Origin of the sequence: Bradyrhizobium sp. LB8.2 (genome assembly GCF_040548035.1) — a bacterium.
Classification (GTDB): domain Bacteria; phylum Pseudomonadota; class Alphaproteobacteria; order Rhizobiales; family Xanthobacteraceae; genus Bradyrhizobium.
The window spans coordinates 1-55361 of the sequence record NZ_JBEPQV010000038.1; the positions used below are offsets into that span (position 1 = coordinate 1).

Here is a 55361-nt window from a genome sequence, read left to right on the forward strand (position 1 = left end):
CAATGCGCGCCGACAAGACCGACCAGAGCTTCACTTCAATGATCTATCTGGCCGCGGCCGCGATAAACTCCAGATGAATCCCAACAGACCCTAGTGAAGCCGCAAGGGCGCGCGATGTCCGTTGCGGGTCACAAGCGCCTCTGGGCTCCACGCCGCACGACTTCGCTCGACTCCCCACTCCAGACCTGCCGCTGCACTGCGCCAACCGACGCGAATGGGCCAATAGCAGAAGTGGTCACCGGGATGATTCCATAGAATCTTATGCTGCTCGCTGCAGCGGCGGTCGCTCCCACTTGCCTTCCACCGCTGCTTCTTTCGGCCAATAGAGGCGCATGATCATGGAGAACGGCCCCTTGGGGGCAGGCAGCCAGTTGGCTTCCTTTTCCTTACCCGGGGTTTCGTTCTGGATGATCAGCGTCAGCCCGCCGTCGGCATCGCGCTTGAGCTGCGGCAGCATCGGTGAATTGATCAGATAGCGGTCGATTGGGTTGGCCACCAGCAGACTCTGCGGCTCATCATACATGGTCAGCGACCAGAACGCATTGACGGGCGGCAACTGGCCCGGCGCAAAGCGCATGGTGTAACGGCTGGTGCCGTCCAGCTTCTGCTTCGTCGCATCCACGTAATAAGCGGGATACATCGCCTCCTGCTTCGAATTGCCGTAGATGCCGAGCACGGCGGCACCCATCCGGTAGAGGTAGTTGTTCTTCAGATACTGCCGCGTGCCGAAGACGTCGCCGGAGGCCAGCTTTCTCTCTTCAAAATCTTTCTTCAGGCCGGCGAAGGCAACCCAGGCATCGGCCATCCCCTGCTCGATGGCCGTCTTCATTTCGGGCGAGAGCTTGCTCGCGTCGAAGGTCTTGCCCGCGCCGACGCCGATCCTGGCGAAGCGCGCCATCAGCGCTTTCTCGGATGGGACCGTTGGGCAGAATTGCAGGACGAAGTTCAGGATGTTGAAGAACTGGAGTGAGGTCTTCTCCTCTGCAGGTGTCAGCGGTTTGATGAAATCAACGGCCGGGGCGGCGATGGGTGCAGGCTGGCCAAGAAACGCGGATAGCGGCTGTACCTTGTAGCCGGCCTGGACCTTCTTCACATTGTCGATGTCCTCAGGCTTGAAGAGCTGCGTGCGATAGGTGGGGATCGCCAATTCCGTCTCGCAACGAAACACTTTCTTGATGCCCTTCGGCGTTGCGCCTTTCCAGCCGGGCCCAGCGAGCAGGAAGCTGCCGCCTCCGTTGCCGGTCGCGCGTGTGCCGATGTAGTCGAAGTTGAAGGTGTAGTAATCGATCAGCTGGACGCTGAAATAGCGCTCCTTTTCGATCGCCGGCACCGTGAGCACGAGAGGTTCGGAGCGCAGGTCCGCGCCGATGAATGAGTAAGGCGTATCCGAGTTGGGTGTCTGAATCGCCTTGTCCGCGGGTGTAAAGACACGCGCGCTGTTCCATATCTGGTTAAAGGGCCCCTTGTATTCCGGGTTCGTCTTATCCATCCAATATGCATGCTGGATGCGGTAATTGTCCACGATCGGGAAGCCGTAGATATAAGCCTCCTTCGCAATGGCGCGGGCTTCTGCCGGACTGATGCCGGCCTGGGCGCGGGCTGCCGAGGAATGGAGTGCAGGGAGGACAGCAATCCCGCCGACAAAGCCTCTGCGTGTGATGCCCTTCATGTCTAAACCTCTCCGCTTCGTTCGAGTCGAACTGCTATGTCAGGTACGAAACTATGAGACCTTCTTGATGTCGGGCGGTTGCCATGCGCCTGTACCCGGCGGCAGGATCGAGGGTGCTTCGGTCTTCGGCCAATAGAGCCGCATGACGAGGTAGATGTCCCCGTTCGGTGCAGGCAACCAATTGGATTCTTTGTCGGCGCCCGGTGATTTGTTCTGAATGTAGAGCGTCAACGAGCCGTCGGCGTTCATCTTCATGCCCGGCAGCATCGGCGAATTGATCAGGTAGCGGTTGATCGGGTTTTCGATCAGCAACTGCGTCTTGCCGTCGTACATGGTGACAGACCAAAAGGCGTCCACCGGCGGGAATTGTCCGGCAGGAAAAGTGAGGGTGTATTGGTGCTTCGAGCCGTCGAGGACCTCGCCATCAGCAAGCGTCTTCGTCATTGGATAAACGGCCTCGACCGCGTCGTTGCCATAGATGCCGCCCTTGGCTGCGGCAGCACGCTTCAGCCAATCGCCATTGTAGAACTGCCGGTCCCCGAATAATGATCCGATTTTCCATCCATTGACGTCTTTCTGTCCGCTGGCCAGATACTTTTCAACCTTCTCTTCGCCGTCTTTCATCCCCAGCCCGATTTCAAGCTTGTGCGTGATCGGAAGATTCTTGAATTCGAAGGTCTTGCCTGCACCGACGCCAATGCGCGCAAGCTTGGCGCGAATTTCCTTTTCCTCTGGTCCGGCTGGCGCGAACTGCAAGGCGAAGTCGAGATACTCGAAGAAGTTCTTCTTCACTAACTCCGCATTGGCCTTGGGAAAGTCGATCGCGGGCGCAGCGGGCGGTGCCGGCTGGTTGAGATAGGCCGACAAGGGTTGCGCCTTGTAGCCGGCCTGGACCTTCTCAACGTTCGGCATGTCTGCAGCATTGAAAAGTTGCGTGCGGTAGGCAACGGCCGAAAACTGCGTTGAGGACTGGAAGACCTTTTTGATGCCGGGCGGCGTGGCGCCCTGCCAATCGGGACCGACAACCATATAGTCACCGGCCTCGCTGCCGGTTGCGCGGCTACCGACATATCCGTAATTGAACGTGTTGCCGTCGCACAGCATCACCGAATAATAGCGGCTCTTCTCGACAGCCGGCACTGAGAGAACGATCGGTTCGGCACGCAGATCGGTCCACAAGATCGAATATGGCGTGTCGCTATTGGGGGTTATGACGGCCGTGTCTTTGTAGGTGAAGACCCTCGCCTCGTTATTGATCTGATTGAACGGCGCCTTGAATTGTCCCGAATTCCTGTCCACCGCATACTCGTCCATCACCGCGTAGTTCATGACGATGGGCAGCCCGTAGATGAAACCTTCCTCGGCGATGGCCTTTGCCTCACGGATATCCGGCCATTGCGCCTGTGCAACTTTGGGCGACAATGCACATATCGATCCCAATAAAGCAGCGGCCAGCGCTCTCGCTCGAATAGTCATGTGAATCTCCCATACCGACACGCACGCAAAAATAGTGCAGCGATAATTATTCTCGGAATAGCTTTGGCGGTCTATGCGAAAACGGCAACGTGCCGCAAGGCATTGTGGTTGCTGGATTAAAACGTGAACTGAAAAGCACTTTCCCAATACTGCCCCGCAAATTCGTTCTGAAAAGGCCGCTTTGAGTCAATCGCGTCGGTTCGCCCCTGGGGCGATGACTTCCGGTCTGACTGGGCAAGCGGACAGGGTCAGATCGGACCGGCACGTCTCGAACGGGCCCACTTGCCGAGCTCGCCGTGAGTGGCACGTCAGGCCGCCGCTTTATCCTCGCAAGCGGACATCCCGGATCTTTGAGTACCGTCCTAGGCCCTTCTCATCAGCTTGAGCGAGGCCGCGAGGCGCAGGCTGCGCTTGCCGGCGAGCGCGATGCCTTCGAGCTCGCCGCTGTTGGCCGTGCAGGTCCCGGAGAAACCGATCCCGACCTCATAGCCGCCGAACACGGGGTTTTCGCCTTTCGCCGGCGTATGCTCCTGGTTGAGCATCTCGCCCTTCCAGCGGCCGTCCGCCGAGGAATAGGAGCCGAGATAGTAGAAGAACGCATCTCCGCCCAGGATGCGGCCGTCGATCAGCAGCATGACACCGGAGAGTCCGGCATCGACACCGTCGAGCGCGCGCAGGCCGATGCCGTAGAGCCCGTTGGCGATGCCACCCGCTCCGATCGTGCCGCGTGGCGGCAGCGCCCCATCGTCGAGCCGCGTCAGATTGGCCCAGAAATGTCCCCCCGGCATGGTGTCCGCGCTGCCCTCGAGACGAATCTGGTTGCCGATTAATCGCCCGCGTGCGCCGATCGACGCGACATCCGCGCCCATCAGCGGCTTGTGGTGAGGATCGTCGTTATGCCGTTCGGTGATCACTTCGGCTACGATCTCACCGTTGTCGCGCTCCTGATACGTTCCAAGGTGCGCGAACGCCGAATTGCCGCCCAGCATCTTGCCGTCATGCAAGCACATGATGCTGCGGCCAAAGGCATCGTGGATGCCGTATTCAACCTTGTAGAGCCCGTCCAGCAACGCAATTGACCTGTAAAATAAAAAAGAATCGCGGGCTACCTAGCACCGCCGCCGCACCAAGACCATCCGGCTTTTCCGCGCAGTGGCCACGCGCTGAGCCTATCTTTGCATGATGCCATCATGCCCCTGTTTTGCCCGACGGCGCAAGTTGCTTTCGCCAAATCCGCAATGAGCGATTTCACCCAAAAGGGTGATTTCAGCAGCCAAGTGATTTCAACGACTTGGCTACTGTGCATGGGGTTGTTTTTCGACTTTTTTTGTTGCGGCCGGCGCTGGACGGCCCTCCTCATGCGTCAGTGACGCTTGAAATACTGCACCTCGCGCTCGTGCTTTTCGGCCGCAGCTCTGCTTCTGAATGTGCCGAGGTTGCGGCGCTTGCCGGTCTTGGGATTCACCTTGCGTGAATAGAGGCGGTATTCGCCGGATGCCAGTTTGCGGATCATAGTTGCGCTCCGTTCTGTCTCGCCATCAACAGTGTACGGACGAGCCAGGTTCCGTCACGCTTGCCTGCCAACGGCCGAAAGACCGCTTCCCTCCGGCGACGCTCAGAAGCACAGCGTGGTAACGAGCTTGCCCTGCTTGTCCTTGATCGCATAGGGACAGCGCAGCCGCTCCAGCGCCTGCTTGGCATCCTCGTCGCCGAGCGCTGCGGCGCGCTCGTAATAGGATTTCGCGGCGTCCTTGTCCTTTGGCCCACCTCGGCCTTCCTGCGCGAAGGCGCCCATCCGCTCCAGCGCGCCGGGATGGTTTTGCGCCGCCGCCTTCTCGAACAGCGCGCGCGCCGCGGCGTCGTCCTTCGCACCGCCTGTGCCTTCGGAGAGCATCACACCGAGCTGGTACTGCGCCTCCGCATTGGTCTCGGCCGCCTTGCCGAGCAATGCGCGCGCCTGTGCGGGATCGGCCGGGGCGGCGCCGCCGGTACCGCCGAGCGCGGCGAGATTGCTGACGCCGCGGGGATTGCCGGCCTGCGCCGCCTTCTCGAACAATTTGCGCGCCTGCGCTTCATCCCTGGCGACACCGGAACCGATGCCGTAGGCCACACCGAGCTCGACCATTGCCGCACTCGATCCCTTGTCGGCAGCCTTGCGCCAGGCAGCCATCGCTTCGGCCGTCTGCCGGTTGGCCGCATAGGCGCGGCCGAGCGCGAACATCGCGCGCCGCGATGACGACGCAGCCTGCTTGCAGAACTTGATCGCGGTGGCGACGTCGGCGGCTGCAATCTCGGTCACGCCCCTGACATCTGCCGGCTTGTCGGGATCGCTGGGATCGGCGGCGACCCGGTCGCACAGGACGAGATCGGCCGATTGCGCATGCGCCGACAACGGCACCGCAAGCGTGAGGAGGATGACAACGAGGAAGGTCCGCATGGACACTACGTTGGGTCCCCGCCCCGGCAAGTTCAAGGCTCGAGTCCCGATTGGCGCAGCACGGGGACGACCTCGGGCGACGCCAGGTAGCGCAGCAGCCGGTCCGCTGCGTCGGCTTGCTTTGCGCTGGCCATGCGGCCGGCGGAGAACACGGCCGGCGTTTGCAGGTCGTGCGGGATCGGGCCGATCACCTCGATGCCTTCGACCTGCTTCAGCTCGCTGATCTGCTGCACGGCGAGGTCTGCTTCGCCGCTCGCGAGCCGCTCCGCGGTAAAGCCTTGCTCGACGATAGCAGCCTTGGCGTTGATCTCTGCCGCGATCCCCATCCGCACGATCAACTGCGCGAAATAAACCCCGCTCGCACCCAGCCGCGAATAGGCGACGGACCGCGCCGCGAGCAGCGTCTTGCGCAATGCGGCTTCGCTGGAGATGTCGGGATGCACTTGCCCTGCCCGCACCGCGATGCCGACAAAGGAGCGCGCCAGGTCGGCCGCGCTTTCGGCGACCACGCGGCCCTCGCCGATCATCTCGTCGAGCCCCTCACGGGTGAGGATCACGAGGTCGGCGGCCTCGCCGTCGCGCAGCCGCTTCAGCAAGGCCAGGGTCGGCGCGAAGTCGGCATCGACATGGATGCCGGTCGCGTCTTCGAAGGCGGAGGACAGGCTGCGCATCGCGCCCATCAGGCCGAGCGTCGAGAGCATGCGAATTTTTTCCATAAGCGATTCCTGTAGCGATCAGGCGCGGTGCATCAGCTTGAGGGCGGCGGTCAGGCGCAGGCTGCGCTTGCCGGCGAGCGCCGTCGCCTCCAGCACCGCCTGTTCGGCGTCATACGTGCCGGAGAAGCCGATGCCGACCTCGTGGCCGCCGAAGATCGGATCGTCCTTGGCCGGCGTGTGCTCCTGGTTGAGGATCTGGCCCTTCCAGCGCCCGTTGGCGGCGGTGTAGCTGCCGAGATAGTAGAACGAGGCATCGCCGCCGAGGATGCGGCCCTTGTTGAGCAGCATCACGCCGGTGAGGCCGCCGTCGACGCCGTCGAGCAGGCGCAGATGCATCGAGTAGAGCCCGTCGGCGATGCCGGCTTCGCCGACGCCGCCGGCGATCGGCACCTCGTCTTCGGTGATCGGCGTCATCAACGACTGGAAGGGCACGCCGGGCAGCTCTTTCAGCTCGCCCTTGAAACGATAGAGATCGCCGTCGGCCCAACCCTTGGCCAGCAAGGTCGCGTCGTCGGTCCCCGCCATGGCGCGGTAGCTCGGGTCGGGGTTGTGGCGAACGGTGCTGATCACGACGTCGACGCCGCCTTCGGTCTTGGCGTAGGTGCCGATATGGGCGAACGCCGAATTGCCGCCCAGCATCTTGCCGTTGCTGGCATGCATCACGCTTCGGCCGACCCCGTCGCCGAGTTGAAATCTCACCTTGTAGAAGCCTTCAAACACCAGCCGTCCCCGGCCCTGCGTGCATCCAGACGCACTCTATCCCGCTTTCGGCGGCGATGGACAAGTTTCGCGCGATCGAGGTCCGAGGGGCCTCCGCAACGACTGTCATCAGAATGCAAAAATCCGCCGGAGTCTTTCGACTCCGGCGGATCAAAGTCCAACCCGGGCCAGTCCCCCAGCCCGGGCCGGGAGGATCTTAGGCCGCGGCCTGCTTGTCGGCCGGCACGGACGCGATCGTCTTCAGGATCTGCGAAGCGATCTGGTATGGGTCGCCCTGCGAGTTCGGACGGCGGTCTTCCAGATAGCCCTTGTAGCCGTTGTTGGCGAAGGAGTGCGGAACGCGGATCGAGGCACCGCGATCGGCAATGCCGTAGCTGAACTTGTTCCACGGCGCGGTCTCGTGCTTGCCGGTCAGACGCTTGTCGTTGTCCGGGCCGTAGACGGCGATGTGGTCCATGATGTTCTTGTCGAAGGCCGCCATCAGCGCCTCGAAGTACTCCTTGCCGCCGACCGTCCGCATATACTCGGTCGAGAAGTTGGCGTGCATGCCGGAGCCGTTCCAGTCGGTGTCGCCGAGCGGCTTGCAGTGGAATTCGATGTCGATGCCGTAGCTCTCGGTCAGACGCAGCATCAGGTAGCGAGCCATCCACATTTCGTCAGCGGCCTTCTTGGAGCCCTTGCCGAAGATCTGGAATTCCCACTGGCCTTTCGCGACTTCCGCGTTGATGCCTTCGTGATTGATGCCTGCCGCAAGGCAGAGGTTGAGATGCTCTTCGACGATCTTGCGGGCGACGTCGCCGACGTTCGAGTAGCCAACGCCGGTGTAGTACGGACCCTGCGGCGCCGGATAGCCCGAGGCCGGGAAGCCGAGCGGACGGCCGTCCTTGTAGAAGAAGTATTCCTGCTCGAAGCCAAACCAGGCGCCGGCATCATCGAGAATGGTGGCGCGCTTGTTGGTGGAGTGCGGGGTCTTGCCATCGGGCATCATGACTTCGCACATCACGAGCGCGCCGTTCTCACGCGCGGCGTCGGGATACACGGCGACCGGCTTCAGCACGCAATCGGAGCTGTGGCCCTCGGCCTGCTGGGTGGAGGAGCCATCGAAGCCCCAGAGCGGAAGCTGCTCGAGCGTGGGGAACGACGAAAATTCCTTGATCTGAGTTTTGCCGCGCAAGTTCGGAGTCGGCGAATATCCGTCGAGCCAGATGTACTCGAGCTTGTACTTGGTCATTGAGCCTCTCTGTAGATGATGCGAAAGGTGGGGGCCGTAGGCCCCCGCACGATTGTTTACCCGGCCACCATCGGCCGACCCTTCATAAGCATTTAACGTGCCAAAAGGCCGCAGTGCGGGAGGTTTTCCACCGCGGCCGGCCTGCCCTCGCCCGGGGCAGATCGACCACCGCGGCGTGCGTCATAGCGGCGCACCTTTGCGTGAAGCTGCACCGCAAAAATCCCGCTGAAAACGCCTGATTCTGGAGCAGGCGAACGCGTGCCGGAGGTTGCCGATGAAACGCGCATCAGCGTCCAGCAATTTTCGCAAAAGCGCTGCCCCCGGCTAGCAACCTTTGGAATGGCCAACGCGTTGGTCACTGCCATGGTGCCTTGGGGGATGCAGAAGGCTTCTTGCCTACAAAATGGGCTGCAACTGATTTCCTTTTCAGCACTTTGCATTTCAGGATGCGCGGCCGATATGGGGAATCCAGTAACCACAATCGAACGAGTCGGGCGCACCATGGAGGCGATCGCCTGGGCCGGAGGAGAAATCGAAATGATGAACAATGGTCTGAGTCACGGATCTGCAACGATCTACCAATTCCCTGTCGGGGGCCGCGCGGCACTCGCAGGACGCCGCTACGGTGAAACCGGCCTTGCCGATCACGTCTCTCTCCCCGTGAACGAGACGATCTGCAGCGGCAGCTGGTATCATCAGGACGCGATCGACGAAGCCAAGCCGAAATGGGATCGCTAATGCCTGTGGTCGGTTTGATATCGCCGCGCTCTCTTGGGCGACCGGCGGCAGTTTGAAAAAGGGTCGAAACAACGATGTTTCGGCCCTTTTTGATTCCTGCGGGATTGCCGCCGTTCAGCTCCCCGCACAAGCCGTGACCGGCAGCTTCAGATGCCTGACGGTGGTGCTCCCGGTCTTGCCGATCACAAGCGTGATCCCCGCCCCCGAATAGCGCGCGCCGGAAACCGTCAGCCGCTTGGCGAGCGTGACCGGCTCGCCGTCGATCTGGAGGAAGGCGCGCTTGTCCTCGTCATAAAACCCAACGATGAATTGCGTACCATCGGCGCAGCGATAGCTCCGGAACGTCTGCGCATCGGCCTGCCGCGCACCGATAATTCCGCCCGCCAGCGTGGCGACCGCCAAAAGAATGGCCTTGTGCCGGCCCATGATCGCCCCCTGTAATAGATCTCAAGGACGCCCGTCGCGCGTCCATGGAACCATAACCCAAGCTGATCTCATGCAAGACTCCTCTTTACAAGTTGCCCCCGCTCGCCACCTCGCCCTGCAAGGCGCCAGCAATTTTCGCGACCTCGGCGGCTATCCGACCGCAGATGGCCGTACCACGCGCTGGCGGCACATCTTCCGTTCCAACCATCTCGGCCAGCTCACCGTCGCGGATATCGAGATCGTCCGTGCGCTCGGCGTGCGCAGCGCGTTCGACTTTCGCGGTGTCGAGGAGCGGACGGCGGGCGTCTGTGTGGTGAACGAGATCGCCGTGCATTCTCTGCCGATCGAGCCGACGGTCGTGGCCGCATTGCGCGCCGAACTCGCCCGGGGCTCGCTGACCGCGCCGGTCGCGCTCGAACTCATGCGCGAATCCTATCGCAACTATGTCCGCCACAACACGGCCAGTTTCCGCAACCTGTTCGGTTATCTGCTGGAGGACCGCGCGCCGCTCGTCATTCATTGCACCGCCGGTAAGGATCGCACCGGCTTTGCCAGCGCGCTGATCCTGCATGCGCTCGGCGTCGCCGACGAGGTCATTGCCGAGGACTACCTGCTGACCAACCAGCACTACAAGCGCGATGCGACGGCCGCCACCGATCTGCCCGAGGACGTCCGCAATGCCATCGGTAACGTCGATGCCTCGTATCTTGCCGCGGCTTTCGAAGCCGTCGGCAAGGAATATGGCGATCTCGAAACCTACTTGCGCGACGGCCTCAAGCTCGGCACACCGGAGCGGACCGCGCTGAAGGCGCGTTATCTGCAATCGTAAGCGGCCGTAAATCTGAATCGGCCGTGCCGGGAGAACGACGATGCAAGGCAAGGTTCTGATCGTGACCGGAGCACTCGGCGCACTTGGAAAAGTCGTCGCCGAGGCCGCGCAGTCGCGCGGCGCGCGCGTCGCCGGCATCGACCATGCGCCATCGCAAATCTCCGCGACGCCTGAACGCATCGAGATCGGCGGCGTCGATCTGTCCGACGCGGCGCAGGCGAAGACGGCGGTCGATGCGGCCGCGAAGCACTTCGGCAAGCTCGATGGGTTGATCAACATCGCCGGCGGATTCGCGTTCGAGACTATCGGCGACGGCGATATCAAGACATGGCAGCGCATGCATGCGCTCAACGTGCTGACGGCGCTCAACGCCTCGCACGCGGCGCTGCCGCATCTGGCCGCCTCCAATGCCGGTCGCATCGTCAATATCGGCGCCATGGGCGCGCTTCAGGCCGGCTCGGGCATGGGCCCCTATGCGGCGTCGAAAGCCGGCGTCCATCGCCTCACCGAGGCGCTTGCGAGCGAGTGGAAAGGCAAGGTCACGGTGAACGCAGTGCTCCCTTCGATCATCGACACCAAGGCCAACCGCGCCGACATGCCGAAAGCGGACTTCGCCAAGTGGGTGACGCCCCAGGAGCTCGCGGAGGTCATCCTGTTCCTCGCCAGCGACGCCGCCAGCGGCGTCACCGGCGCGCTGATCCCGGTCGGCGGACGGGTTTAGTCGCATACCGGCTTGATTGTCTCTGCCCCTGCTCCGATTCAATCGGGACCAAGAAAGCTCTACACTGCCCGCAACTGATTCTCCGATCGGACGTGCCGTGGAAACCACGCTCTATCTGCCTGTCAAACGCTTCCTCGAAGAGCTGGGCTTCACGGTCAAGGGCGAGATCGTCGGCTGCGATCTCGTGGGCCTCAGCGCCGGCGATCCGCCTGTCGTAGTGATCGGCGAGCTCAAGCTCGCCTTCAATCTCGAGCTGATTCTTCAGGCGGTCGACCGCGCACCCGCCGGCGACGAGGTCTGGATTGCGGCAAAAATGTCAGCGCGCGGCAAGGGACGCGAGACTGACGCGCGCTATCGCAATCTCTGCCGCCGTCTCGGCTTCGGTATGCTCGGAGTGACCGACCGCGGCCAGGTCGAGGTGCTGGTGAAGCCGCCGACGGCAGCTCCGCGCCGTGAGCCGAAGGTGCGTTCGCGCCTGGTCGCAGAGCATCAGCGCCGCCAAGGCGATCCTGTGCTGGGCGGCAGCACCCGCGCGCCGATCATGACGGCCTATCGGCAGCAGGCTCTCGCCTGCGCCTCGGAGCTTGCGGCCGGCCCGCGGCGCGTGGTCGAATTGCGCCAACGCTGTCCCGATGCCGGCAAGATCATGCTTAACAATGTGTATGGCTGGTTCGAACGCACGGAGCGGGGAATCTACGGGCTGACCGAGGCCGGACGCGCGGCGCTGAAGCGCTGGCCGCAACAGCGGGCTGAGGTTGTTGAGGGTGTCGCGTCACCGCCCTGACACCCAACCGGTGCATAGCTGAGCTGCCACATGAAATTCATATTGCAATGCAACATGGACGGCACTAGGTATCCCGGCATCGAAACGAGGCCGTTATGAACACAGACTGGAATACCAAATATGGCACGCGGCGCGTGCGCCACGATCCGCCGACCCTGGACGAGGCGATCTTCGCCGCCGTCGGCATCACGGACGATCAGGAGCAGCAGGCCGAGATCGCCGCAGCCCTGATGGGCATGCCGCTCGATGTCGTCCAGGCCGAGGTCAAGAAGCAGGTTCGCACCAACAGCCGCATCACCTCGACCCGCGTGATCGCCGGCGAACAGGGCGCGCAGCGCTCGGTGGTGGTCGAACGCCGCGTCGTGCGCCGCTTCGGCAACGACAAGCGCACCGGCACCTGAGCGCTCAGTTCTCTGTTTCCAATACGAAAGCGGACCAGTTTTGCCGGTCCGCTTTTTTGATTCCAGTCGGCTGTTTCAGGTCAGGCGGCGCGATTGCCATAGATGCTGGAGATGATCTTCCAGCAGGTCGAGTTGAAGCTGAGCAGAGCGCGGCCGGCCGTGAATGGCGAGGCCGCGAGATCGGCGAACTCGTCCTCAGGTGCCCTGGCGAGATCGATCGTCCCGGTCGATTCGCCATGACGGAATTGCAGATCCGCCCCGAACTTCCTGGCGAGCGCCCGCATCGCGTGATTCTCGGCGCCCGTGGTGATGCGCAGGCGCTTGTAGCCTTTCCAGCGCGCTTCCGCGATCAGGCGGCTGAACAGCACGGTGCCGACGTTCTGGCGCCGCGCTGAGGCCTCCACGCTGAAGGCGACCTCGGGCAGTGAATCGTCCTCAGGCGGATGCAGCTCGGCTGCACCGCGGACCACGCCGTCGACGATGTAGGCGACGATCACAGTGCCGTCCTCGGCACAGCGGGCGGCGTAACGCTCGATAAAACTGTCGTCGAGAAAACCGTTGAAACGGTCGTGCCGGCTTCCGGCATCGAGCCTCAGCAGGTGATCGCGCAAAAGCGGCAATTCTTCCTGTTGGCTCAAGGTCCGCACATAGCCCTGAACGGACTTCGTGCGGTTGGTTTCTTCAAGTGCGAAATCTGCTTCGAGTGACAAGTCTAAACTCCTCTTGGTGTCCCTCGAGGAGGCGTTCGAATCCCTAGACCTCTAATATTGTGCATCGCAACAAGCCTTTCAAGATGGGAACCTGCCCAAGTTTCGGGCATCGCAGACGACCAATTCGTTAACAAAATCAACCGCCGTATTCATACGAGGACCAGCTGGGTCTGGGTCACCACCGCGACCAGCTTGCCGTCCTCGGTCTCCAGCCGGGTGGTCCAGACCTGGGTCCGCCGGCCCCGGTGGATCGGGGTAGCGGTTGCGACGATCGTGGTTCCCTCCTTGGCTCCGCCGATGAAATTGGTCTTGCTCTCGAGTGTAGTCGTGCCCTTGGCGTCCTCCGGCAGGTTGATCACGGTGGCCGCAGCGCCAACGGAATCGGCCAGCGCCATCACTGCGCCGCCGTGGATGGTGTGGTGGAGGGTGCAGAGATCCGGCCTGACCATCATCCGCGCCACCACGCGATCTTTCCCGGCCTCGACGAACTCGACGCCCTTAAGCTCGGCGAACGGCATCTTCATCGCTTTAAGTTTCTCGAGCGGCGTCATCGGATCTCCTTCCAATTCATTGTTGCCTCAGCGTGAATTGCTTCGCGCGGCAAAGCAATGACGTCCGAGGTAATAGCCGCCGTGACATTGGACGAAGCGTTTGCGCTTATGGTGCCGCCATGCGCCAATTCACGGCAGCCCCTTCTCAAGTCACCGCATTCACGACCTGATACTCCGGCCGCCCCCACACTTGGCCTGCGATCACCTCCTCGATGATCTCGGCTGCCTTCATTACCTCTGCCTCGCCGATATACAGCGGCGTGATGCCGAACCTCATGATGTCAGGCGCGCGGAAATCGCCGATGACGCCGCGGGCGATGAGGGCCTGCATCGCGGCATAGCCGCCCTCGAAGGCGAACGAGACTTGCGAGCCGCGGCGCTCATGGGCGCGCGGGGTAACGAGCGTCAGCTGCGGGCAGCGGCGCTCGACTTCGCTGATGAGGAGATCGCCGAGCGCCAGCGAGCGGGCCCGGACCTCCGCGATATCGACCCTGTCCCAGATATCGAGCGAGGCCTCCAGCGCCGCCATCGCCAGCACTGGAGGTGTCCCGATGCGCATGCGCTCGACGCCGCCCGCAGCCGCATAGGCCAATTCGAACGCGAACGGCTTTGCGTGGCCCATCCACCCCGACAGCGCGGCGCGCACGCCGTCGGCGTGGCGCGGCGCGACGTAGAGGAAGGCCGGCGCGCCGGGGCCGGCGTTGATGTATTTGTAGGTGCACCCGGCGGCGAAATCAGCGCCGGTGCCGGCAAGGTCAACCGGCAGTGCGCCGGCCGAATGCGCGAGGTCCCAGACCGTGACAATGCCGAGCGCATGCGCTCTTGCGGTCAGCTTCGAGATGTCGTGGCGTCGTCCGGTGCGGTAATCGACCTCGGTGATGTAGAGCACCGCGATCTCCTCCGACAACGAAGCCTCGATCTCCTCCGGCGCCACTAGGCGCAATTGATGGCCACGGCCGAGCGTCGCGATCAGGCCTTCGGCCATGTAGAGGTCGGTCGGGAAATTGCCGGCGTCTGACAGGACGACCTTGCGCGACGCGTTCATGTCGAGCGCGGCCGCGAGCGCTTGATAGACTTTCAGCGACAGAGTATCGCCCACCATCACTGAGCCGGCTTCCGCACCGATCAGTCGTGCGATGCGATCGCCGACATGGCGCGGCTGGGCATACCAGCCCGCGCTGTTCCAGGCGCGGATCAACTGGTCACCCCACTCGGCGGTGATGACGCGGCTGACGCGCTCGGCCACGCCAAGCGGCAACGCGCCGAGCGAATTGCCGTCGAGATAGATTACACCATCGGGCAAATGGAACAGCGCTTTGGTGTCGTCGTAGACGCGAAGCTTGGTCATGAAAATCTCTACAGGATCGTGCGCACGCGCCAGAGTTCAGGGAACAGCTCCACCTCCAGCATGCGCTTGAGATAGCTGACGCCGCCGGTGCCGCCGGTGCCGCGCTTGAAGCCGATGACGCGCTCGACCGTCGTCACATGGTTGAAACGCCAGCGCCGGAAATAATCCTCGAAATCGACCAGCTTTTCGGCGACCTCGTAGAGCATCCAATGCGTTTCCGGCGCCTCGTAGACGATACGCCAGGCCTGCAGAACGCCTTCATTGAAGCTATGGGTCTCGCGAACATCGCGCGCCAGCACGGCCGCAGGCATTTTGAGCCCGTTGCGGTCGGCGAGCCGCAGCACCTCGTCATAGAGGCTTGGCGTCGCCAGCTCGGCTTCGAGCAGCTGCGTGGTTTCCACATCGTGCGCGTGCGGCTTGAGCATGGCGTGGTTGCGGTTGCCGAGCAGGAATTCGATCAGCCGGTATTGCCGCGACTGGAAGCCTGAGGACTGGCCAAGCTGCGAGCGGAAGCGCGTGTACTCGCTGGGCGTCATGGTGCGCAGCACGTCCCAGGCATTGTTGAGCTGTTCAAAGATGCGCGACATCCGTGCCAGCATCTTCATCGCGGGGGCGACCTCGTCCTTTCCGATCGCGCGGCGTGCGGCGCTGAGCTCGTGGATAGCGAGCCGCATCCAGAGTTCGGTGGTCTGATGCTGGATGATGAACAGCATCTCGTCATGCGCTTCCGAGAGCGGATGCTGCGCGCCGAGAATCGCATCCAGCGCCAGATAATTGCCGTAAGACATGCGCCGGGCAAAATCGGTTTCGGCGCCGTCGCTTGCGGGATCGTAGTCGCTGGACGTCATGACAGGCCCTTTCGATCGATCTTCTAGGCCTCGTCAGTCGAGGCCGATCAGGCGTGCGGTGATTGGCGATGACGGGTCCTTGAGGGGGTCGATCACGGTGAAATGGTTCAGCCCGGGATCGACAACGAGACGCGTCGACACGTCGAATCCAGTCCAGACATTGGCCATCAGATCGGACTGGCGAATGAATTCGGGTCGCTCGTTGCCGCCGACCCAGGCGGTCACGGGCGAATGCCCGCGCGGCAGATGCAGCGCCGCGCTTTCCAGCGTCGCCTCCTCCGTCGTCATGCGCAGCGTTTCGTTCATCCTGGTCTTGAGCAGCGGACGCAGATCATGCAGCCCGCTGATCGAGAGCGTGCCGACGATGCGGTTGAAGACGGCGGGCTCGAGCCGGCTATCATCGCACAGCATGCGCGTGACGAGATGCCCGCCGGCGGAGTGGCCGGCGAGCCGGATCGGGCCTGCGACGAGCGAAGCCGCCTTGGAGATGGCGGCGGTGATCTCGGCGGTGATGTCTGAGATGCGCGCGGATGGCGCCAGCGTGTAGCTCGGCAATGCCACCGTCCAGCTGTGTTGGCGCGCGCCTTCGGCGAGATCAGTCCATGTCGATTTGTCGAAGCGCATCCAGTAGCCGCCGTGGACGAACACGACGAGGCCCTTACTGTCGCCGTCGGGCAGGATCAGGTCGAGGCACTGGCGCTCAGCCGGGCCATAGGCGATGTCAGCGCGAAAATCTTTCAGACCGGCGCGGTAAGCCGCCGCCCGCTCCGTCCATTGCGCCGGCATCTTGTCCGAGCCCGGGATATGGGCTGAATTGGCGTAAGCATCATCCCAATCGCGCATCGCTGCTTCCTCGACGGACTCAGGCCTTGTGGACCTGACGCCAGTCTGCCACCGGCGCGGGCGGCATCCTAGTCTTTAGTTTAAGCTTAAAGGATTTGGGGCGCCGGTGGATTGGGCAGGCGAAGCTTTGTCTGGTTCGTTCCCCGGGCGCAGCGCGAAGCGGTGCGCTGCTGAACCGGGGTCCAACGTGTGCGGTGACGTGGGTCCCGGCTCTGCGGCGCACAGCTTCGCGCTACGCCGCAGAGCCGGGACACGAGACCTACCCCTTCTCGACCCCGCACCAATCCGCGATGAACAGCGCCATCGCCTTGGTCGTCTTCCTTAGCGAGTCCAGATCGACGAATTCATTGAAGCCGTGCATCTCGCCGCCGCTCGCGCCGAAGCAGAGGCTTGGGATACCGTGATTGAGGCCATAGAAGCGGGTGTCGGTGAGCGCGGTGAAGACGAGGTCTTCGACCTCGCCGCCATAGACGGTGTTGAAGGCCTTGCCGAACGCCGCCTCGGGCGCGGCGGCGTCAGTCAGTTCATACCCCTCCGACAAGAAGCCCGACCATTCGATCTCCGGCGGATTGTTGGCGAGAAAGCGGTGGTTGCGCGCGGCAGCCGCAACGCAGGCCATGATCTCCTTCTGGTGATCGGCGATCGACCAGCCTGGCAACACTGCAATGCGGCAATCGACGTCGCACCAGGCCGGCACGCTGGAAGCCCAGTCGCCGCCCTTGATGATGCCGGGGTTGAAGTTGATCGGATGGTTCAGCGTCTTGAAGTGCCGATCGGCTTTCGCACGCTCGTTCCACTCGACCTCAAGCTTTTGCAGCGACTGGATCAAATGATAGGCAGCCATGATTGCGTTCGCGCCGGAGCCGGCGAAGGCAACGTGGGTCGGATGGCCCTTCACGCGCAGACGAAACCAGATCACGCCGACCTGCGAGCGCACCATCTTGCCGCCGGTCGGCTCAGGGATGAAGCAGGCGTCCGCACGATAGCCGCGCTGAAGCGTCGAGAGCGCACCGACGCCGGTGCTCTCCTCCTCGATCACGGACTGGAAATGAATCCGCGCCGTCGGCTTGAGGCCCGCGACCTTGATCGCATCGAGCGCTGACAGGGCTGCGATGGTGCCCGACTTCATGTCGCAGGCACCGCGGCCGAACATCTTGCCGTCCTTGATGACGGGCGAGAATGGCGGGGTGTCCCACAGTTCCAGCGGCCCCGCGGGCACGACGTCGCAGTGGCCCTGCAGGATCAGCGATTTGCCGCCATTCGTTTGCGGACGATAGGTCCCGACCACCGAGCGCGCCTTCGAGAAGTCATGCTCGATGGGCCCGAAGCCGCGCAGATCCTTGAGGTCGTCGACATTGATGTGCCAGTCGTCGACCTCGTAGCCGCGCTCGCGCAGGAGGTCGCCGATCATGTCCTGGCACGGTCCCTCCGCCCCGCGGGTCGAGGGGATCGCGACGAAATCGCTTGTGGTCGCAAGCTGGGCTTCGAAGCCGGCGTCGACGGCGCCAAGAATCCTCTGCTGCGTTTCGGCATTCATCAGGCAACTCCAATTGGGCATTCAGATCATCGATGGAGCGCAAGCTAGCCGATTTCAGCCGTTCGGGTACTCTGCAAAATAGGCATCCCGCAATGCATCTTCGAGCAGCCGGCCCTCGGAATAGCCATTCAGTGTCGCCGGCCGGCTCACGCCGTCGAGCAGCCGCGGGCAAGGTTCCGGCGCGCCGAGCACGGTGCGCACCGGAATGCGTTCGGCATAGATCGGCAATTCGTAGTCCTCGTCATCGTCGGCGACACCCTTGGCACGGACTTTCGCGGAGGCTTCCTCGATCTCCATCGCGATGAAGGAGGTCGCCTTGATCTCCTGCGTATTGGTCGCCCGCAGGCCTGCGCTGCGATCCGGGAAGAAGCGGTCGACCATGGCGATCACCGCGCGCTCTTTCTCCTCTGGATCGGTGACGAGATAGGCGGTGCCGAACGCCATCACGGCGCGATAGTCGGCCGAGTGATTGAACCCGCAGCGCGCCAGCACCAGGCTGTCGAGATGGGCGACCGTCAGGCACACGCGTTCGCCCTTGGTCTGGTTGCGCAGCATGCGGCTGGCGCTCGATCCGTGCCAGTACAGCTTGGTCCGTTCGCGCCAGAAGAAAGTGGGCGTGCAATAGGGTTGGCCGTCGATCGCGTAAGAGACGTGGCAGAGCATCGAGGAATCCAGGATGCGATGAACGGTATCGTGATCGTAGAAGCCGCGGTCGTGACGGCGCTTCACCTGGTTGCGCGCGGACGTCGGATAGGAATTTTGGCTCTCGGTCTGGCTCACGGCCGCTCCTGTCGGACTGGAAACAATTCCAGAGCAGTTGTAGCCACAGATTTGGTCTGCGATAGTGCCAATTCCATGCAAAAAATTCCGACCAATTTTGTCCCTTCGCCGGCCAAGGCCGAGCTGCCGCTCGACCTCACCGGTCCGCACATCACGGCCGCCGCCTCGTCGGCGCACCGGCTGTATCAGGCACTGTGCGAGATGATCGTCGGCGGCCTGGTGAAACCCGGCGAGCCGCTGCCGCCGTCGCGCACGCTGGCCAAACAGACCGGCTTTCGGCGCAACGCCGTCGTCACCGCCTATGAGCGCCTGATCGCCGACGGCTTTGCCGACGCCACCGTCGGCTCCGGCACGTTCGTCGCCGCGCGTATCCCCGCGCGCGCGGCCGAGCCGAAGCGGCCGAAGATCATCGTCGAAACGCCGGGGCAAGGCGCGTTTTCGCTCGGCTGCACCCATATCGACGCGCGAGCCGTGCAGCGTTTCCGCGCCTTCGTCGGCCGGCGCATGCGCGCCTTCGGCGCGGAGCATCTGCATTACGGCGATCCTCGTGGAAGCCGCGAGCTGCGTGCCGCCATAGCCGATCATCTTTTGTCAGCGCGGGGCCTGCGCTGCGATCCCGATCAGATCATGCTAACGTCAGGCACGCTGCACGCGCTGCGCATCGTGCTGAGCGCGATCCTGAAGCCGAACGACCAGGTTTGGTGCGAAGACCCCGGCTACCCGGCTGCGCGGAAAACCATCGCGCATTGCGGCTATCGCGCCGTGCCCGTTCCCGTCGACCCGCACGGCATGCGTGTCGCCAGGGGCCGCAATGCGGCGCGGTCCGCGCGCGCAGCCTATGTGACGCCGTCGCACCAGTTTCCGCTGGGCGTGCAGATGTCGATGCCGCGGCGGCTCGAGCTGCTGGACTGGGCGAAGCAGGCTGGCGCCTTCGTGCTGGAGGACGATTACGACAGTGAGTTCCGTTATGACGGCGCGCCGCTGATGTCGCTTGCCGGCATCGATCACCTCCAGCGCGTGATCTACATGGGCACCTTCGCCAAGACGCTGTTTCCGGGCCTGCGCATCGGCTATTGCGCCCTGCCCGAGCGCCTGATCGCGGATGTCACCGCCGCGCGGGCCGCGCTCGACCGGTTTCCCGGCACGCTGATGGAGGGCGCGGTGGCCGACATGCTCAACTCCGGCGCGTTTGCCGCGAACCTGAAGCGGGTGCGCAAGCTGTACCGCGAGGCGCGTGACGCGCTGGCCGAGACCCTGGAAGCCGCATCCGACGGCGTGCTGTCGGTGCCGGTCCCGTCACAGGGCCTGCATCTCGTCGCCCGGTTCGAGCCCTCGGTCGACCTGCCTGTGGCCGCAGAAGCCAAGCAGGCCGCCGGCGCCGAAGGCTGGCTATTGGCCGACACCTATTCACGGGCACGTCCCCTGCCCGGTTTCGTGCTGGGATTTTCCGGCCACTCGGTTCCGAAGCTCGTGGCTTCCGCCGAGCGGCTCGCGCGGGAATCGCGCGCGGCCTTGCGTGCGAGGAGCAAGCCGGCCCGGCGGGCATGACGAACGTTCACTATGAGAATCGGCGGCCGCTCCCTACATTGCGGCATTGATGCTGGGACCTCACACCATGCTGCTGCGCCGTGCGACTTACCTCTCGCTCCTGATCTCCATCGCACTCGCCGCGACGGCGCGCGCAGGCACGATCGGACGCGAGCAGGACATCGTCGATCTCAAGCTCGGCCAGCGCGTGCAGGTGGATGACGGAACCTGCCCCGCTGGACAGATCAAGGAAGTGCGCGGCGCCAAGATGACCGAGAAGGGCGTGGCGCGGACCAGCGTCTGCGTGCCGCGACACGGTCCAAGATCGAGGTGACGGCTACGATTTGGCCGGATCGAACATGCATTGCAGGGTCGGCTTGGCGATTTTGGTGAAAGTCGGCCCGATCTCGCCTTGCTTGGACGTCGGCACCCAATCGGTCTCGATCGTCGGCACGCCGGTCTCGCTGATGCCGCGCAGCAGCGCCTCGCGCAAATCCCGATCCTCGACGACCGCGGCGGCATGGTCGTGCAGGCAGCCGCAGACTTCCTCCGGATGTTCCCAGCGCCCGAGCATGCGCGGCGCACACTGACGCACGAATTCGGTGCGGGGATCCGGCAGCCTCGCGGGCGAACGCACCTGGGCCTGGGCGGCACTGATCGTCAGAACGGATATGAACGCCGCAGCGCCGAAACGAACAAGCATGATGGCCTTTATCGGCTGTTTTTTGTTGTTGGCGATCAGAAGCGCGCGGCGACCACGATCGGCTGCGGCATAATGGTAGTGATTGGCGACCCGCTGTACCGGAAGGTGCCGACACCCGGGAGATTGCCGTCCGGCGAGCCTGCGAACGAGGAGCCGGCGAGCACGAAACCAAAAGCAAGGATGAGGCTGAGCGTGCGCATGGACTTATCTCCGAATTCGGTGGCCGGCGGTGAACCGTCGTCGTTGTGAGGTGATAACCATGGGCGGTTTCGCGTGTGATGCGCCAAAGGCCGAAAATGGTTTCATCTCCGTGAGAATTGTTTCGTCCCGCTCGGGGCGACGACACATTCGGCGGAAAATCTCAGTGTTTTCAAATGGGTCGTGCCGCTGCCGAATGTCGTTGGCAGGTTCCGTGCGAGCTCGGACGTGCGCCGGACGATAGGCGCCGTCATAGTCCCGCCTCGCACGTTTCACATGGTCCCGCCTCGCACGTTTCACATGCATTTTACGTTTTTCTGCTGAAGAGAAGCCGAACGAAGGCTGGGCCCTGTTGAACTGGGGGCGCTTCGGCTGCGACCCAAGCCATCGAAACCTGGACGTCCGGATCACTGGGCGCGCTCATTTGAGGAATGGCCATCATGATGGCGCAAGATCGCGCACGGCCGCGCGATGCGGACCTACGGACAGACCGCGGAGATCAACGACCCGTTCGCAGCGGCGCCACCTCGCCCGGCGAAATGGTGCTGCAATCGAGCCGCGGCTTTGAGGCCGTGCCACAGATGTTCGTGCGGCTGACCGGCTCGTATCTTGCAAAGCCCCGCGCCTGCCGCGCAGGCATCACTGAGTGAACGCAAACGTCATTGAGTGAACGCAAGCGCGTCACTGAGTGAAGAATTCGCCGCACTTCTGGACGTTTGCGTCCGCAGGCCCCCATGGCATGATCGGTACGGTCGAGGTCGAGTTCTTCGGTGAACCCTCGATCAGCCTGTCCGAATAAACCATGTAGACCAGCACGTTGCGCTTGGCGTCACAGCCGCGAACGATCTGCATCTTCTTGAAGAACAGCGAGCGGCGCTGGCGGAACATGTCGTCGCCCTGCTCCATCTTGTTCTTGAACTTGATCGGGCCGACCTGACGGCAGGCGAGCGAGATGTCCGAAACCTCCTCGGCAAGGCCCAACCAGCCCTTGAAGCCGCCCTTCTCCGGTATCGTGAAATGACAGGCCACGCCCTCGACCTCAGGATCGTCCAACCCGTAGGTCGCGAGCTTGTCGTTCGGGCTCATCCATTTGAACACGGTCGATCGGCGGAAGATCAGATCGGGCTCGTCCGCGGCGGAGGCGGACGTTGCCGACCCGGTCAGCGCCAGGAAGAATAAAGCGAGGCCTTTCAAGCGGATGCCGGAAAGACCGGGGAAACGAGATGACATGAAGTTCTCCGGTAACAAGTCCCTGCAATGTAGGCATCTGGCGGCCGATCAGGAAGACGGCCCGCAATCCGACACGCCCGCCGTTTACCGCTCCGTGAGGCTTTCTTGCTACGGTTTGGACAAAAGTAGCTGATGGCAGAACTGCCGTGCTGGTGAACGCGTATCCCCTCTGAGAGACTAACATCTGATTTGGATTGTGGATTGGAAGATGAATAGCGTGAAAGGGTCCGGTTTTTCTGCCAAACCGACGCGGCTTTGGCAGGTCGCCATTTTGACGGCGGCGGGTGCGATCGGTACCGCAAGCCAGGCAGACGCAGCGTTTTATTACTGGACCGATTATTCCGACGGGTTCTACGGGCGCCAGGAGCGCCATTCCGAAGTCCCGCGCCAGAAGCCACAGAAGCGCGGCGCGGCCGGCAAGAAAGGCGTCGTTGCCGAGAAAGAAGCCGGCACGAAACCGCAAGGTCCTCTCGTCATCGTCGTCTCGATCGACCGGCAGAGAGTCACGGTCTACGACACCAACGGCGTGTTCGCGGAATCTCCGGTGTCGACGGGCATGAAGGGCCATTCGACGCCGATGGGTGTGTTCAGTGTCATCCAAAAGCACAAATTCCACCACTCCAACATCTATAGCGGCGCGCCGATGCCGTACATGCAGCGGGTCACGTGGTCCGGCATCGCCATGCATGCCGGCGTGCTGCCGGGCTATCCGGCCTCGCATGGCTGCATCCGCATGCCGATGGCGTTCGCGGTGAAGATGTGGAACTGGACCAGGATGGGCGCGCGCGTGATCGTTTCGCCCCGCCAGATATCGCCGCAGAACTTCTCACATCCGCTGCTCGCCTCCGTGCGCGTGCCGCCGCAACCCGCGGCCAGCCTGGAGCCGCAGACCAATGCCAGCGACAAGGCCGACAAGGACGCGGCCAATACCTGGGCCGCCGAAGCCAAGCCGGCTGAAACGAAGACCGCCAGCGCCGACGGCGCGCTCGAGCTGCGCTCGTCGGTAGGCCACACCGCAATGTCGGACGTGACCACCGGCAATGCGCCGACCCGCGGCGAAGCCGCGGCATCGACCCAGACCGAGCCGACGGCAAAGCCTGAGACCAAGACCGCTGAGGCATCTGACGCGGCCAAACCACAGGAACCCGCAAGCACCGAAGCGAAGCCTGTCGAAGCCGCGGAGGCGCTTAAAGAAACGACCAAAGAAACGACCAAGGCTTCGACGGCTGCCGGAGACAAGGTAGAGGCAGCCAAGTCTGACGCCGTAAAGTCTAACGCCGCAAAGTCTGACACCGCAAAGTCCGAGCCCGCGAAGACGTCCGATGCACCAGCCACCGCGCCGGCACAGGCCGCCATGCCCGACGTCACGAAGGACGAAACCCGCGCCGCCGATCCGGCGCCGGCCGCAAAGCCGGAAGCGCCCAAGCGCGCCGGCCAGATCGCGGTCTTCATCAGCCGCAAGGATTCCAAGCTCTACGTGCGGCAGAACTTTGCGCCGCTATTCGAGGTGCCCGTCACGATCGCAGCGAGCGATCGGCCGCTCGGCACGCATGTCTTCACCGCCGAAGTCGACAAAGCCGATGCCAATGCGCTGCATTGGTCGGTGGTGTCCTTGCCAGTGTCCGTCCGCTCTGCCGCGCGCGAAGATGACGGCCGCGCGACACGCCGCCAGAGTGGTGCCGCCGTCATCCCCGTCGCCATCAAGCCGGTGGTGACACCGGACAGCCCGGCCGAGGCGCTCGACCGCGTCTCGATCCCTGCCGACACCATGGTCAAGATCAACGAGATGCTGACGTCGGGCGGATCGATCATCATCTCCGATCAGGGCATCAACCAGGGCGAGACCGGCGAAGGCACCGACTTCATCGTGCGGCTCTACTGAGCAGTTCGCCGCGTCAGATCGCGTCAGATAACGTGGTGTTGAGCAGGCTGATCGCCGCGGCGGAGTAAGGTGAGTCCCGGATCAGGTCCGGGGACGCCGCCATGCTGAACCGCAGGACCATGCTCGCCGCGCTTCTGATGACGGCCGCATCGGCAACGCGCGCGTTTGCCAACGGCGGCATGAGCCGTATACCGGCCTACGCCTTTTCCTTCCCTGCATTGTCAGGCGACGACATCCGCCTTGCGGCTTTCACCGGCAAGCCGCTGCTGGTGGTCAACACCGCTTCGCTCTGCGGTTACACGCCGCAATATGCCGGCCTGCAAGAAATCTGGAGCGAGTTTCGCGAACGCGGGCTCACCGTGATCGGCGTTCCCTCCAACGATTTTGGCGGACAGGAGCCCGGCGGCACCAGCGAGATCTCGGAGACCGCGCACCACCAATATGGCGTTACCTTCCCGATTGCGGCCAAGGCCGTCGTGGTCGGTGCGAAGGCGCATCCATTCTACAAATGGGCGGCAGAGGCGCGGCCAAAGGAGGTCCCGAAATGGAACTTCCACAAATATCTGATCGGCCGTGACGGCTACATCGCCGACGTCTTTGCATCCACGGTCGAGCCGGCCGACACGCGGATCAAGACGGCAATCGCCAAGACGCTGGCCGACAGCTGACGGGCCGCAGCCCAATCCGGTTGGGCACAATTGTGGTGAGGCGCCAAACAGCCGTTGCAATGGCGAGGGCCCACCATCTAGGCTAGGATTGTTTGGGGCAGGATGGTTTTGCCGGAAGCGAAAAGCCACGGCAGAACAACGGGATCAATCTCGAGGACAATACCATGCGTGTGGCAGCAGGACTGATTTTGGCAAGCGCGATGTCAGTTGCGTTGACAGGCGCGGCATGGTCGCAAACCCCCGCGGCAAAACCTGCAGCCGCTACCCAGGCGGTACCCGCCGCAGTGCCCGCTCCAGCACCTGCTGCTTCCGCGGCTGCAGCCGCCGCACCGGCGCAACCGGCCTTCCCACCGCCGCCGAAGCAAGCGCCGCAGCCTGCCCGTGCCGCCTGCAACACGCCCGGCGCGCTCGGCGTCGCCCGCACCGTCGAGATCGACACCACGGGGGGCCCCGGCTTTGGCTTCGAGCATTTCAAGGAGCTCGACTTCCTGCGCGACAAGGAGGTGGTGCTGACCTTCGACGACGGTCCATGGCCGAAGAACACACCCGCGGTGCTGAAGGCGCTCGCCGACGAATGCACCACCGGCATCTTCTTCTCCATCGGCAAGCACGCGACCTATGAGCCGGAGATCCTGAAGCAGGTCTACGCGGCCGGCCACACCGTGGGCACCCACACCTGGTCGCACGCCAACCTCAACAACAAGAAGCTCACGGAAGCGCAGCGCAAGGAAGAGATCGAGAAGGGTCTTTCCGCGGTGAAATGGGCGCTCGGCGGCATCTCGCCCTCGCCGTTCTTCCGCTTCCCGGCGCTCCAGCACCCGCCGGAGATGGTCACCTATCTCGGCAACCGCAACGTCGCGATCTTCTCCTGCGACATCGACTCCTTCGACTTCAAGGCCTCGAAGCCCGAGAAGGTGATCGAGACCGTGATGAAGAAGCTCGACAGCAAGGGCAAGGGCATCATCTTGATGCACGACTTCCAGAAGCATACGGCGGAGGCCCTGCCCGAGTTGCTCAAGCGCCTGAAGGCGGGCGGCTACAAGGTGGTGGCGATGCGCGCCAAGTTCCCCGCCTCGTCGCTGCCCGAATACGATCAGGAGCTGCTCAAGGACGTCAAGCTGCCGACAGTCAGCACCCGGCCGGTCAACAGCGTCGTCACGACAGTTTCCGAATAGCCGGCAATTGTCTTTCCGCTTCGAAGGCTACGTCATCGTCTCCGCGGACGGCATGCTCGCCGATCCGGCGCACGTCATGCCAGACAGCCTGAAGTTCGAAGGCGACAAGCTGTTCTTCGAACAGGCGCTCGATCGCGCCGCGCTGGTCGTGCACGGCCGGCACTCCCACGAGCAGCAGCCGAATTCACCCAAGCGCAAGCGCCTGATCCTGACCCGCAAGATCAAGGCTCTGACCGTCGATCCCGAGATGCCGAACGCGACATTGTGGAATCCGGATCATGCGCGCTTCGAGGAGGCCTGCGCCTTCGCCGATGTCGCCTCCGGCACCATCGCGATCATCGGCGGCCCCGTCGTGTTCGACATGTTCATGGACCGCTACGACACGTTCTGGCTGTCGGAAGCCCCCCATCTGCGGCTGCCCGGCGGCGAAGGCTGTTTTGTGGATGTACCGGCGCGGACCCCGCACGAGGTGCTTGCGTCACACGGGATGAAGCCGGGCACGCCGTATCTGCTCGATGCGGCGCATGACGTGACCGTCACGCCGTGGCGTAGGACGTAGGTGGTTTAGCCTCACACGTCCCCGTAGGCCGCCTCGGCCGGACGCGTGGCGCGGCCGTAGCCCATGATCATGAACAGCGCGCCGATGATCGAGAGGTTCTTGAGCGCGTCAACCAGCATCGTGGCGTTCTCGGGCGCCGCCTGGTTCCAGAAGTCGTAGAACAGGAAGGTCGCGACCGCAACATAGATGATCATCAGCATCGCGAAGAAGCGCGCGCCGAAATTCAGCGCGATCATCACCCCCGCGATGATCTCGAGCACGCCGACCGCGATCGCCAGCAGTTGCGGCGTGGACATGGCCGTCGCCGTCTCGATCTGCTTGGCGTAAGGCGCGATCATCTCGGGCACCACGACCTTGGCGGTGATGAAATCAACCGTCGCCTGCATGGCAAACAGTCTTGCCGCGCCCGTGTAGATGAACAGCACGGCGAACAGGATTCGCCCGAAAGTCACGAACGCTGGCATGATCGGCCTCTTGGCTCAGGCTTTCTGAAATCGCAACGTTGACGAAAGCACCGAGCGATTATGAAGAGTCATTCGCCGGTTTACAAACGGGGAAATCGCTAACTGCAAGTAATTCAAAAATAGCCCCGCGCACGAACTTCCCCTCATCCGGCGCTTCGCGCCACCTTCTCCCACAACAAGGGGAGAAGGGATTGCACCTCCGGCGGCGCTTCAGTTCGCCTTAGGTAAACAACGTCGGCTGCTGCCGGGCCGCGCGCTCCTGCGCTTCGACCACGGCCACCGCGGTCATGTTGAGGATGCCACGTGCCGTCACCGACGGGGTGAGGATGTGGGCCGGGCGCGCCGGGCCGATCAGGATCGGGCCGACGGGGAGCGCGTCCGCCAGCGACTTGATCATCTGATAGGCGACGTTGGCGGTGTCGAGGCTCGGCATCATCATGATGTTGGCCTCACCCTCGAGCTTGGAGTGCGGCAGCACCATTTTTCGCGCCGCGGCTGAGAGGGCGGTGTCGCCTTGCATCTCGCCGTCGGCCTCGATCTCCGGATGCTTCTCCTTCAGGAGCTGGGTTGCCCGGCGCATCTTGCGCGAGGAGTCCGTGTCGTAGCTGCCGAAATCCGAATGCGACACAAAGGCGATCTTCGGCTTGATGTTGAAGCGCTGGACGTGAACCGCCGCGAGCGAAGCGATCTCGGCGAGCTCCTCGGCGCTCGGATTGGGCCGCACCTGGGTGTCGGCGATGAAGAAGGCGCCCTTGCTCGTGATCAGCAGCGCCAGCGCCGCATAGTCGCTGATCCCCGGGCAGAACCCGACGATCTCGCGGACATGGCGCAGATGGCTCATGTAGCGGCCCTCGACGCCGCAGAGCATGGCGTCGGCCTCTCCGCGCACCACCGCGAGCGCGGCGATGACGGTGTTGTTGGTGCGCACCACCGTGCGCGCCGCATCCGGCGTGACGCCGCAGCGGCCGGCGACCTCGACATAGGACTGCACGTAGGAGCGGTAGCGCGGATCGTCCTCGGGATTGATGAGGTCGAAGTCCTTGCCGGCCTTGATCGAGAGGCCGAAGCGCTTGATGCGCGCCTCGACCACCGACGGACGTCCGACCAGGATCGGCGTCGCCAATTTCTCTTCCAGCACCACTTGCGTGGCGCGCAGCACGCGCTCGTCCTCGCCTTCGGCGTAGATCACGCGCACCGGCTGGGTCTTGGCCTTGGCGAACATCGGCTTCATGACGAGGCCGGAGCGGAAGGCGAAGCGCTCGAGCAGCGCGGTGTATTCGTCGAAATTCGTGATGGGGCGGGTCGCAACGCCCGATTCTATCGCCGCTTTCGCCACCGCCGGCGCGATGCGCAGGATCAATCGGGGATCAAACGGGCTCGGGATCAGCGAGCCCGGTCCGAAACCCTGCGTTTCGCCGGTGTCAAAGCCTTGCGCGACCGCATCGGACGGCGCCTCGCGCGCGAGCTGTGCGATCGCCTCCACGGCGGCGTGCTTCATCTCCTCGTTGATCGCGGTGGCGCCGACGTCGAGCGCGCCGCGGAAGATGAAGGGAAAGCACAGGACGTTGTTGACCTGGTTCGGATAGTCCGAGCGCCCGGTGCAGATCATGGCGTCAGGGCGCGCCTTGCGCGCCTCTTCCGGCATGATCTCCGGCGTCGGGTTCGCGAGCGCCATGATCAGGGGCTTGTCGCCCATCGCCTTGGCCATCTCGGGCTTGAGCACGCCCGGTGCCGACAGGCCGATGAAGATGTCGGCGCCGCCGATCACGTCGGCCAGCGTGCGCTTGTCGGTCTTCTGCGCATAGACCGCCTTCCAGCGGTCCATCGTGGTGTTGCGGCCCTCGTGCACGAGGCCGTCGATGTCGCAGACCCAGATGTTCTTGCGCTGCGCGCCCATCGACACCAGCAGGTTCAGCGTCGCGATCGCGGCGGCCCCTGCCCCCGACGCCACGATCTTGACGTCGGACAGCTTCTTGCCGTTCAGCCTGAGACCATTGGTGATGGCGGCGGCAACGATGATCGCGGTGCCGTGCTGGTCGTCATGGAAGACCGGGATCTTCATGCGCTCCTTGAGCTGCGCCTCGATCTCGAAGCACTCCGGTCCGCGGATGTCCTCGAGATTGATGCCGCCGAAGGTCGGCTCGAGCGCGGCCACGGTCTCGACCACGCGATCGATAGTGTCGGCGGCGATCTCGATGTCGAACACGTCGATGCCGGCGAATTTCTTGAACAGGACCGCCTTGCCCTCCATCACCGGCTTCGAGGCCAGCGGGCCGATATTGCCGAGACCAAGCACGGCGGTGCCGTTCGAGACCACGGCGACCAGATTGGAGCGGATCGTCAGCGTCGCCGCTTCCGCCGGGTTCTTGGCGATCTCCATGCAGGCGGCGGCGACGCCTGGAGAATAGGCAAGCGCGAGGTCGCGCTGGTTGGCGAGCGGCTTGCTCGCCTGGATCTCGAGCTTTCCGGGGCGCGGCAGACGGTGATAGGCCAGCGCCGCCTGGTGGAGATCATCGGAATAAGACGACATGCGGTGTCTCGCCTCGCGTTACCGGCCTCAAACTACGTTGTCCTGACCGGCCCGCCTTCCGGTGGTATTTCCGGGTCATGGAAACGGGATGAAGCACGGCGGGCGCCCCGGTGGCAACATCCGATTGCGGCCCCGTCAACAGGGCGCGCGGTCAAATATCTGATAGCGCTAGCTTTCCCTAGACCGCGCGTTGCTTTGCGAATATGGCAGGTTGCGTAGTGCAACGCGGGCAACTGGAGCTGGGAATGAAGCGAATCCTGATCGGCCTGATCGTTGTGGCCGTGGTGGCCGCGGGCGGATGGTTCGGCTTCAGCCTCTACGCAAAACATCGCGTCACCGCCGAGATCGAGGCGGCCTTCGAGCAGATCCGCTCCGGTGGCGGCAAGGCGAGCCACGGCAAGGTGGCGTTCGATCTGACGAACCGGACGTTGACTATCGAGGATATCGCGGTTGAGCCTGCCAAGCAGCCGCAGGCTCATGTCAAGATCGCCGCCATCAAGGGCGTGGGCATCCGCCAGGTCGAGGAGACGCGCTTCGCGGCCGACAGTATCGATATCTCGGGCTTCGAAGTCGCGCTGGACGAGGTCGGCCCGGGGAAGCTGAAAGTCTCCTACAAGATCCCGCAGTTGACCATACGGGATTACGTCGGTCCAATTCATGCTCAGAACGCGCCGACGTCAGGCTCCCTGATCGACATGTACCGTTTCGTGCTCGATCAATACGCAAACGTGACGGCTTCTTCCGTCATCGCGCCTACCCTCGCAGTCGCCTTCGATGCGGGCAAAAGCACCGGAGGCAGTGGCGAGGTCGCCTATTCGGGTCTCGCGATCCAGAAGCTCGGCCAAGGCAAGATCGCCGCGATCAAGGCGGAGCGCGCCAGTTTCACGATCAACGTGTCGCAGCCGGGCAAGGCGGACAAGCTGACCGGCGAGTTGTCCGACATCATCATCAATGATTTCGATTCTACCGCGATCGCTGCCGCGCTCGATCCGCTGAAGGCCAACGACGATAGCTATCATCGTGTCTACGGAAAGATATCCAGCGGCACTTATGTCGTGACGTCGACGCTCGGCATCCGGATGCAGGTCGATGGGGTCGCCATCACCGACATGGCGGTGCAACCATCGAAATTCCGGCCGGCCGAGATCCTGGCGCTGCTGCCGACGGACAGCTCGGTCCCGCCGACGCCGGCGCAATCGCGCGAGATGTTGGAAAAGCTCGCTGGTTTCTATGAAGGCCTTCGCGTCGGCAAGATCGAGATCGGCACCATGTCGATGACGACCCCGCAAGGGACGCCCCGGCTCAGGGCCATCAGATACCAGGAGGGCGAGTTCGCGCTCGAAGGTCTCGAGGCGCCGACGCCGCAAGGGCAAATCAAGATGGAGCGCTTCGCACTCAAATCGCTCAGCATCGCGAACCTGATGCGCTGGGCGGCGAGCCTCACCCATCCCGGACAGCCCCCCTCGCCGGATCAGATGCTGGATCTGTTCCGGGTGCTCGCGGGCGCAGAGATCAAGGGCGTGTCGGCGCCTTACAAAAACACCAAGAAGCTGGTCACGATCGACACGCTCAGCCCGGACTGGGGACAGATGATCGGCTCGATCCCGAGCAAGGTACATGCGGTCGCCAAGATGGTCATGCCCACCGATCCGTCCGACCCGAAGCAGATTACATTGATGCTCAGCGGGATCGACAAGCTCGCGATCGACCTCGATCTCGGCGCGGCGTGGACAGAACAGTCCAACAGCTTCGTTCTGACGCCCGCGACCCTCGACATCGGGATCGCAAAAGTGCAATTGCGTATCGCGCTCAGCAACGTACCGCGCGAAGTGTTTTCGACCGATCCCGCCCAACTGATGGGTCAAGCGGCCCGGATTGAGGCTGTCGCGCTCGAGTTCTCAGTGCGCGACAATGGTTTCGTCGATTCCGCGGCGACGCAGAATGCACGGGGGCGAAATGTCAGCCGCGACGCCGCGCGCCAGACACTCGTCGACAGCGTCAAAGCCTACCGAGCAGATATCGCCGCCGCCAATCCGGAGGCAGGCACGGCAGTGGATGCGGTCGCAAGCTTCATCGAAACGCCGGGCCAGACGCTCGTCGTCAAAGTCACGCCGCGCGCGAAGGTGCCGCTGATGCAATTGATGCAGCTCTTCAATGCCGACCCGGAGGGCACGCTGGCGCAGTTCAATATCGAGGCGTCGACGGGGCTGTAGGGAAACGAGGCGCAGCTCTGTCGGCGTCATTGCGGAGACAGCCTCACTTCTGCGGCAGGCTCACCTTCACATGCAGATCGCGGAGCTGCTTGGTGCTGGCGTCCGACGGCGCGCCCATCAGCAAATCCATGGCCTGCTGGTTCATCGGGAACAGCGAGATCTCGCGCAGATTGTTGGTGCCGCACAAGAGCATCACGATGCGGTCAACGCCCGCGGCCATGCCGCCATGCGGCGGCGCGCCGTACTGGAAAGCGCGGTACATGCCGCCGAAGCGATCGACCACTTCCTGCTCGCCATAGCCGGCGATCTCGAACGCCTTCACCATGGCTTCCGGCACGTGGTTGCGGATGCCGCCCGAGGCAATCTCGTACCCGTTGCAGGTGATGTCGTACTGGAACGCCTTGATGGTCAGCGGATCCTGCGACTTCAACGTTTCCAAGCCGCCCTGCGGCATCGAGAACGGGTTGTGCGAGAAGTCGACCTTCTTGTCCTCCTCGTTGTACTCGTACATCGGGAAGTCGACGATCCAGGCCAGTTCGAACCGCTCCTTGTCGGTGAGGTTCAATTCCTCGCCGACCTTGTTGCGGGCCAACCCTGAAAACTTCCAGAACTTGTCGGGATCGCCGGCGACGAAGAAGGCGGCATCGCCTTCCTTGGTGCCGATCTGCGCGCGGATCGCAGCAGTGCGCTCGGGCCCGATGTTGTTCGCGAGCGGACCGGCACCCTCGCCGCCCTCGCGCCACATGATGTAGCCGAGGCCCGGCTGGCCTTCGCCCTGCGCCCATGAATTCATGCGGTCGCAGAAGGCGCGCGAGCCGCCGCCCGGCGCGGGAATCGCCCAGACCTGGTTCTTGGGGTCTTCGAGCATGCGCGCGAACACCTTGAAACCCGAGCCGCGAAAATGCTCGGAGACGTCCTGCATCTCGATGGGGTTGCGCAGGTCCGGCTTGTCGCTGCCGTACTTTCGCAGCGACTCGGCGAACGGAATCCGACGCCAGTTCTTGCTCACCGGCTTGCCCTTGGCGAACTCCTCGAACACGCCGGTGATGACAGGCTCCATCGCCGCGAAGACGTTTTCCTGCGTGACAAAGCTCATCTCGACGTCGAGCTGGTAGAACTCGCCGGGCAGACGGTCGGCACGCGGGTCCTCGTCGCGGAAACAGGGCGCGATCTGGAAGTAGCGGTCGAAGCCCGACATCATCAAGAGCTGCTTGTACTGCTGCGGCGCCTGCGGCAGCGCGTAGAATTTTCCCGGATGGATGCGCGAGGGCACCAGGAAGTCGCGCGCGCCTTCCGGCGAGGACGCGGTCAGGATCGGGGTGTTGAACTCGAAGAAGCCCTGCCCCTCCATGCGCCGGCGCATCGACTTGATGATCTCGACGCGCGTCATGATGTTCTGATGCAGCTTCTCGCGGCGCAGGTCGAGGAAGCGATACTTCAGGCGGATGTCTTCGGGATATTCCTGCTCGCCGAACACCGGCAGCGGCAGGTCGCCGGCCGGGCCCAGAACCTCGATCTCGCTGACATAGATCTCGATCTTGCCCGTCGGCAGATCCTCATTGTCGGTGCCTTCGGGGCGACGACGGGCCTTGCCGTCCATCCGTACCACGAATTCCGAGCGCAGCTTTTCAGCCTGCGAGAACGCCGGCGAGTCCGGGTCGACCACGCATTGGGTCAGGCCGTAATGGTCGCGCAGGTCGATGAACAGCACGCCGCCATGGTCGCGAACGCGATGGACCCAGCCTGAAAGGCGGACCGTCTCGCCGATGTTGTTCTCGCGGAGCGCGCCGCATGTATGTGACCGGTAGCGATGCATGGTCGTCCCAAAATCAATGTCGGAGGATCGAATCGGACCGCCGAAAACGGCCGGTCCAAAGTTGCGGCAGGGTTTACCCGACGGGGCCCAAGGCGGCAACCAAGGGAACGCCCTGTTTTCGGCTGGAAGTGTCCATTTTTGGTCAATCTGGGCTCAAGCCTTTGCCATCAGGCGTTCCACGCCTATCTTGAGGCCATGACAGTCCATTTCCCGTTCCAGAACTCCTATTCGGCGCTGCCGGACAGCTTCTTCGCCCGGGTCGCACCGACGCCGGTGGCAGCGCCCCGGCTGATCAAGCTGAACCGGCCGCTGGCGGTCCAGCTTGGGCTCGATCCGGATGTGCTGGAGACGCCCGAAGGCGCCGAAATTCTGGCGGGCAAGACGGTTCCTGACGGAGCCGATCCCATCGCCATGGCCTATGCCGGCCACCAGTTCGGGCAATTCGTCCCACAGCTCGGCGACGGCCGGGCGGTCCTGCTCGGCGAGGTCATCGACAAAGACGGCATCCGCCGCGACATCCAGCTCAAGGGCTCGGGCCCCACCCCGTTTTCCCGCCGCGGCGATGGCCGCGCCGCGCTCGGGCCGGTGCTGCGCGAATACATTGTCAGCGAGGCGATGTTCGCGCTGGGCATTCCGACCACCCGCTCGCTCGCCGCCGTCGTCACCGGCGAGCACGTCATTCGCGAGACCGCGCTGCCCGGCGCGGTGCTGACCCGCGTGGCCTCGAGCCACATCCGCGTCGGCACCTTCCAGTTCTTTGCCGTCCGCCGCGACGCCGACGCGATCCGCCAGCTCGCCGACCACGTCCTCGCCAGGCACTATCCGGAGCTGCTTGGCGTCGATAGGCCCTACCACGCACTGCTCGCCGGTGTCGTCGCGCGCCAGGCCGACCTGGTCGCGCGCTGGCTACTGGTCGGCTTCATCCACGGCGTGATGAACACCGACAACAGCTCCGTCTCCGGCGAGACCATCGATTACGGTCCGTGCGCCTTCATGGACGCCTATAATCCCGCGCAGGTGTTTTCCTCGATCGACGAGATGGGCCGCTACGCCTATGCCAACCAGCCGCGCATCGCGCTGTGGAATCTGACCCGGCTGGCCGAATGCCTGTTGCCGCTGTTTGGTGAAGAGCAGGAAAAGGCGATCGAGCAGGCGCAGGAGATCCTTGGTGCACTTCCGGACACCTTCAGCAAAGCCTATCAGGCAGGCCTGCGCCGGAAGATCGGGCTATTCACCGAGCGCGACGGCGACGAGGCGCTGATCCAGGACCTGCTGGATGCGATGGCGAAGAACCAGGCTGATTTCACCCTCACCTTCCGCAAGCTGGGCGACGCCGCTGGCAGTCTCGTTGCGGATGCCGCGCGCGCGCAGTTCACGGACCCCACAGCCTTCGACGAGTGGGCCAACCGCTGGCACGAGCGCACGGCTCTGGAGCCGCAGTCTGCAACCGAGCGGCAAGCCGCCATGCACGCCGTCAACCCGATGTTCATTCCCCGCAACCACCGCGTCGAAGCCGTGATCCAGGCCGCGGTGAACAACGACGACTACGCGCCGTTCGAGGAATTGGTGAAGGTGCTGGCCAAGCCCTACGAGGACCAGCCCGAGTACGCGGCCTACGCCGATCCGCCGCTGCCGGACCAACGGGTGTTGCAGACGTTCTGCGGGACGTGAGGACGTTCAATTCGGTAGGGTGGATTAGTTAGCCGAAGGCGTAATCTATGATGCGGGGGCGTGTCCGGCCGTGGCTGTTTCCGCAAACAGACCGGCCTCCACGCGAGATCATGCCTTCAGGCAGGCTGAGGCTCGACGATCTTGAGGCGATCGCCGATGCCGCCGCGGTCGTGACGTGATCGTGGGCCTCAAGTCCCGTTAACCCCGCGTCCACCATCCGGCCCGGCCCGCCGCCGGTAACCACGAGAATTAACAGACCCTCAATTCGCCCCGGACAAGTTTAGCAATGTTTCCGAGGGGTTTTGCCATGGATCTGTTGGTTTTCGAGTTCCTGGGACTGGCGCTGGTCGCCATGTGCGTGGTCGTGGTGGCACTGCCTTGCGCCCGAAAACCCTCGCGCCGGGTCCGTTACGAATAGGATTATCGTCGGAAAATGCGATTCCGGCCCAAATGCAAGGCTCGAATTCGCTTAGAGCCCCTTGACATCACAGCGCTTTCGGCAGAACGGCTGATGGACTTGTCATGGGCCGTTCATGGATTTGATTACCACCACCGCTGACCTTGCGGCTGCCTGCAGCCGGCTGGCCAAGCACCCCGTCATAACAGTCGATACCGAGTTCCTGCGCGAGACCACCTATTACCCGCTGCTGTGCGTGGTGCAGATGGCCAGCGCTGAGGAAGCGATCGTCATCGACACCCTCGCCGAGGGCATCGACCTCAAGCCGTTCTTCGAGCTGATGGCCAACGAGGGCGTGCTGAAGGTGTTCCACGCCGCCCGCCAGGACATCGAGATCATCTGGCACCAGGCCAACATCATTCCGCACCCGGTGTTCGACACGCAGGTCGCGGCTATGGTGCTCGGCTACGGCGACAGCATCGCCTACGACGCGCTGGTCGAGAAGGTCGCCGGCCACCGGCCCGACAAGACCCACCGCTTCACCGACTGGTCGCGCCGGCCGCTGACCAAGGAGCAGATGCATTACGCCGTGTCCGACGTCACGCATCTGCGTGACGTGTTCGCCGCGCTCGATGCCGATCTGAAGAAGCGCCGCCGCAGCGAGTGGGTCTCCATCGAGATGGAGGTCCTGACCTCGCCGAAGACCTACGACTTCCACCCCGAACGCGCCTGGGAACGGCTCAAGACGCGGGTGCGCAAGCCCAAGGACCTTGCGGTCCTGATGGAGGTCGCCGCCTGGCGCGAGCAGGAGGCGCAGAGCCGCGACGTGCCGCGCGGCCGCGTGCTGCGCGACGAGGCAGTCAGCGACATCGCGACCCACGCGCCGAACACGATCGAAAAGCTCGCAAACTTGCGCTCCGTGCCGAAGGGTTTCGAGAAATCAAAATGGGGCGCGGACATCGTCGCAGCGGTCGAGCGCGGGCTGGCGCGGGATCCCGCCACGCTGCCGAAGCTGGAGAAGCCGCGCAACAACAACAATGGCGCCGCAATCGTGGAGCTGTTGAAGGTGCTGCTGCGGATGACCGCGGAGCGCCATGCGGTCGCCAGCAAGGTGATTGCGACCGTCGACGATCTCGAGGAGATCGCGGCCAGCGACGAGGCCGACGTGCCGGCGCTACGCGGCTGGCGCCGCGAACTGTTCGGCGAAGCCGCACTGAAACTGAAGCGCGGCGAGCTGGCGCTGGCGGTCGAGAAAGGCCGCGTGATCGGGGTTCAGCGGGCGGAATAGGCAAGTCGCTAACTGCCAACGCGAAAACAGTGTTGCACCGTCATCCTGAGGTGCGAGGCGCGCGGTGCGAAGCATCGCACGGGGAGCCTCGAAGGATGCACGGCCCCGCTGCCGCAGTCGGGCCGTCGCCCTTCGAGGCTCGCCAAAGGGGCGAGCACCTCCAGCGACAACGGCTTCGCCGTTGCGCGGGGGTGACGGTGTTAGACCGAACGCCGTACGAAGCGAGAGCCTACGCCGGCGTCAGTTTCGCCACTTCCGGCTTCATGTCATCCAGCACGCCTGAGATCGCTGCGATCAGCTCGTCGATCTGGGCCTTGGTGACGATCAGCGGCGGGCAGATGGCGATGGCGTCCAGCATGTTGCGCGAAATCACGCCGCGCTCCTGCAGCATGCGGCTGGCCATGCCGCCAACGGCGCCGGGCGTCGCCGCTGCGGTCTTGCGCCCCTTATCCAGTACCAATTCGATCGCAGCGATCATGCCGACGCCGCGAACCTCGCCGACCAGCGGATGGCTGGTGAGTTCGCGCAGCTTGGCTTGCATGTAGCCGCCGAGCTCGGCGGCATGCGCGACCAGGCCGCGCTCCTCGATGATTTTCAGATTCTCCAGCGCAATCGCCGAGCCGACCGGATGACCGCCCGCGGTAAAGCCGTGGCCGAGCACGCCGATCTTGTTGCTCTCGTCCGCGATCGGCTCGAACATGCGCTCGTTCAGCAGAATCGCCGACAGCGGGAAATAGCTCGAGGTGATCTGCTTGGAGACCACGATCGCGTCAGGCTTGATGCCATAGGTCTCGCAGCCGAACATCTTGCCGGTGCGGCCAAAACCGCAGATCACCTCGTCGGCGACCAGCAGGATGTCGTACTTGTTCAAAACCTTCTGGATCTTGTCCCAATAGGTCGCCGGCGGCACGATGACGCCGCCCGCCCCCATCACCGGCTCGCCGAAGAAGGCCGCGATCGTGTCCGGGCCTTCCTTCTGGATCAGCGCATCGAGCTCCTCGGCCCGCCGTGTCGCGAAGGCTTCCTCGCTCTCGCCGGGCGCGCCGTCCTTGTAGAAATGCGGCGAGCCCGTGTGCAGGATGTTCGGCAGCGGCAGGTCGAATGAGCGGTGGTTGTTCGGCAGGCCGGTGAGGCTGGCGGACGCGATAGTGACGCCGTGATAGGCGCGCATCCGGCTTATCACCTTCTTGCGCTGCGGCTGGCCGAGCGCGTTGGAGCGATAGGCGATCAACTTCAGGACGGTGTCGTTCGCCTCCGAGCCGGAATTGGTGAAGAACACCTTGCTCATGGGCACCGGCGCGAGCGCCACCAGCTTCTCGGCGAGATCGATCGAGGGCCCGTGCGATTTGGCGGAGAACGTATGGTAGAACGGCAGCGCCAGCATCTGCTTGTGCGCGGCCTCGACCAGCCGCTTCTCGTTGAAGCCGAGCCCGACGCTCCACAGGCCTGCCATCGCCTCGAAATAGCGCTTGCCCGACGCGTCGAACACGTAAGGGCCCTCGCCGCGCTCGATCACCAGGGGACCCGCCTGCTGATGGGCGCGCGCATTGGTGTAGGAATGGAGCTGGTAGGCCACATCCCGGGCCTCTTGCGAATTGGGCAGCATGGACATTTGCGAGAATCCTTGAAAGCCGTCACGTCGCCGGCGCGGCCAGCGTCATCACTCGATGATCCAGTCACTTGGCTATTGCGGCAACGCAAAACTTGCAACGCCAATTCGTCGGCGGCAAGCGCTCAGCAGCGTTGCACAAAGCCGCACATCGGGCAGCTGCACGGGGCAGCGCTCACGCCGCGCCGTCGTCATTCCCATCGCCATCGGCGGCAGTGGCTTCCCGTACTTCCACCAGCGCCATCGACAGCAGATATACCGTCGTGGACAGACCAAGACGGCGCGCCGCCTCGGCGGCATGCGACAGGTCGCTTGCCAGCTCCTTGAGCTGATCTCCCCGTGACAATGTCCCACTCCATCCGCCGATCGCGGCCGTCTACACCGCAACGGCGCCGCTGGCCCTGATCAGTTCGGCGCTGGACTGGATTGTAGCAAAATTCCCGATCACATTCACTACCGCATGCTTGTAGGCGGCGGCGTCGCCAGTTCCCGGCTGGCGGCAGGCCACCGCATCGGCGGCCACCTGGTAGCGATGGCTGCGGTGAAACCCGTCGACAGCGGTGGCCAGGATGGTTTCGTCCAGGGAAAAGCCTGCGAGCACGCAACGCACATTGCGGATATTGGACATGTAGTCCACGAACCGCGACGAACTGTAGGCCGACGGCAGCGGGTGCTCGAATGTCATTTCTCCCGGCCGCGGCTTCGCGTCCGCGATCCAATCGGTCAGCCTGGATGCCGGATTGAACCAGGCTGCCTGAGCGATGCGCTTCAAATGCATCACCGGCCAGAGATTGTCGCGCCACAGCGTCAGCAGTTCCAGGCAACGCCCCGTCGCAACCTCGCCGTCGAGGATGACGTGGCGACGTCCAGGGGTCAGATATTCGATCTGGAGATCCGCGCAGACCAGGATTGGCGGATCGTCGGTGATGGAAGCCAGCATGATCTTGCGCGCAGCTGCACTGGTTTCAACGGCCAGCGAGCGCGACGTCCCGCAGCGGCGACGTCACGGCTCGTCCTGCCGAGGCGTCGAGCACGCCCGGCCGGTCCCAATCGCCCTCGGGACGGATGATCACATAGGGATCGCTGTCCAGTGTAATCGCGTCCGGACCCGGTTCGATCTCCAGCAGCATTTCCGTGTAGGAGAAGTCGGAGAAGGTAACCTTGCGATTGTGGCCGAGCGGCTTGGCGCCGAAATGGGCCCAGAAATCGACCAGACGGTCCTGCGCCTGGCCGTAGATCTTGCGAAAGCCCTTGCGCTTCACATAGTCGACGCTCGCCTGTACCAACTTGAACGAGACGCGCGAGCGCCGATATTGATGCCGCACCGCAAGCCGTTCCACCTTGGCGAAATCGCCGAAGAACCGCACCCGCAGACAGCCGGCAGGCTCGTTGCCGACATAGCCGATGAAATGCGCGGCGACCATGTCGTTGCCGTCGAACTCCTCATCGAACGGGCAATCCTGCTCGGCGAGATAGACGGCTGAGCGGATCGAGGTGACCAGCATGAGATCGCTGAGATCGCGTGCGAGGCGAATGGTGATGGCGCGGGAGTCGGGCTTCGCGAGAGGAATCCTAGTACCGTGCATCTGCAAAACTCCTTGCTTGGATGATCGCGCCGGGCATGCGCATGGGTTGTCGATGCCAGGGGCGCTCGTAGCACCAGAGGTCGGGTTGGAAGCTCGGAACAGGCTCGAAGCCGGTCGCCTTCATGATGTCGCGTCCGGCCACGGTTGACGGCTGCGCATAGCAATCCGCGTTACGAAACCTTAGCTGTCTTAGATGAGCTGCGGCCTTGCCGAGACCGGCGACGCCGCGCCCTGTCGCCGCGATCGCCCAGATGTAGATGGCAGAAACGTCCTCCTTCGCAGAAGCGAGATGGCGCGTTTCCGGCGCGGTGAGACAGATCTCGTCGAGCAGCAGCGCATCGTGGCCGCGTTCGTTCAGAAACAGGAAGGCCATGCCGCCGACGAGGTTGCCCTTCCGGCTGAAAGTCAGGATGCTCTCGGGATCGAAGGTGAAGTATCTTGCAAGCTCAGCCGTCCCGATCCGAACGCCCGGCACCAGCCGGTGCGCCATCTGCGAAAGCGCGGCAATTTCGGAAAATTGGGCGCAACGGACGTCGACATCCGGACTGAGCGGCAGCGCGTCGAAATCATGCCTTGCGGCAAACGAGCCCCTTTCCATACCTATGTCACCCCTTTATCGTCCGCGGCTTTCGTGCCCCGCTATCGCGAAGAGCTTAGCGGCTGGGGATCAGGAGTATGCAGCAGTTATTGCACCGGGGTGCTGCTATGATGCAGCACCGTGAAGAAGCCCTGGATGCGTCCTGGGACGATTTGAAATTATTTTTAGCTTGCGCAAAATATAAAAGCTTTCGCAACGCCGCTGAGGAGCTCGGGCTCACCTCCACGACCCTCATGCGCAGGATCGACCGGCTCGAAGAGAGCATCGACTGCAAGCTGTTCCTGCGCGACCAGAGCGGGCTCACGCTCAGCGACGAAGGCAGCGCCATGATCGCCGACGTGGCGCTGATGGAGCGTCATGCTTTCAACGTCCTCCGGCGTGCCTCGCGATCGTCGAACGACATGTCAGGCACCGTGCGCGTCGCGGTGACGGAAGGCCCCGGCAATTTCTGGATCCTGCCGCGACTGATCGACTTCCAGAAGACCTATCGCAAGATCACCGTCGACCTGCGCTGCGCGATGGAGCAGGCCGACGTCGCGCGGCTCGAATCCGATATCGCGATCCAGCTCGAGCCGCCGACCAATCCGGATCTGATCGTCGCCAAGCTCGGCCGTCTGCACATCTATCCGTTCGTCTCCAAGGAGTACGAAAACCTCTACGGCGTCCCGGCGGGCCTGGCCGAGCTGAAGAACCACCGCATCATCAAGCAGAACGCGCCGCAGGTCGATGACGGCGCCTACGCCCGCGTGCTCGGACTGAAGTCGCTCGAGGGCATCGTCGGGATCAAGACCAACTCATCGGTCGGCGTGCTCTATGCAGTGGAGCGCGGCGCCGGCATCGGGTTCCTGCCGACGGTCTCGATCGCGCTCGGCGCCCCGCTCGTTGCCGTCGATCTCGGCGTCAGCCACCACGCCGATCTCTGGCTGACCTATCACAAGGAGTTTCGCACCTCCGAGCGCCACAAGATCGTGGTCGACTGGCTGAAGAAAATCTTCGATCCCAAGATGCATCCCTGTTTCCGCGACGAGTTCATCCACCCGAACGCACTGGTGCCGATGATGACGGCCGCGCGCGAGGGCTTTGGATTGACGGGATATATCGCGGCAACGCCGACCTGAAGCTTGGGCATGACCTTTTCAAACAACCGCTCCGCACTTTTCCGGATCATGCTCCGGGCGGATGCAGGCAGGCTTCGCCTCACCACCGATATTCGAAGCCGAGCGTGCCCTGGTGCGACGTCAGCTCGTTGCGGAACTTGCCGTCGTAATTGACGTAGAGCCGCGCAGTGTTGGTCAGGCTGAGCGAGGCGGAGGCGCCGGCATCCATGCCGTAGCGGCTCTCGCCGATGCCGGGCACGACAATGCTCTGGGTCCCGAGGCTCACCTGCACCGATCCCAGGTTCTGATAAAAATTGTCGACGAACTTGCCGTAGGCGGACAGGTCCAGGATCTTCTGCTCGAAGATGAAGTAGCGCCCGATCTCGGCCCCGATCATGACGCGCGCGCGTGAGAGCGCCGTCGAGCCGACATTGAGGGAATCGAGGCCGCCGGCCTCCTGGAACGCGGCGCTGGTGGCGCGGACATATTCCAGGGCCCCCTTGGGCACGATGCGCATCTGGTCCTGGGTCCAGTAGTAGCTGATCTCGGTCAGCGCGCCGTCGATTGCGGCGCGATAACCCGCAGTCGCAAAGCCCAGGCCGGTATCCCGGCTGGAACGGACCTTGCCGAAACCGTGCACCACCGCGAAAGCCCAGGTCCATGGGCCCTTGTCGACGGAGCCGCTGAAGCCGAGCTGCGTCAGGTCCAGCGTCGCGGACTGAAGCGCGAGTGGCACGTCGATGTCGGTGTGGCTCTGGTCGACGGAGAAGCCGATATTGACACCCGGCGCGAGCCGCGCGCCAAAGCCTGCGACCCCGCCAACCGTCTTGCGCTTGTCGCCGACGAAATCGCCGTGCGCATCGGTCCGAACCGAGATGCCGTAGCCCTCGAACCAGGTGCGGTAGCGCGGATCCTCCGTGGCCGTCGACGCGCCGCCGCCGCCCGGATTGGTCCGAAATGCCCGGTTGACGCCGCCAGATGCCTGGTTGCCGAGCCGTTCCAGGAAATTCGAGCCGAGATCGAGCGCGCTGTTGCCGGCCGACTGGTCGTAATTGGTCGAGGTCGGCATCGGAACCGGTGACGGCAACGGCGTTGGGGTCGGCGTGGGCGTCGGACTTTGCGCGAAGCCGGGCGTCGCGGCCGATACCATCACAACGAATGTAAAGGCCATGGCGATCGCCGTCGCAATCCGGCGGACGCGGTCCAGCCCGATCGTCTGCCGTGTCCCGGAGAGCTGCGAGGTGCAGCACATGACGACCTTCCCGAAGCGAGTGGCGGGGCGCTGGAATGCAACACAAGCTGCGGCGCGTGCGGCGATTTGTTCCGAACTGTCACGGAGGGTCAACGGGTTGGCACGCTATGGCCGAGGCTATTGCCCGGGATTGTGGTTCCACGGCCACAGGTCGCAAATTGCAATCCTGTTCGCCCGGCCCTGGCTTGAAATTCGCGCACGGCTTGCTAACGCGCGATTTTCATGTTGCAATATCGGACACAATCGGAATTGGCGCTCGGCTGTGCGTTTCGCGACATTGAGATTCAAGACTCGAACAGACTTCCGGAAGCCCGTTTGTGGCGTGGCACGCGAAAAAAAGCGGCCGCGTCTTTTTTGTATCTAGCGGAGGAGACTGAGGATGCCGCAAAAGGGCACCGTCAAATGGTTCAACCCGACCAAGGGCTATGGGTTCATCAAGCCGAACGGCAGCGACAAGGACGTGTTCGTCCATATCTCCGCCGTCGAGCGTGCGGGACTTTCCACCCTCAACGAAAACCAAGCGGTTGAATACGACCTCGTGGAGAACCGCGGCAAAGCATCCGCGGAGAACCTCAAGGTTTCCTGATTTCACTCGATTTTGCGCGAGAGATCATGACGTTGCCCCCGGCTCCGCCGGGGGTTTTTAATTGTGACGACGAAACGCGACAGCGCTTCAATTCGCCACCGGCGAAATCAAAAAATTCTCCGACGGCCCGCTGCCCGCCGTCTTGCAGACGTCGCCCTCGATTTGGACCTTGCCGGCCGCGAGCAGCCGCAGCGCCTCGGGATAGATGCGGTGCTCGATCTCGAGGATGCGCTCCGACAGCGTGGCCCCGGTATCGTGGTCGCTCACAGGCACCGCGCCCTGCATCACGATGGGGCCGGCGTCTGTCTCGGGAATCACGAAGTGCACCGTCGCACCAGACAGCTTGACGCCGGCGCGCAAGGCCTGGCCGTGCGGGTCGAGACCCGGGAAAGAAGGCAGCAGCGAGGGATGGATGTTGAGCATCCGCCCGTACCAGGCCTTGGTGAATTCGGCCGTGAACAGGCGCATGAAGCCGCCGAGACAGATCAGCTCGATGCCGTGCTGATCGAGCGCTGCCTGCAGCACCTTTTCGAAGCCGGCGCGATCCTTGCCGAACGGCTTGCTTTCGATCACCAGCGTCTTCACGCCGCGCGCTTTGGCCGTTTCCAGCCCCAGCGCATCGGCCTTGTTCGAGATGACCAGGGAAATCTCCGCCGGAAAATCCGGTGCGGCCGCGCCCTTGATCAGCGCGGCCATGTTGGAGCCGCGCCCCGATATCAGGATGGCGACGCGGCGCTTCATCACAGCGCCAGGTCGAGGTGGCCGTTATAGACGACGCGGTGCTCGCCTTCGGCCGGGATCACGGTGCCGAGCTGTGCCACGGTCTCACCGGCCTCAGCGAAGACCTGCATGACCTCGTTCACCTTGTCCGGCTCGACGATCGCGATCATGCCGATCCCGCAATTGAAGGTCCGCAGCATTTCGAGCTCGGCGATGCCGGCTTGAGCTGCCAGCCATTTGAACACCGGCAGCACCGGAAGGCGCGCCAGGTCGATACCGACGCCGAGATGGTTCGGCAGCACGCGCGGAATGTTGTCGGTGAAGCCGCCGCCGGTGATATGGGCAAGCCCCTTCACCGCACTGGTCTCGCGGATCGCGCGCAGGCAGGATTTGACGTAGAGCCGCGTCGGCGTCAGCAGCGCGCCGCCGAGCGTCATGACGGGCGAGAACGGCGCCTGCGCCTCGAAGCCGAGGCCGGATTGTTCCACGATCTTGCGCACCAGCGAGAAACCGTTGGAGTGGACGCCCGACGAGGCGAGCCCGATCACGGCATCGCCGGCGGCGATGTCCTTGCGCGGCAACAGCGTGCCACGCTCCGCGGCGCCGACGGCAAAGCCGCCGAGATCGTAATCGCCGTCCTTGTAGAGGCCGGGCATCTCGGCCGTCTCGCCGCCGATCAGAGCGCAGCCGGATTCGCGGCAGCCTTCGGCGACACCGGCGACGATCGAGGCGGTCGCCTCCGGATCGAGCTTGCCGCAGGCAAAATAATCCAGGAAGAACAGCGGCTCGGCGCCCTGCACCACAAGGTCGTTGACGCTCATGGCGACGAGGTCGATGCCGATCCCGCCATGCAGGCCAGTCTCGATCGCGATCTTGACCTTGGTGCCGACCCCGTCGGTCGCGGCCACCAGGATGGGGTCCTTGAAGCCCGCCGCCTTGAGGTCGAACAGGCCGCCGAATCCGCCGATTTCGGCGTCGGCGCCGGGCCGCGCGGTGGCGCGCACCATCGGCTTGATCAGGTCGACCAGGCGGTTGCCCGCGTCGATATCGACGCCTGAATCGGCGTAAGTGAGGCCGTTTTTGCGGTCGGTCATGCCCGATTTCCAGTGGGTTTGCGGCTGGTTACGTCGAATTCCGGGGACGCGCAATGGCTCGCATGGCGCGCCTTCGTATACTATGTAGAGATATCAACCGGTTCAGCCTCTAAGGGCCGGATTCGAGGTCAGACCGGGTGCCGGGAAGCGCTTTCGTGAGTATTCCGAATATCATTACCCTGGGCCGCATCATGCTGGTCCCGATCATCGTCTGGGCCATCGTGTCGAGCCAAATGGAGGTGGCGTTCGCCGTCTTCCTGATCGCGGGTATCAGCGACGCGGTCGACGGCTTCCTTGCCAAGCGCTTCAACATGACGAGCGAGCTCGGCGCCTTGCTCGACCCGCTCGCCGACAAGGCGCTGCTGGTCTCGATCTACATGGCCTTGGGCATCTGGGGCGCGATTCCGCGCTGGATCGTCATCCTGGTGGTCTCGCGCGACATCATGATCGTCGCCGCCGTGATCGTTTCGTGGCTGTTCGACCGCCCTGTCGAGATGAAGCCCTCGAGGGTATCCAAGCTCAACACTGTGGCCCAGGTGGCATTCGCGGCGCTGGTGCTGGCCGCCCTCGCCTTCGGCTTCAAAGCCGGTCCTTATGATATAATCCTGATGGGCCTCGTCACGGTCTTCACGCTCTCCTCGGTGTCGCTCTATCTTGTCGAGTGGCTGCGGCACATGAGTACGATCGAGGCCAAGTAGCACTTATCAACTAGCACTATCGAGGCCAATGAGTTGGGATGCGGCCCCGCAAAAGGCCAACTCCCGCTCGATTAGTCGCATCTCCTCAAACGAAGCCGGCACGCCGGCACGGAGCAAAGCAAGCGTGCCAGGCCGCGTTCATCCCCGACAATTGGCGTTTTCGCTTCCGCATGCGGAGAGCCTGAGCCGGGACAATTTCCTCGAAGGCCCCGCTAACGCCGCTGGTGTAGCCCTCATCGACGCCTGGCCGGAATGGCCGAACCGGATCATGTGGCTGGCCGGCCCGGAAGGGAGCGGCAAGAGCCATCTCGCCGCGATCTGGGCCGAAGCTTCGGGCGCCCGTTCGACCACCGCCAATGCGCTGACCGCCGAAGCCGTCCCGGGTGCGCTCGTCACCGGCGCGCTGGTGGTCGAGGATCCCAAGGCCAGGGAATTTGACGAGCGCGCCTTGTTCCATCTGATGAACCTGGCCCGCGAGGACGAGGCCTACGTCCTCTTCGCCGGGCGCCAGATGCCGGCATCGCTCGAGATCGAGCTGCCCGACCTGCGTTCGCGGCTGCGCGCCGTGCCTGTCATCGCGCTGCTGCCGCCTGACGATCAGCTCTTCCGCGGCCTGATCGTCAAGTTCTGCGCCGACCGCCAGCTCGCCGTGGACGAGAGCGTGGTCAGCTACCTCGCCACCCGCCTGGAGCGGTCCTCGGCCGCCGCCCGGCAGGCCGTGGAGCTGCTGGACAGCGAGGCCCTGCGCCTCGGCCGTCCCGTCACCCGGGCCCTGGCCGCCGAGCTCCTGCGGGATGTCTGACCAAGGCGGCTTGACGCGGCCCGGCAGCGGAACATCAATGTCATCGAAACGTCATCGCTCTAACACATGCTCCCGACGGTTTTGCGCATAAGTCGCAAATTTGGGCGAACTGGATGGATCGATTTCTGATGGACTCTGCGCAAGCTGTTGAAATTAAAGAAAAAGCTCCGGAAGCAGAGGGCCATCCGGCGATCGCATCGAGCCCCGAGCGATTCATCAATCGCGAGCTCTCCTGGCTGCATTTCAACCGCCGCGTCCTGGAGGAATCGGTCAATGCCAGCCACCCCATGCTGGAGCGGGTGCGATTCCTGTCGATTTCAGCGAATAATCTCGACGAGTTCTTCATGGTCCGCGTCGCCGGCATCAAGGCCCAGGTGCGCGAGGGCATTGCCGAACGCAGCCCCGACGGCCTGACGCCGTCCGAGCAGCTCGCGCTTATCAACCGGACCGTCTCGCAACTGGCCTCCGACCAGCAGGCGATCTGGCGCGACCTGCGCGGCACGCTGGCCAACGAGGGCATCGTTCTGGTCGAGGGCAAGGAGGTCACCAAGGCGGAGCGAACCTGGGTCGAGGACTACTTCCTCAGCAACGTGTTTCCGCTGCTGACACCGCTCGCGATCGACCCGGCCCACCCCTTCCCGTTCATTCCGAGCCTCGGCTTCACCATCGCGCTCCAGCTCACGCGCGCCGCCGACGGCAAGCAGATGAACGCGCTGATCCGCATGCCCGGCAAGATCGACCGCTTCATCCGCCTGCCGGTTGACGGCAAGGTCGTCCGGCTGATCTCGCTGGAGCAGGCCACCGCGCTGTTCATCAATCGCCTGTTCCCCGGCTACAATCTTCAAGGCCAGGGCGCTTTCCGCATCATCCGCGACTCCGAGCTCGAGATCGAGGAAGAGGCCGAGGATCTCGTCCGCCTGTTCGAGACCGCGCTGAAGCGCCGCCGCCGCGGGTCGGTGATCCGGCTCGAGATCGACGCCAAGATGCCGGAGCAACTGCGCAGCTTCGTGCAGCATGCGCTGTCGGCCGCCGACGACGAGGTGTTGCTGGTCGACGGCGTACTGGCCATGAACGAGCTCTCGCAGCTCACCCGCCTCGACCGGCCCGATCTCGAATTCACCCCTTACGTCCCGCGCCATCCCGAGCGCGTGCGCGAGCACGGCGGCGACATCTTCGCCGCGATCCGGCAGAAGGACCTCGTCGTCCATCACCCCTACGAATCCTTCGACGTGGTGGTGCAGTTTCTCCAGCAGGCGACGCGCGACCCCGACGTCGTCGCCATCAAGCAGACGCTCTATCGCACCTCCAGCAACTCGCCGATCGTGCGCGCGCTTGTGGAAGCCGCCGAAGCCGGCAAATCCGTCACCGCGCTGATCGAGCTGAAGGCGCGCTTCGACGAAGAGGCCAACATCCGCTGGGCGCGCGATCTCGAACGCGCCGGCGTTCAGGTCGTCTATGGCTTCCTCGAACTGAAGACGCACGCGAAGCTGTCGATGGTGGTGCGCCGCGAGGGCGGCAGCCTGACAACCTACGTCCACACCGGCACCGGCAATTACCACCCGGTGACCGCGCGCATCTACACCGACCTCTCCTACTTCACCTCGGAGCCGACCATCGGCCGCGACGCTGCGCGCGTGTTCAACTTCATCACCGGCTATGCGGCGCCGAGCGATCTGGAAAAGATGGCGGTGTCGCCGCTGACCTTGCGCAAACGCATCATCGAGCACATCCAGGGCGAGACCGCGCACACGCGGCACGGCCGGCCCGGTGCGGTCTGGATGAAGATGAACGCGCTGGTCGACCCCGACATCATCGACGCACTCTACGAGGCCTCACAGGCGGGCGTGCAGGTCGAGCTCGTGGTGCGCGGCATCTGTTGCCTGCGGCCCGGCATCCCCGGCCTGTCGGAGAACATCCGCGTCAAGTCGATCATCGGACGCTTCCTGGAACACGGCCGAATCTACTGCTTCGGCATGGGCCAGGGCCTGCCGAGCGCGAAAGCGGCTGTGTATATCTCCTCGGCCGACATGATGCCGCGCAACCTCGACCGCCGCGTCGAGGTGCTGTGTCCGCTGCAAAATCCCACGGTGCATCAGCAGGTTCTCGAACAGATCATGGTCGCGAATCTCAAGGACAACGAGCAGAGCTGGCAATTGTTGCCGGACGGGTCCTCAACGCGTATGAAGACCGCGAAGGGCGAGGAGCCTTTCAACGCTCACAACTACTTCATGACAAATCCGAGTCTGTCTGGCCGTGGTAAGTCGCTCAAGGAATCCTCGCCGCGCCGCCTCACGCGCCGTAATGAACGTCATCAATCCTGATCCGGGATCTCTGACGTGAAGCGGCCGCGCAAGCGCGGCTCGAGCGTCGCGGTCATCGATATCGGCTCCAACTCGGTCCGCCTCGTCGTGTACGAGGGACTGACGCGGAGCCTCATTCCGATCTTCAACGAGAAGGCGCTGTGCGGCCTCGGGCGCGAGGTGCAGAGCACGGGCCTGCTCGCACCCGACGCCGTCGACAAGGCGCTGACCTCGCTCAAGCGATTCCGTGCGCTGTGCCGGGTGATGCAGGTCGGACGGGTGTTTGCGATTGCGACCGCCGCCTGCCGCGATGCCTCCAACGGCCCCGACTTCATCGCCAAAGCCGAGCGCATCTGCGCCGTGAAGATCGAGATCCTGTCGGGCCCGCGCGAGGCGCGGTTGTCGGCGCTGGGCGTGATCTCCGGCATCCATCACCCCGACGGCATCGTCGGCGATCTCGGCGGCGGTTCGCTCGAACTGATCGACGTGCGCAAGAACAGCGTGCGCAGCGGCGTGACGCTGCCGCTCGGCGGCCTCGCGCTGCAGGACCTCGCGCATAAATCTCTCAAACGCGCCGACCGCATCGTCCGCGAGGCGCTCGACGGGGTGCCGCAACTCAAGGCAGGTAGTGGCCGGAGCTTCTACGCGGTCGGCGGCACCTGGCGCGCGCTCGCGCGCATCCACATCATCCAGAGCGGCTATCCGCTCCAGGTGATGCACGGCTATTCGATCTCGGCTGCCGAGGCGCTCGACTTCTCACGTCGTCTGCGTCGTCTTGCGGCTGTCGACATGCTCGCCGACATCGAGATCGTCGCGGATGCGCGGCGCCCTCTCCTGACCTATGCAGCGCTGGTGCTCGAGCACATCATCCGCGTGGCGAAGCCGAAGACGATCGTGTTCTCGACCTTCGGCGTGCGCGAGGGCCTGCTGCACGAGAAGCTGTCGGAAACCGAGCGCAACAAGGACGGGCTGATTTGCGCGGCGGAGGAGCTGAACCAGTTGCTGTCGCGTTCGGCGAAACACGCCCGCGAGCTGATTGCCTGGACCGACCGCCTCGCACGCGTGGTGAAGCTGCGCGAGACCGAGGAGGACCGTCGCCTGCGCCACGCCGCGTGCCTGCTGTCCGACATCGGCTGGCGCGTGCATCCCGATCATCGCGGCGAGCAGACGCTGAGCCTCGTCGTCAACGGCAATTTCGGCGCGATCACCCACACCGAACGTGCGTTCGTCGGCCTGTCCGTGTTCTATCGCTACGCCGGCCTGAGTGAAGAGAACCAGCCGCCCGTCGCCATGCAGGAACTGCTGACGCCGGCGCAGCTTGAACGCGCCCGCCTGCTGGGCGCGGCCTTCCGCGTCGCGCATCTGATCTCGGCGGCGCGTCCGGGCGTCTTGCCCGCGACGCATTTCCGCAGCGTGGGCCGCAAGCTGTTGCTGGTGTTCGAGCATCGCCTCGGCGATCTCGTCGCGGATCGCGTCGGCAGCCGCTTCCGCGCGCTCGCCCGGCTGATCAACCGCGCCGGCTCGATCGTCCGGCGCTAGCTAGAGAATTGCTCAGCCAAGGCCTTTTACTCAACCGAAGCCTTGGCGTGGCGTTCGGAAGACTCCAGCGCGGCCGCGCTGAGGCTGCGTCGGCGCCAGATGGTGCCGACGACCAGCACAACGACGACGCCGAGGATCGCGCAAAAATATTCGCCGCCCCCGCCACCATGGGCGAACTGCGGCGGGATGCGCAACGCGCCGAGCATGTTGTCCAGCGAGGCGCCGAACGGACCGTCGAACAGCGTGTGCAGCCGCGGCGCAACGGCGGGATCGGTGGCAATCACTTCGCCTGCGATCCAGCCGAGCAGCGCCGCGCCGGCCCACACCAGAACCGGCAGCTTTGTGAGCAGCGCCATGATCAGCGCCGCACCGGCGACGATCAGAGGCACGCTGATGGCAAGACCGAGCACCAGCAAGGGCACGCTGCCATTGGCGGCGGCAGCCACCGCAATGACGTTGTCCAGACTCATGACGATGTCGGCGACGACGACGATCTGCACGGCCTGCCACAGATGCGAGGCCGACTCGACGCCGTCCTCGTCCTCTTGTTCCGGCACCAGCAGTTTGGCTGCAATCACGATCAGCGCGAGACCGCCGACGAGCTTGAGGTACGGCAGCTCCATCAGGCTCGCGACGATGCCCGTGAAGATGATCCGCAGCAGCACCGCTGCGCCAGCACCGAAGATCATGCCCCAGAGCCGATGCCGCGGCTTGAGGCCGCGGCAGGCGAGCGCGATCACCAGCGCATTGTCGCCGGACAAAAGGATATTGATCCAGATGATCTTGCCGACCGCAACCCAGAAGGTCGGTTCGGCCATCTCGTTGCGAAACTGGGTGAAGAATGCCCCGATCGTAGCGGGATCGAAGATCTGCCAGAGCCAGTTCACACTACGTCCTTTCGCCGTGTCTCTTTAACTTATCGGCTGACGGATCAGCCGACGATCTCGTTGCCCGAGAAGAACTGCGCGATCTCGATCGCGGCGGTCTCCGGCGCGTCCGAACCGTGCGCAGAGTTCTCGCCGATCGACTTTGCGTAGAGCTTGCGGATGGTGCCGTCAGCCGCCTTGGACGGATCGGTCGCACCCATCGCATCGCGGTACTTGGCGACGGCGCCCTCGCCTTCCAGCACCTGGACCACCACGGGCCCCGAGGTCATGAATTCTACGAGCTCACCGAAGAACGGCCGCGCCCTGTGGACCGCATAGAAGGTCTCGGCCTGTTCCTTGGTCATGCGGATGCGCTTCTGCGCGACGATGCGCAGGCCCGCCTTCTCGATCACGGCGTTAACCGCACCGGTGAGGTTACGCGCGGTGGCGTCGGGCTTGATGATCGAGAAAGTGCGTTCGATGGCCATAATCTTGTCCTTGGGGAAGAATGCGGTGGTTCGGAGTTGCCGGGCTTATATCGGCGCCTTCGCCGGACGGCAAGCGACCGCCCGAATGTCTCACAGGCGCTTCGCCGCAGGAGTGAACGGCCGATTCCAGCATGGCTTACAACAATTTCACCCAAACGAAATATAATCGAAGGGTCGCCACAAGAAGTGTCGAAAGATGCCCTTTTCAGTTTTGGGATTTGGCAACAATTGGCCCGGCTTAGATGACCTGTTTAGCTAATGGCTTCGCAGATCAGTCGCTGCTTGCGCGGGCACCCGCAGCACGCCCGTGAGCGAGCGAAACCGACTAGCTGATTGGCCGCGCTGATCGGAGATTACCTCCAGCTTGGGAAATGGGAGCGGAAACGATCTTGCATTTTGTTCTCGATCTGTTCTTATCGATCGCTGGCGGCAGAATGCTCCGCGATCGCTCATTGGCGGATCGCCGGAGTTCCCTGCTGTCCTTCGAGTTCTGAAAATGGTTTGAGAAGGACCGTAAACTCATATGAAAACAGCACGTTAAGCAGGTGGGCTTACGCTGTTTGGAACAGGCAGCGTGGGGCGAAGTAGTCCACATGCCCGTTTGCTATTTCAGAAATGATGGACAAAGATGAACGTGGAAAACCGATGAACGCTGCTCTTCTAGCCAGATCCGAAGATGGTCCCGCCATCGCGCCAATATCGCCGGCGCGTGAGCTTGGAGCTTATGAGGAGTTGTGGCTGCAGCAGGGAGCGACCTTTAAAACGATAGCCGATCGATTTGCTGCCGACCCAACTGCTATGCCTTCGGATTTCATCGCCCCGAGCGTAGCCGACGCTCGGGCCCGTGAAGTGATGGCTAAACTGTTGGCCGCAGGAGTTTCGCGCTTCGGCGTACGTATCCACCACGCTGGCAATTACCCGACGAGACTGCGCGATGCGAAGCACCCGGTAGAGCTGCTGTACTTCCAGGGCACTTGGGAGTTGTCGGAGACGCGATCGGTCGCTGTCGTCGGGAGCCGAAAGCCGTCTGACGAGGGGATTGCCAGAGCGAAGAAGATTGCCCGCGAACTCGTCGCTCAAGATTTCACCGTCGTCTCGGGACTGGCGTATGGTATCGACACAGCAGCGCATACGGCTGCTCTCGAGGCGAAGGGGCGAACTATCGCGGTAATCGGCACCCCGCTCGGTGTCTACTATCCAAAGGAAAACGCCGAGCTTCAGAAAAGAATTGCTACCGACTTCTTGCTGATCTCGCAGGTACCTGTTCTGCGTTACGCAAATCAAGCCGTGCCACACAATCGGCTTTTCTTCCCTGAGCGCAACATCACTATGAGCGCAATGACGGAAGCTACTATCATTGTCGAGGCGGGCGAAACGAGTGGCACCCTTACTCAGGCCCGAGCTGCTCTGCACCAAGGGCGAAAGCTCTTCATTTTGGACTCCTGCTTTCAGCGCAAAGACATTACTTGGCCGGCTACTTTCGAGGCTCGCGGCGCAATTCGTGTCAAGCACATGGACGATGTTTGGGACGCTTTGAGTGTCAGCAGTTCGCTTCCAAAAAATTGACGAGAAGAATAGGTCAGATCACTATTACATCACAGAAAGTGATGAGTGCCTATTTCTGTACGAATACACGTCCGGTATGGGCTACGCCCACAGCGAAACCAATTCACTTATCTCGAACCTTAAAAAAAAGAAGGGGGCGGGAGGATATGCATGGAAGGGGCGCGCAATCGCGAGCTGTGCATCTGCGCTTGGACCGGCGATAAATCCAAAATGGCTGGCCGATGCGGTTCTCGTTCCGGTGCCTCCATCGAAGATCAAAACCGATCCAGCATACGATGATCGTATGACAGAGGTTTGCCGCACCATCCGATCGACCGTTCCAGTCGATGTGAGAGAGTTGATCGTCCAAGTCAAATCGACCGATGCGGTTCACGAAGGAAGTCGGTTGAGACCCGAAGAGATAGAAGCGAATTGTTACATCGACGAAAGTTTGTGCGGACAGAGCGCCCCAAAGTACATCGGCATCGTGGATGACATGTTGACGGCAGGAGCGCACTTCAGGGCGGCCAACAATATCCTGTCTAAGCGATTTCCGACCAGCAGGATCACCGGCCTGTTTATTGCTCGTCGGATTTTTTCAAATTCTGGCGAGGTGTCACTGGACGATCTGCTTGCTTAAGCGGTGTTTTGCCAACGGCTACCGGGGAGAATAGACGGCTCGTGGAGCGCTAGTTGTCGCCCTCATTCTTCGCCAAAGTCCCTCGGCCTTCGGGATGTGGGGCAAGCAAGTGCTTTTCGTCCTCCCCTATTGGACGCCATTTGAGCTGCCCCTTGTCAAATCCGGTACTCACGTAGCCAAGCACACTTGACGTTGAATTGTTTGCTGAAAGGAGCCGATCGAAATTTATCTCGAGAACAGCCGCAGAATTTTGCAACGTTTCGCGGGGCGCCTGATTTGCGATCTCTTGCTTCAGTTTTTCAAAGTCTGTCTTCGTATCAGCCGCTTCTTTTGCCGCCGCATCGGCTCTATCCTTGGCGAAGCCGAACCGCTGCTCCAAAACTTCGACCTTGCCCTTCAGTTCAGCAACCACCCCTTCGGAGAGTTTACCTCCCAGCCAATACGCGAACCAGACGACCGCAATCGTGCCAGTCGCCACGATACCTGCAACCCAATTGAAGAAGACGGGTGCAGATAAATACAAATCCGCAGCTTTGATGAGGAACGTTTGGAACGAGTTCATGATCACCTATCGCACTAATTCTTCCTACTACCAGCAATTGTGTTGCTGCGAATACTAAGCAGCGATGCCGGAACGCGCGCGTCTGCCGAAGCCAATCGCAAAACTTAACCTCGGGGACTACCGCACGGCACGCGCCATTCTCGAAACGTTCTTCCAAAACTCATTGCAGAACAAAAGCTTAGGTCAAATTACAATCCTGCCCGGTTCACCCAGATGAACCCAATCTGAAGCCCCCGTCAGGATTCGGTTCAGCTTCGCCGGCGTAACGTCAGGTCTATCGAAACCGAAACCTG

56 protein-coding genes and 1 pseudogene are annotated in these 55361 nt (G+C 63.2%); 24 read left to right on the top strand and 33 right to left on the bottom strand.

Annotated elements, in window-relative coordinates:
• Positions 1 to 259: 259 nt before the first annotated feature.
• From ABIB06_RS33240 to ABIB06_RS33275, 8 genes are all read right to left on the bottom strand, one after another.
• Positions 260 to 1669 carry a DUF1254 domain-containing protein gene (locus ABIB06_RS33240; protein ID WP_354052962.1) on the bottom strand — a complete coding sequence of 470 codons (1410 nt, stop codon included), beginning with the start codon at positions 1667 to 1669 and terminating at the stop codon, positions 260 to 262.
• A gap of 51 nt (positions 1670 to 1720) precedes the next feature.
• The gene (locus ABIB06_RS33245) at positions 1721 to 3145 is read right to left on the bottom strand and encodes a DUF1254 domain-containing protein (RefSeq protein WP_354052964.1); all 1425 of its coding nucleotides are present in this window, start codon (positions 3143 to 3145) and stop codon (positions 1721 to 1723) included.
• A gap of 362 nt (positions 3146 to 3507) precedes the next feature.
• Positions 3508 to 4215: a GrlR family regulatory protein gene (locus ABIB06_RS33250; protein WP_354052965.1), complete on the bottom strand. Its 708-nt coding sequence runs from the start codon at positions 4213 to 4215 to the stop codon at positions 3508 to 3510.
• 293 nt (positions 4216 to 4508) lie between these two features.
• Positions 4509 to 4658, bottom strand: a complete 150-nt coding sequence (locus tag ABIB06_RS33255) for a hypothetical protein (protein ID WP_007591825.1) — start codon at positions 4656 to 4658, stop codon at positions 4509 to 4511.
• Positions 4659 to 4760: 102 nt separating this feature from the next.
• On the bottom strand, positions 4761 to 5582 hold the full coding sequence (locus tag ABIB06_RS33260) for a tetratricopeptide repeat protein (RefSeq protein ID WP_354053023.1): 822 nt from the start codon (positions 5580 to 5582) through the stop codon (positions 4761 to 4763).
• A 32-nt stretch (positions 5583 to 5614) separates the two neighbouring features.
• Entirely contained in the window at positions 5615 to 6298 is a 684-nt protein-coding gene (locus ABIB06_RS33265) for a substrate-binding domain-containing protein (RefSeq protein ID WP_354052967.1), read from the bottom strand.
• An 18-nt stretch (positions 6299 to 6316) separates the two neighbouring features.
• On the bottom strand, positions 6317 to 7018 hold the full coding sequence (locus ABIB06_RS33270; RefSeq protein ID WP_354052968.1) for a GrlR family regulatory protein: 702 nt from the start codon (positions 7016 to 7018) through the stop codon (positions 6317 to 6319).
• A 196-nt stretch (positions 7019 to 7214) separates the two neighbouring features.
• Complete coding sequence (locus ABIB06_RS33275; RefSeq protein WP_354052969.1) at positions 7215 to 8249, bottom strand: glutamine synthetase beta-grasp domain-containing protein; 1035 nt, start codon at positions 8247 to 8249, stop codon at positions 7215 to 7217.
• A gap of 537 nt (positions 8250 to 8786) precedes the next feature.
• Between ABIB06_RS33275 and ABIB06_RS33280 the strand changes: the two genes are divergently transcribed.
• Entirely contained in the window at positions 8787 to 8987 is a 201-nt protein-coding gene (locus tag ABIB06_RS33280; protein WP_247346789.1) for a DUF2735 domain-containing protein, read from the top strand.
• Positions 8988 to 9101: 114 nt separating this feature from the next.
• On the opposite strand, the gene ABIB06_RS33285 is transcribed toward ABIB06_RS33280, so the two are convergent.
• The gene (locus ABIB06_RS33285) at positions 9102 to 9413 is read right to left on the bottom strand and encodes an MliC family protein (RefSeq protein WP_354052970.1); all 312 of its coding nucleotides are present in this window, start codon (positions 9411 to 9413) and stop codon (positions 9102 to 9104) included.
• 70 nt (positions 9414 to 9483) lie between these two features.
• On the opposite strand from ABIB06_RS33285, the gene ABIB06_RS33290 reads away from it, so the two are divergent.
• The 4 genes from ABIB06_RS33290 to ABIB06_RS33305 all read left to right on the top strand — a co-directional run bounded on the left by ABIB06_RS33290 (position 9484) and on the right by ABIB06_RS33305 (position 12148).
• Positions 9484 to 10242 carry a tyrosine-protein phosphatase gene (locus tag ABIB06_RS33290; protein WP_354052971.1) on the top strand — a complete coding sequence of 253 codons (759 nt, stop codon included), beginning with the start codon at positions 9484 to 9486 and terminating at the stop codon, positions 10240 to 10242.
• A gap of 40 nt (positions 10243 to 10282) precedes the next feature.
• A complete protein-coding gene (locus ABIB06_RS33295) occupies positions 10283 to 10963 on the top strand; it encodes an SDR family oxidoreductase (protein ID WP_354052973.1) in 681 nt (226 codons plus the stop codon).
• 97 nt (positions 10964 to 11060) lie between these two features.
• A complete protein-coding gene (locus ABIB06_RS33300) occupies positions 11061 to 11747 on the top strand; it encodes a DUF2161 domain-containing phosphodiesterase (protein WP_247346547.1) in 687 nt (228 codons plus the stop codon).
• Positions 11748 to 11842: 95 nt separating this feature from the next.
• Positions 11843 to 12148 (top strand): hypothetical protein, encoded by a 306-nt coding sequence (locus tag ABIB06_RS33305; RefSeq protein ID WP_247346545.1) that lies wholly within the window; start codon positions 11843 to 11845, stop codon positions 12146 to 12148.
• 80 nt (positions 12149 to 12228) lie between these two features.
• Here ABIB06_RS33305 and ABIB06_RS33310 read toward each other — a convergent pair whose 3' ends face one another.
• The 7 genes from ABIB06_RS33310 to ABIB06_RS33340 form a co-directional block, all read right to left on the bottom strand.
• Entirely contained in the window at positions 12229 to 12858 is a 630-nt protein-coding gene (locus ABIB06_RS33310; RefSeq protein ID WP_354052976.1) for a GNAT family N-acetyltransferase, read from the bottom strand.
• A 149-nt stretch (positions 12859 to 13007) separates the two neighbouring features.
• Positions 13008 to 13409: a PaaI family thioesterase gene (locus ABIB06_RS33315; RefSeq protein WP_354052978.1), complete on the bottom strand. Its 402-nt coding sequence runs from the start codon at positions 13407 to 13409 to the stop codon at positions 13008 to 13010.
• Between the two features lie 145 nt (positions 13410 to 13554).
• Positions 13555 to 14757 carry a kynureninase gene (gene kynU, locus ABIB06_RS33320; RefSeq protein ID WP_354052979.1) on the bottom strand — a complete coding sequence of 401 codons (1203 nt, stop codon included), beginning with the start codon at positions 14755 to 14757 and terminating at the stop codon, positions 13555 to 13557.
• Between the two features lie 8 nt (positions 14758 to 14765).
• On the bottom strand, positions 14766 to 15605 hold the full coding sequence (kynA, locus tag ABIB06_RS33325; protein WP_247346527.1) for a tryptophan 2,3-dioxygenase: 840 nt from the start codon (positions 15603 to 15605) through the stop codon (positions 14766 to 14768).
• 33 nt (positions 15606 to 15638) lie between these two features.
• On the bottom strand, positions 15639 to 16448 hold the full coding sequence (locus ABIB06_RS33330; protein WP_354052981.1) for a hormone-sensitive lipase: 810 nt from the start codon (positions 16446 to 16448) through the stop codon (positions 15639 to 15641).
• 259 nt (positions 16449 to 16707) lie between these two features.
• A complete protein-coding gene (locus ABIB06_RS33335; protein ID WP_354052982.1) occupies positions 16708 to 17985 on the bottom strand; it encodes an ArgE/DapE family deacylase in 1278 nt (425 codons plus the stop codon).
• 54 nt (positions 17986 to 18039) lie between these two features.
• Positions 18040 to 18765 carry a pyridoxamine 5'-phosphate oxidase family protein gene (locus tag ABIB06_RS33340; protein WP_354052984.1) on the bottom strand — a complete coding sequence of 242 codons (726 nt, stop codon included), beginning with the start codon at positions 18763 to 18765 and terminating at the stop codon, positions 18040 to 18042.
• 75 nt (positions 18766 to 18840) lie between these two features.
• Here ABIB06_RS33340 and pdxR point away from each other — a divergent pair, with 75 nt between their 5' ends.
• Entirely contained in the window at positions 18841 to 20313 is a 1473-nt protein-coding gene (gene pdxR, locus ABIB06_RS33345; RefSeq protein ID WP_354052986.1) for a MocR-like pyridoxine biosynthesis transcription factor PdxR, read from the top strand.
• A 67-nt stretch (positions 20314 to 20380) separates the two neighbouring features.
• Positions 20381 to 20626 carry a DUF6719 family protein gene (locus ABIB06_RS33350; protein ID WP_354053025.1) on the top strand — a complete coding sequence of 82 codons (246 nt, stop codon included), beginning with the start codon at positions 20381 to 20383 and terminating at the stop codon, positions 20624 to 20626.
• Positions 20627 to 20629: 3 nt separating this feature from the next.
• Here the strand turns inward: ABIB06_RS33350 and ABIB06_RS33355 are convergent, their stop codons facing one another.
• The gene (locus ABIB06_RS33355) at positions 20630 to 20995 is read right to left on the bottom strand and encodes a hypothetical protein (protein WP_247443474.1); all 366 of its coding nucleotides are present in this window, start codon (positions 20993 to 20995) and stop codon (positions 20630 to 20632) included.
• Positions 20996 to 21030: 35 nt separating this feature from the next.
• Positions 21031 to 21195: a hypothetical protein gene (locus tag ABIB06_RS33360; protein WP_354052988.1), complete on the bottom strand. Its 165-nt coding sequence runs from the start codon at positions 21193 to 21195 to the stop codon at positions 21031 to 21033.
• Positions 21196 to 21633: 438 nt separating this feature from the next.
• Here ABIB06_RS33360 and ABIB06_RS33365 point away from each other — a divergent pair, with 438 nt between their 5' ends.
• Complete coding sequence (locus tag ABIB06_RS33365) at positions 21634 to 21843, top strand: hypothetical protein (protein ID WP_354052990.1); 210 nt, start codon at positions 21634 to 21636, stop codon at positions 21841 to 21843.
• 31 nt (positions 21844 to 21874) lie between these two features.
• Here ABIB06_RS33365 and ABIB06_RS33370 read toward each other — a convergent pair whose 3' ends face one another.
• Positions 21875 to 22423 (bottom strand): CreA family protein, encoded by a 549-nt coding sequence (locus ABIB06_RS33370; RefSeq protein ID WP_247346465.1) that lies wholly within the window; start codon positions 22421 to 22423, stop codon positions 21875 to 21877.
• 208 nt (positions 22424 to 22631) lie between these two features.
• Here ABIB06_RS33370 and ABIB06_RS33375 point away from each other — a divergent pair, with 208 nt between their 5' ends.
• The 4 genes from ABIB06_RS33375 to ABIB06_RS33390 all read left to right on the top strand — a co-directional run bounded on the left by ABIB06_RS33375 (position 22632) and on the right by ABIB06_RS33390 (position 26707).
• Complete coding sequence (locus ABIB06_RS33375; RefSeq protein ID WP_354069907.1) at positions 22632 to 24305, top strand: L,D-transpeptidase family protein; 1674 nt, start codon at positions 22632 to 22634, stop codon at positions 24303 to 24305.
• Positions 24306 to 24406: 101 nt separating this feature from the next.
• A complete protein-coding gene (locus tag ABIB06_RS33380; protein WP_354052993.1) occupies positions 24407 to 24973 on the top strand; it encodes a glutathione peroxidase in 567 nt (188 codons plus the stop codon).
• 164 nt (positions 24974 to 25137) lie between these two features.
• Positions 25138 to 26148, top strand: a complete 1011-nt coding sequence (locus ABIB06_RS33385; RefSeq protein ID WP_354052995.1) for a polysaccharide deacetylase family protein — start codon at positions 25138 to 25140, stop codon at positions 26146 to 26148.
• Positions 26149 to 26155: 7 nt separating this feature from the next.
• Complete coding sequence (locus tag ABIB06_RS33390; protein ID WP_247443467.1) at positions 26156 to 26707, top strand: dihydrofolate reductase family protein; 552 nt, start codon at positions 26156 to 26158, stop codon at positions 26705 to 26707.
• An 11-nt stretch (positions 26708 to 26718) separates the two neighbouring features.
• Here the strand turns inward: ABIB06_RS33390 and ABIB06_RS33395 are convergent, their stop codons facing one another.
• Together ABIB06_RS33395 and ABIB06_RS33400 are read right to left on the bottom strand one after the other, a co-directional pair.
• Positions 26719 to 27171, bottom strand: coding sequence for a DoxX family protein (locus ABIB06_RS33395; protein WP_354052997.1), 453 nt, complete (start codon positions 27169 to 27171; stop codon positions 26719 to 26721).
• Between the two features lie 220 nt (positions 27172 to 27391).
• Positions 27392 to 29701 (bottom strand): NADP-dependent malic enzyme, encoded by a 2310-nt coding sequence (locus ABIB06_RS33400; protein WP_354052999.1) that lies wholly within the window; start codon positions 29699 to 29701, stop codon positions 27392 to 27394.
• 245 nt (positions 29702 to 29946) lie between these two features.
• Here ABIB06_RS33400 and ABIB06_RS33405 point away from each other — a divergent pair, with 245 nt between their 5' ends.
• Positions 29947 to 31914: an aq_1923 C-terminal domain gene (locus ABIB06_RS33405; RefSeq protein WP_354053001.1), complete on the top strand. Its 1968-nt coding sequence runs from the start codon at positions 29947 to 29949 to the stop codon at positions 31912 to 31914.
• Positions 31915 to 31957: 43 nt separating this feature from the next.
• On the opposite strand, the gene aspS is transcribed toward ABIB06_RS33405, so the two are convergent.
• Positions 31958 to 33730 (bottom strand): aspartate--tRNA ligase, encoded by a 1773-nt coding sequence (gene aspS, locus ABIB06_RS33410; protein WP_354053003.1) that lies wholly within the window; start codon positions 33728 to 33730, stop codon positions 31958 to 31960.
• Positions 33731 to 33925: 195 nt separating this feature from the next.
• On the opposite strand from aspS, the gene ABIB06_RS33415 reads away from it, so the two are divergent.
• The 3 genes and pseudogenes from ABIB06_RS33415 to rnd all read left to right on the top strand — a co-directional run bounded on the left by ABIB06_RS33415 (position 33926) and on the right by rnd (position 37086).
• A complete protein-coding gene (locus ABIB06_RS33415) occupies positions 33926 to 35401 on the top strand; it encodes a protein adenylyltransferase SelO (protein ID WP_354053005.1) in 1476 nt (491 codons plus the stop codon).
• A gap of 56 nt (positions 35402 to 35457) precedes the next feature.
• Positions 35458 to 35568: pseudogene (locus ABIB06_RS33420) on the top strand (LysR family transcriptional regulator); the annotation flags it as partial.
• Between the two features lie 366 nt (positions 35569 to 35934).
• The gene (gene rnd, locus ABIB06_RS33425; protein WP_247346408.1) at positions 35935 to 37086 is read left to right on the top strand and encodes a ribonuclease D; all 1152 of its coding nucleotides are present in this window, start codon (positions 35935 to 35937) and stop codon (positions 37084 to 37086) included.
• Between the two features lie 229 nt (positions 37087 to 37315).
• On the opposite strand, the gene ABIB06_RS33430 is transcribed toward rnd, so the two are convergent.
• The 5 genes from ABIB06_RS33430 to ABIB06_RS33450 form a co-directional block, all read right to left on the bottom strand.
• The gene (locus ABIB06_RS33430) at positions 37316 to 38698 is read right to left on the bottom strand and encodes an aspartate aminotransferase family protein (RefSeq protein WP_247346405.1); all 1383 of its coding nucleotides are present in this window, start codon (positions 38696 to 38698) and stop codon (positions 37316 to 37318) included.
• Positions 38699 to 38870: 172 nt separating this feature from the next.
• Positions 38871 to 39041 (bottom strand): hypothetical protein, encoded by a 171-nt coding sequence (locus tag ABIB06_RS33435; RefSeq protein ID WP_247346393.1) that lies wholly within the window; start codon positions 39039 to 39041, stop codon positions 38871 to 38873.
• A 30-nt stretch (positions 39042 to 39071) separates the two neighbouring features.
• Positions 39072 to 39635 carry an isochorismatase family protein gene (locus tag ABIB06_RS33440; RefSeq protein ID WP_354053007.1) on the bottom strand — a complete coding sequence of 188 codons (564 nt, stop codon included), beginning with the start codon at positions 39633 to 39635 and terminating at the stop codon, positions 39072 to 39074.
• 25 nt (positions 39636 to 39660) lie between these two features.
• Positions 39661 to 40281, bottom strand: a complete 621-nt coding sequence (locus ABIB06_RS33445; RefSeq protein ID WP_247443457.1) for a GNAT family N-acetyltransferase — start codon at positions 40279 to 40281, stop codon at positions 39661 to 39663.
• On the bottom strand, positions 40268 to 40879 hold the full coding sequence (locus tag ABIB06_RS33450; protein ID WP_354053009.1) for a hypothetical protein: 612 nt from the start codon (positions 40877 to 40879) through the stop codon (positions 40268 to 40270). Before ABIB06_RS33450 ends, ABIB06_RS33445 begins: the two co-directional genes overlap by 14 nt.
• Positions 40880 to 40956: 77 nt before the next feature.
• Here ABIB06_RS33450 and ABIB06_RS33455 point away from each other — a divergent pair, with 77 nt between their 5' ends.
• On the top strand, positions 40957 to 41997 hold the full coding sequence (locus ABIB06_RS33455) for a LysR family transcriptional regulator (protein ID WP_354053011.1): 1041 nt from the start codon (positions 40957 to 40959) through the stop codon (positions 41995 to 41997).
• Between the two features lie 79 nt (positions 41998 to 42076).
• Here ABIB06_RS33455 and ABIB06_RS33460 read toward each other — a convergent pair whose 3' ends face one another.
• Positions 42077 to 43228: an autotransporter outer membrane beta-barrel domain-containing protein gene (locus ABIB06_RS33460; RefSeq protein WP_354053012.1), complete on the bottom strand. Its 1152-nt coding sequence runs from the start codon at positions 43226 to 43228 to the stop codon at positions 42077 to 42079.
• Positions 43229 to 43607: 379 nt separating this feature from the next.
• On the opposite strand from ABIB06_RS33460, the gene ABIB06_RS33465 reads away from it, so the two are divergent.
• On the top strand, positions 43608 to 43814 hold the full coding sequence (locus tag ABIB06_RS33465; protein WP_148752975.1) for a cold-shock protein: 207 nt from the start codon (positions 43608 to 43610) through the stop codon (positions 43812 to 43814).
• 87 nt (positions 43815 to 43901) lie between these two features.
• On the opposite strand, the gene purN is transcribed toward ABIB06_RS33465, so the two are convergent.
• Together purN and purM are read right to left on the bottom strand one after the other, a co-directional pair.
• The gene (gene purN / locus ABIB06_RS33470) at positions 43902 to 44555 is read right to left on the bottom strand and encodes a phosphoribosylglycinamide formyltransferase (RefSeq protein WP_354053014.1); all 654 of its coding nucleotides are present in this window, start codon (positions 44553 to 44555) and stop codon (positions 43902 to 43904) included.
• Positions 44555 to 45628, bottom strand: coding sequence for a phosphoribosylformylglycinamidine cyclo-ligase (purM, locus tag ABIB06_RS33475; RefSeq protein ID WP_354053016.1), 1074 nt, complete (start codon positions 45626 to 45628; stop codon positions 44555 to 44557). Before purM ends, purN begins: the two co-directional genes overlap by 1 nt.
• Positions 45629 to 45783: 155 nt before the next feature.
• Here purM and ABIB06_RS33480 point away from each other — a divergent pair, with 155 nt between their 5' ends.
• The 4 genes from ABIB06_RS33480 to ppx all read left to right on the top strand — a co-directional run bounded on the left by ABIB06_RS33480 (position 45784) and on the right by ppx (position 50967).
• A complete protein-coding gene (locus ABIB06_RS33480; protein WP_247346374.1) occupies positions 45784 to 46326 on the top strand; it encodes a CDP-alcohol phosphatidyltransferase family protein in 543 nt (180 codons plus the stop codon).
• 124 nt (positions 46327 to 46450) lie between these two features.
• Entirely contained in the window at positions 46451 to 47128 is a 678-nt protein-coding gene (locus tag ABIB06_RS33485) for a P-loop NTPase family protein (RefSeq protein WP_247346372.1), read from the top strand.
• 128 nt (positions 47129 to 47256) lie between these two features.
• A complete protein-coding gene (locus ABIB06_RS33490; RefSeq protein ID WP_354053027.1) occupies positions 47257 to 49449 on the top strand; it encodes an RNA degradosome polyphosphate kinase in 2193 nt (730 codons plus the stop codon).
• A gap of 15 nt (positions 49450 to 49464) precedes the next feature.
• Positions 49465 to 50967, top strand: a complete 1503-nt coding sequence (ppx, locus tag ABIB06_RS33495) for an exopolyphosphatase (protein ID WP_354069909.1) — start codon at positions 49465 to 49467, stop codon at positions 50965 to 50967.
• A gap of 26 nt (positions 50968 to 50993) precedes the next feature.
• Here ppx and ABIB06_RS33500 read toward each other — a convergent pair whose 3' ends face one another.
• Positions 50994 to 51854 carry a TerC family protein gene (locus ABIB06_RS33500; RefSeq protein ID WP_354053018.1) on the bottom strand — a complete coding sequence of 287 codons (861 nt, stop codon included), beginning with the start codon at positions 51852 to 51854 and terminating at the stop codon, positions 50994 to 50996.
• Between the two features lie 44 nt (positions 51855 to 51898).
• The gene (gene ndk, locus ABIB06_RS33505) at positions 51899 to 52321 is read right to left on the bottom strand and encodes a nucleoside-diphosphate kinase (protein WP_354053020.1); all 423 of its coding nucleotides are present in this window, start codon (positions 52319 to 52321) and stop codon (positions 51899 to 51901) included.
• 645 nt (positions 52322 to 52966) lie between these two features.
• On the opposite strand from ndk, the gene ABIB06_RS33510 reads away from it, so the two are divergent.
• Both ABIB06_RS33510 and ABIB06_RS33515 read left to right on the top strand, forming a co-directional pair.
• Positions 52967 to 53887, top strand: a complete 921-nt coding sequence (locus ABIB06_RS33510; protein ID WP_354053021.1) for a DNA-processing protein DprA — start codon at positions 52967 to 52969, stop codon at positions 53885 to 53887.
• Positions 53859 to 54506, top strand: coding sequence for a hypothetical protein (locus ABIB06_RS33515; protein ID WP_354069911.1), 648 nt, complete (start codon positions 53859 to 53861; stop codon positions 54504 to 54506). The genes ABIB06_RS33510 and ABIB06_RS33515 overlap by 29 nt, the downstream gene beginning before the upstream one ends.
• A gap of 49 nt (positions 54507 to 54555) precedes the next feature.
• Here ABIB06_RS33515 and ABIB06_RS33520 read toward each other — a convergent pair whose 3' ends face one another.
• The gene (locus ABIB06_RS33520) at positions 54556 to 55068 is read right to left on the bottom strand and encodes a hypothetical protein (RefSeq protein ID WP_354046969.1); all 513 of its coding nucleotides are present in this window, start codon (positions 55066 to 55068) and stop codon (positions 54556 to 54558) included.
• Between the last annotated feature and the right edge of the window lie 293 nt (positions 55069 to 55361).

What these genes read in the sequence shown, in the direction of transcription:
- ABIB06_RS33275 (WP_354052969.1), bottom strand. Translation starts at nt 8,249, where the DNA reads ATGACCAAGTACAAGCTCGAGTACATCTGGCTCGACGGATATTCGCCG.
- ABIB06_RS33330 (WP_354052981.1), bottom strand. Translation starts at nt 16,448, where the DNA reads ATGCGCGATTGGGATGATGCTTACGCCAATTCAGCCCATATCCCGGGC.
- ABIB06_RS33285 (WP_354052970.1), bottom strand. Translation starts at nt 9,413, where the DNA reads ATGGGCCGGCACAAGGCCATTCTTTTGGCGGTCGCCACGCTGGCGGGC.
- ABIB06_RS33440 (WP_354053007.1), bottom strand. Translation starts at nt 39,635, where the DNA reads ATGCTGGCTTCCATCACCGACGATCCGCCAATCCTGGTCTGCGCGGAT.
- rnd (WP_247346408.1), top strand. Translation starts at nt 35,935, where the DNA reads ATGGATTTGATTACCACCACCGCTGACCTTGCGGCTGCCTGCAGCCGG.
- ABIB06_RS33460 (WP_354053012.1), bottom strand. Translation starts at nt 43,228, where the DNA reads ATGTGCTGCACCTCGCAGCTCTCCGGGACACGGCAGACGATCGGGCTG.
- ABIB06_RS33510 (WP_354053021.1), top strand. Translation starts at nt 52,967, where the DNA reads ATGAACGCTGCTCTTCTAGCCAGATCCGAAGATGGTCCCGCCATCGCG.
- ABIB06_RS33370 (WP_247346465.1), bottom strand. Translation starts at nt 22,423, where the DNA reads ATGTCATCTCGTTTCCCCGGTCTTTCCGGCATCCGCTTGAAAGGCCTC.
- ABIB06_RS33520 (WP_354046969.1), bottom strand. Translation starts at nt 55,068, where the DNA reads ATGAACTCGTTCCAAACGTTCCTCATCAAAGCTGCGGATTTGTATTTA.
- ABIB06_RS33430 (WP_247346405.1), bottom strand. Translation starts at nt 38,698, where the DNA reads ATGTCCATGCTGCCCAATTCGCAAGAGGCCCGGGATGTGGCCTACCAG.
- ABIB06_RS33395 (WP_354052997.1), bottom strand. Translation starts at nt 27,171, where the DNA reads ATGCCAGCGTTCGTGACTTTCGGGCGAATCCTGTTCGCCGTGCTGTTC.
- ABIB06_RS33405 (WP_354053001.1), top strand. Translation starts at nt 29,947, where the DNA reads ATGAAGCGAATCCTGATCGGCCTGATCGTTGTGGCCGTGGTGGCCGCG.
- purM (WP_354053016.1), bottom strand. Translation starts at nt 45,628, where the DNA reads ATGACCGACCGCAAAAACGGCCTCACTTACGCCGATTCAGGCGTCGAT.
- ABIB06_RS33355 (WP_247443474.1), bottom strand. Translation starts at nt 20,995, where the DNA reads ATGCTTGTTCGTTTCGGCGCTGCGGCGTTCATATCCGTTCTGACGATC.
- ABIB06_RS33465 (WP_148752975.1), top strand. Translation starts at nt 43,608, where the DNA reads ATGCCGCAAAAGGGCACCGTCAAATGGTTCAACCCGACCAAGGGCTAT.
- ABIB06_RS33455 (WP_354053011.1), top strand. Translation starts at nt 40,957, where the DNA reads ATGCAGCAGTTATTGCACCGGGGTGCTGCTATGATGCAGCACCGTGAA.
- ABIB06_RS33295 (WP_354052973.1), top strand. Translation starts at nt 10,283, where the DNA reads ATGCAAGGCAAGGTTCTGATCGTGACCGGAGCACTCGGCGCACTTGGA.
- ABIB06_RS33350 (WP_354053025.1), top strand. Translation starts at nt 20,381, where the DNA reads ATGCTGCTGCGCCGTGCGACTTACCTCTCGCTCCTGATCTCCATCGCA.
- ABIB06_RS33280 (WP_247346789.1), top strand. Translation starts at nt 8,787, where the DNA reads ATGATGAACAATGGTCTGAGTCACGGATCTGCAACGATCTACCAATTC.
- ndk (WP_354053020.1), bottom strand. Translation starts at nt 52,321, where the DNA reads ATGGCCATCGAACGCACTTTCTCGATCATCAAGCCCGACGCCACCGCG.
- ABIB06_RS33360 (WP_354052988.1), bottom strand. Translation starts at nt 21,195, where the DNA reads ATGCGCACGCTCAGCCTCATCCTTGCTTTTGGTTTCGTGCTCGCCGGC.
- pdxR (WP_354052986.1), top strand. Translation starts at nt 18,841, where the DNA reads ATGCAAAAAATTCCGACCAATTTTGTCCCTTCGCCGGCCAAGGCCGAG.
- ABIB06_RS33335 (WP_354052982.1), bottom strand. Translation starts at nt 17,985, where the DNA reads ATGAATGCCGAAACGCAGCAGAGGATTCTTGGCGCCGTCGACGCCGGC.
- kynA (WP_247346527.1), bottom strand. Translation starts at nt 15,605, where the DNA reads ATGACGTCCAGCGACTACGATCCCGCAAGCGACGGCGCCGAAACCGAT.
- ABIB06_RS33255 (WP_007591825.1), bottom strand. Translation starts at nt 4,658, where the DNA reads ATGATCCGCAAACTGGCATCCGGCGAATACCGCCTCTATTCACGCAAG.
- kynU (WP_354052979.1), bottom strand. Translation starts at nt 14,757, where the DNA reads ATGACCAAGCTTCGCGTCTACGACGACACCAAAGCGCTGTTCCATTTG.
- ABIB06_RS33315 (WP_354052978.1), bottom strand. Translation starts at nt 13,409, where the DNA reads ATGACGCCGCTCGAGAAACTTAAAGCGATGAAGATGCCGTTCGCCGAG.
- ABIB06_RS33245 (WP_354052964.1), bottom strand. Translation starts at nt 3,145, where the DNA reads ATGACTATTCGAGCGAGAGCGCTGGCCGCTGCTTTATTGGGATCGATA.
- ABIB06_RS33380 (WP_354052993.1), top strand. Translation starts at nt 24,407, where the DNA reads ATGCTGAACCGCAGGACCATGCTCGCCGCGCTTCTGATGACGGCCGCA.
- ABIB06_RS33385 (WP_354052995.1), top strand. Translation starts at nt 25,138, where the DNA reads ATGCGTGTGGCAGCAGGACTGATTTTGGCAAGCGCGATGTCAGTTGCG.
- ABIB06_RS33450 (WP_354053009.1), bottom strand. Translation starts at nt 40,879, where the DNA reads ATGGAAAGGGGCTCGTTTGCCGCAAGGCATGATTTCGACGCGCTGCCG.
- aspS (WP_354053003.1), bottom strand. Translation starts at nt 33,730, where the DNA reads ATGCATCGCTACCGGTCACATACATGCGGCGCGCTCCGCGAGAACAAC.
- ABIB06_RS33265 (WP_354052967.1), bottom strand. Translation starts at nt 6,298, where the DNA reads ATGGAAAAAATTCGCATGCTCTCGACGCTCGGCCTGATGGGCGCGATG.
- ABIB06_RS33415 (WP_354053005.1), top strand. Translation starts at nt 33,926, where the DNA reads ATGACAGTCCATTTCCCGTTCCAGAACTCCTATTCGGCGCTGCCGGAC.
- ABIB06_RS33305 (WP_247346545.1), top strand. Translation starts at nt 11,843, where the DNA reads ATGAACACAGACTGGAATACCAAATATGGCACGCGGCGCGTGCGCCAC.
- ABIB06_RS33240 (WP_354052962.1), bottom strand. Translation starts at nt 1,669, where the DNA reads ATGAAGGGCATCACACGCAGAGGCTTTGTCGGCGGGATTGCTGTCCTC.
- ABIB06_RS33260 (WP_354053023.1), bottom strand. Translation starts at nt 5,582, where the DNA reads ATGCGGACCTTCCTCGTTGTCATCCTCCTCACGCTTGCGGTGCCGTTG.
- ABIB06_RS33290 (WP_354052971.1), top strand. Translation starts at nt 9,484, where the DNA reads ATGCAAGACTCCTCTTTACAAGTTGCCCCCGCTCGCCACCTCGCCCTG.
- ABIB06_RS33445 (WP_247443457.1), bottom strand. Translation starts at nt 40,281, where the DNA reads ATGCACGGTACTAGGATTCCTCTCGCGAAGCCCGACTCCCGCGCCATC.
- ABIB06_RS33400 (WP_354052999.1), bottom strand. Translation starts at nt 29,701, where the DNA reads ATGTCGTCTTATTCCGATGATCTCCACCAGGCGGCGCTGGCCTATCAC.
- ABIB06_RS33490 (WP_354053027.1), top strand. Translation starts at nt 47,257, where the DNA reads ATGGACTCTGCGCAAGCTGTTGAAATTAAAGAAAAAGCTCCGGAAGCA.
- ABIB06_RS33375 (WP_354069907.1), top strand. Translation starts at nt 22,632, where the DNA reads ATGAATAGCGTGAAAGGGTCCGGTTTTTCTGCCAAACCGACGCGGCTT.
- purN (WP_354053014.1), bottom strand. Translation starts at nt 44,555, where the DNA reads ATGAAGCGCCGCGTCGCCATCCTGATATCGGGGCGCGGCTCCAACATG.
- ABIB06_RS33365 (WP_354052990.1), top strand. Translation starts at nt 21,634, where the DNA reads ATGATGGCGCAAGATCGCGCACGGCCGCGCGATGCGGACCTACGGACA.